Here is a 56477-nt window from a genome sequence, read left to right as displayed (position 1 = left end):
GGGCGGTCCTGCCCGGCCCTCCTGGTGCTACGGAGCGCCCGGTATCACCCGTACCCTCCAGCTCGCCGGCCTGGCCCTCCACGACCGGACGCGTCAGCGGAAGGCCGAGGAAGCTCTGCTGCGCTGTGTCGCCGACCCGGTCCAGCTCAGCTGGTTGGAGGGCCCCTCCCTCTGTCATGGCTGGGCGGGAGTCACCGCTGTCAGCTGGTTCGCCGCCATGGACGCGCTCACCCCGGCCCTCCGCGACCGGCTGCCGTTCCTCGTGGACTCCCTCATCGAACAAGCCCGCCGGAAACCGTCAAGCTCCTGGACCAAACCCGGCCTCGTCGACGGAACCGCGGGCGCCGCCCTGATCCTGCACACCATCGCGACCCGGACCGCAACGGGCTGGGAGCGAAACCTCCTGATCAACTGAACGGATAACGATCAACATGACCGCGAACGCCGATCCCCGCCACGCGACCTGGCGTGAGATCAGCTACTGGTGCACGACCTGGCAGGCCGCCGAACAGGCCGCCGTCACCCGCTTGGGCGACGTTCTCACTGGTATGACACGGAGCGGGGTCATCGCCTCCTGGTGGTTCGTACGTAAAGGGACGCGATGGCGTGTGCGGTACCTTCCTGCGGCCACCCGCGATGACGACGCCACGTCCATGCTGGAGAACGCCTTCGACGAGGCCGTCGCCCACGGCGACGTCTCCCGGTGGTCCAACGTGATCTACGAGCCCCTACTCGAAGTCTTCGGCGGCCCTGAAAGCCTGGCGATCGCACACGAGCTGTTCCACATCGACAGCGAGCACGTTCTGGATCACTTGCGCAAAGGAGGCTCCCACCCACGCGAGCTCGCGCTTCTCCTCGCCACCTCGATGCTGCGCGGTGCCGGCCGTGATTGGTACGACCAGGGTCAGGTGTGGAGCATGGTCGCCGAAGAGCGCACCACACCATCCGTTCCTCCAACGAAGTCCGAAGTGGCAGCCGTGCGTGAACTCCTTCTGGCCGACACCGCTACCGCCGTCGAACGTCTCAACGTCAGACCGGACTGGTTCGACGCCTTCGAACTCGCCGGACGGCGCCATGCCGATCTCGCCGACCAGGGCATCCTGACTCGGGGCTTGCATGCCGTACTCGCCCAACATGTTCTGTTCACATGGAATCGCCTGGGTATCCCGGAACCCCTCCAGGGCGCCCTGGTCGGCGCCACGAACCGGGTTATCCTCCATGCCGATTTCATGCGCCCGAATGTCACGGCCCCGACTAGCCTCGACGCGGTGACGACTCACGAGATCGAGACCTCTCCTGCCCACGCCGCGCGGCTGCGCGCGGACCTGGTCACCTACATCCGGGGGCGAGGAACCTTCCGCACCAAGGCTGTCGAAACCGCCTTCGGGGCCGTCGAGCGGGAACTCTTTCTCGAAGGTGTCGACCTCGACCAGGCTTATAAGCCGCAGGTCGTGGTGACCAAGCTCGCCGCGGACGGAACCGCCCTCTCGTCGGCCTCCCACCCGAATCTCGTGGCCACCCAGCTCGAAGACCTCGACCTTCATCCCGGACACACGGCCCTGGAGATCGGAACGGCAACGGGCATCAATGCCGCCCTGATGGCCGAGATCGTCGGTCCACACGGCAAGGTCGTCACCATCGAGATCGACGACGACCTCACCGCCACCGCCCGGGACTCCCTCGTCAAGGCCGGGTACTCCCACGTGAAGGTCGTCTGCGGCGACGGCGCAGCCGGCTCAGAGCCGGACGCCCCCTTCGACCGGATGATCGTCACTGCCGGAGCCTGGGATCTGTCCGCGGCCCTGTACGCCCAACTCGCGGTCGGCGGACGCATCGTCATCCCGTTGCGCCTGCACGGCAGCGGCCTGACCCGCTCCATCGCCTTCGACCGACACCCGTCCGGCGTACTCACCGGCAGCCATGCCCGTGTCTGTGGATTCGTCCCCATGCGGGGCACCTCCGACGACACCCAGGCCGGCGTCGCCGTTCAGCTCGCTGACGACGTCGCCCTCAACGTGGACGCCCGCGACGCGGCAGACGAAGAAGCCCTCGTCCAAGCCCTCACCCACCCCGCCAACGAGCGGTGGACGGGCGTCTACATCAGCGACTACGACCTGGTTGACCACCTCGACCTGTGGCTGGCCACCAACACCGGTGCCTTCGGCCGCCTCGTCGTCGGGTCAGCGGCCAGGAAGAGCGGCCTGATCGACCCGGCGCTCCGCTGGGCCGGAGCCGCCCTCTACGACGGTGGAACCATCGCCTACCTGACACTGCGCCAGCACGGCCCCATCTCCGAAGAACTCGGCATCACCGCCCACGGCCCGGACGGCGAACGCCTCGCCGCCCACCTCACCGAGCTTCTCCACCAGTGGAACCGTACTCGCCCCGCCCAGCCGATCATCACCGCTTACCCTGCCGGAACACCTGATGACCGGCTCGCCCCTGGCATCCGCATCGAACGGCCCGACACCCGCCTCACCATCTCCTGGTGAACTCCCCTCCGGCGACCCTCCGAGGAGACACCGATGACACCGGTCGCCGGACCCTCCATCGGCCTGCGAGACCTGGCCGCGCTGCGTTTTCCGCTTGTGGCACGGCCCAGGCCCATCTGCCGTCCCCTCGACATCCGCCTCAACCAGATCCAGGCCCGAGCCGATCAAGCCGAGCAAGGCGGCGATGACGCGCTTCTCCGCGCAGCGGAAGCACTCAACCTCGCCGCGCTGCTCGCCAGCGACTGCGGCATGCCCCACCTCGCCCGCGACCTGTGCCGTCGTCAGTTCGTGATCTTCCATGCCGCCCGCCCGCTCACAGCCGCCCACGCCCAACTCGCCCTCCAGCCCGCCGTCAACCTCGGCCGCATCCATATCCGCAACGGCGATGGCCAGCGCGCGTTCCATCTCTTCCACACCCTGTTCGCCGCCCTCCAGAACCAAGGAACAGCCGACCTCGACGGCGATGCCTTCTCCTTGCGCCGCTTTCTCCGAACGACCGACGATCGACGGGAGACAAGCCAGTGGCTATGGCAGGTTGTCCTGTCCGAGGGCACCCGCGCGCTCACAAGAGCCGGTCAATGGCAGGAAGCCCTCACCTACGCGACGGAACTTCGCGGCATCGGCCTGCGCCTTTGGGAAGGGCGACAGATCACCATCCTCACGCAGGTCTTTGGCAACGCTCCTGACGCGGCCCTCGATCTCCTCGACCACACGGAGATCAACGAGCCATGGGAAGCCGCAGTCCACTCCTGCTTGGTCGCCATGGCCCTCCGAGCCGCCGGTAGGAAGACAGGCAGTCACGCGCCTCAGACACTCGCGACGTATCTCGACCTTGAACCAGATCTCACTCTGGTGGACTTCCGCACCCGTCTCGGACTGACGATCATCGACATCCTCGCCGAGGACGAAGTCGTCGCCTCCCCCATCTACGACCGCCTACTGACCGAAGCCACCGGCGTCGGTGGTGCCCACTCCGCTCGCGAAGTGCTTACCCACCCTGGATTCCGCGCCAGACTCGCACCGGCACGGATCTCGGCACTCAAATCGGTGATCAAAGCCGCCGCATTGGATGACGCCCAAGCGCTTGAAGGCTCAATGGAACCCTTCCTCCATGCAGTCAGACGAAGCGAATCCGCAGCGAAACACCGCCTCACCGGAAACGTCACAGGGCACGCACCCTGAACCCATCTCCTCTGAACCGCCACCCGCGAGTCCTTCATCGCCCTGAAGGGTTCGCGACACGGCCCTGTGAGTCCTGGATCCCCCGCAGGAGGTGTGGTTCCTCCAGCTCGGCCCTGGCGGGCCGGCGACGCCTCACAAGAGGAACGGTTCCCCGCCCGGCCGTGACCGGGCGGGGAGGGTTCACCAGCGGACCGGAAGCTCCCGTAGCCCCCGGATGAACATGCCGCGTCGCCACACCAGTTCCTCGGCCGGTACGGCCAGCGCCAGCCCGGGGAACCGGCCGAGCAGCGCTCCGAGGCCGACGTGGATCTCGGCTCTGGCCAGGTGGGCGCCGGGACAGAAGTGCCTGCCGTGCCCGAAGGCCAGGTGTGGGTTGACCTCGCGGGCCGGGTCGAACCGTCCCGGTTCGGCGAACATCCCGGGGTCCCGGTTGGCGGCGTCGATCAGCGGCACCACCACCTGGCCCGCGCGCACCAGGGTCTCGCCGAGCCGTACGTCCTCGGTGGCGACGTGCGGCGCTCCGCCGGTCGAGCCGAGCGCGTTCCAGCGCAGCATCTCCTCGACGGCGGGGGTGAGCGCGTCCGGTTCGGCGCGCAGGCGGGCGGCCAGGGCCGGGTCCTGGAGCACCGTGAGCACGCACATGGCCAGCTGGTTGCCGGTCGTCTCGTAGCCCGCCATCAGCAGCCCGGCGCCGAAGACCACGATCTCCTCGACGCTGAGCCGCTCCTCCTCCGGCGCGGTCAGCAGTTCGGTCAGCAGGTCGGGCCCGGGCCGTCCGGCCGCGATCTCCTCGCCCCTGGCCGCGACCAGGGCGGTGAAGTAGCGCCGCGACTCGGCGTGCGCCTCGGCCACCTCCTCGGGGGCGAACCGGCCCGCGGACATCATCCTGTCCACCAGCGGGCGCAGCATGGTCCGGTCCGCCCAGGGGACGCCGAGCATCTCGGTGATGACGCGCAGCGCGAGCGGCACGGTGAACCCGTCGACCAGGTCGACCGGCCGTTCGCCCTTCTCCAGGTCGTCGAGCAGTTCCCCGGCGACCTCGCGCAGCCAGGGCGTCTGCTGCCTGGCCCGGCGCGCGGTGAAGGCGTGCAGTACGGCCCGCCGCCTGCGGGTGTGCACCGGCGGGTCGCTGGTGGCCAGCGCCAGCGACTCGGGGGTGCGGGCGAACATCGGCCGCCCGGAGAAGGCGGCCCGGCTGAACCGGTCGTCGGACAGCACCGCCCTGACCTCGGCGTGCCGGGAGACCAGCAGCGCCTGCCTGCCGTTCGACAGCGTCACCTCGGGCAGGCCCGGCTGGCCGAGCAGTTCCTCGTACTCCTTCGGCGGCCGGGCATCCGGCCCCTCGGGGAAGGGGAAGCGGCGGGGGGTCATCCGGCGTCCTCTCCGAATAGGGCCACAACCAGGTCCTCGTACTCCCTGGGGAAGGGGAAGCGGCGGGGGGTCATCCGGTGTCCTTTCCGAGCAGGGCCACGACCAGATAGAGGACGAAGCTGGACAGCAGGAACAGGGCGGGCGGCAGCACCGGCCACCGTACGGCCCGCCGCCGCCAGAACGCGTCGGCGCCGGAGACGACGAAGCCCAGCGGGAGCACGACCAGCCAGCCCCACGGCGACGACTCCCACGGCCGGACGAACGCCAGTGCGACCGCGACGGACAGCACGGCGCTGACCGTCGAGATCACCGCCGTCCGCTCCGCCCCCCACACCGTGACGTAGCTGCGCTCGCCCGGCCGCGGATCACGGGTGACCTTGCGGGCGAACTCCAGGTGCAGGTACGCGGTCGCCGCGGTCAGCAGCGCGGGCACCACGTGCCACCCCGGCCCGAGGCCCGTCTGGTGCAGCACCCCGGCGTAGAGGTAGAGGTTGATCAGGATCTGCACCGGGAAGCTGACCAGCAGGCCGGTCACCACGTCGTCGCCGTGCGGCCACCCGAGCAGCCGGTCGGCCGCCAGCACCAGCAGCGCGTACCCCAGCTGCACGGCCAGCGCGACCAGGGCGATCCCCCGGCCCGCGTTGAGCGCGAGCACGACCACGACACCGACCGCGATGAGGACCGCCAGGTCACCCACCCGGACGGCGCCGCTCGGCAGCGGCCGTCCGGGGTTGTGCTCGCGGTCGTAGTCGAGGTCCCTGATGTCGTCCAGGGCCCGCATCAGCAGCAGGTCGATCGCGAAGGTCAGCGCCGCGACCACGACGCCGACGTCGGGACGCCAGCCGGTGAGACGCGGGTCGACCAGCGCGAACAGCGCCGTGACGCCGACGGCCCAGCTCACCCCGTAGGGAAGGTAGAAGGCGGGCGGGTAGCTGCCCAGCACGTATCTGCCGAGACGGCCGATCATCCCTCGCCCTCCTCGGGAGCCTCGTCCAGGACGCGTACGGTCCCCGCGGCTCCGTCCAGCTCGATCAGGGCCCCGTCGGGGATGCGGGTCGTCGCGCCCGCGACCGCGACGACGGTCGGCACCCCGAGCAGCCTGCCGGTGATGGCGGTGTGGGACAGCAGCGTGCCGCGTTCGACGACCAGTCCCCTGGCGGCGCTCATCAGGAACAGCCACCCGGGGTCGGTCTCCCTGGCGATGAGGATTCTGTCCTGGCAGGCCTCAGGGGGGATCGAGGGGTGCGGCACGACCTTGGCGCGGGCGCGCACGAGCCCGGCGCTCGACGCCAGGCCGCGCAGCAGCCGGGGGTCTCCCTCCTGCTCCCGGGGCTCCGTCCGCCGTGCCCCCACGTCCCTGGCGAGGCCCTCGCCGGTGAGCAGGCGTGAGGGCGGGGCGGGCAGGGTCTCGTTGAACTCCCGCTCCTTCCTGCGGTGCGCGGCCAGCGGACGCAGGTCGGCGCCGGGCAGCGTGCCCTCGAAGGCACCGAGGACCTCCTGCACGGTCAGGTCGATCACGTCGTCCGCCCGGTCGAGGTGACCCGCCTTCGCCAGTTCGGCCCCCAGCCGGAACAGCACTCCCCGGGACAGGCCGTACAGCTCGGTGCGGCAGAACCTGGTGTCCTCCCGCGCCTTGACCAGCCCGCGCATCGCGGCGGCCAGCAGCCGCAACGCCGTACGGCGCAGCAGACCCGGGCAGCGTTCGCGCAGCTCCCGCTCCGCCTCCCGGCGGACCCGCAGCTCCTCGGCCCGGCTCGCGGCGACCGTGAGACCCTGCCTGACGAAGGGGCGGACCATGTCGAGCACCATCCACGGCCGCTGCCTGGGGGTCGGCTCCTCAAGCTTGAGGTCACCGGCCGCGCGGTCGCCGTAGCGGCGCAGGTGCGCGGCGGCCGCCCCGGCGATCGCGGAGCCGTACCGACCCTCGACCAGTTCCTCCCACGCCCGTCTGGCGTCCTCTGGCCGTTCGGCGGCGAGGACCCGCTCGCGGGCGGGCCCGTTGGCGCCGACCAGTTCGGCCAGCGCGATCGCGGAACGCAGTGCGGCCAGCGAGCGGTTGTCCGGCCCGCCGGACAGCAGGCCGAGCATCAGGGCACGGCCGTCCTGCCCGGCCCAGCGGCGCAACAGCCGGTCGAGGGTGCCCGCGACCGTCATGCTGAAGACGCTGTTGGTCAGCGTGACCCCCCAGCGCACCGCGACCTGCGCCCACAGCCGCCGGTAGAAGGCGACCAGTTCCGCGGGTTCGGCGTGGTCGATCCGCTCGTGGGCCGTGGCTGCGGTCCCGTCCCACCAGGTCAGGAACTCGCGCACGTCACGGGGGTGGCGCAGCGCCCTGCGGAGGTAGCCGGGGGCGATCCGCAGGGCCCGCAGCGGCCAGCCGGGGCGGGGCGGGACCGAGCGGGGGTCGTCGGCCAGCCCCATCGAGTGCTCCCACCACCCCCTGACGAACTCGAAGACCGGCAGCCTGCCGTGCAGGGCGTACCAGGCGTCGAGGCGGTAGAAGACCCGCCCGTCCACCATGCCGACCATCCGCTCCAGGTGGTGCCTGTCGCGGCGCAGCGAACGTTCGGACACGCCCATCCGCCGGTACAGGTCGGTGAAGATCCACCGGTAGAAGTCGCGGGCGAGAGAGTAGGTCAGCGCCCCGGAGACCCCGGGGTAGCTCTCGGTGATGTTGTGGTTGCTCCACAGCACCTGCCGAGTCTGCGGTCTCTCCTCGGGGGGCTCCGCCATGGGCCTGGCCTGCACCACGTACAGCCGCCCGTCCTCGGTGAAGGTGCCCTCCACATCCTGTGGACAGCCGAAGTGCCGTTCGATCCTGGTGAGGGCCTCCACGATCCGGGAGATCCGCTCCCGGTCGAGCACCGGCTTGCCCGCCAGCTCGTCCGGTACGGCCAGCAGGGCGAGTTTCCCGGAACCGTCCGGCGGGCCGACCATCCGGTTCTTGCGGACCGTCCGCTCGGTCACCTCGCCGGTGGCGTGGCTGACGAAGAAGTGGTCCACGTCGGCCTTCTCCTGCACCACGCCCTCACCGATCCCGAGGGCCGCGGCGATCACGTGCCGGGCGGAGCCGTCACGCGGGTCACGGCTGAAGGCGACGAAGGAGCGGGTTCCCGGCACCATCAGCTGCACGCCGACGGCGACCCGCGTCGCCGTCGGGTCGGCGCCCGCGCGCAGCCGGTACAGCACGGCCTCCGGCTTGTAGGCCGAGGCCCAGCAGTCCACGATCCTGGTGAGCAGGTCACGGCGCGGTACGTACAGGAAGCTGTCGCTCATCCCGGCGAACGGGTCGGCGGCGTCGTCCTCACCGGTCAGACCGGCCGCGGGCACCACGCACGCCCGTACGGCCGCCAGCCCGTCGGGGCCGATCACCTCGTCGAAGGCGGCCAGCGCCGCATCGGCCAGCTCGCCGGGGACGGCCAGCCGGGCCACCTCCGCCGTGGCGGCCTCGCCCCAGGCCTTCACCGCCCCGGCGTCACCGAGCAGCGGCACGGCGGGCAGGCCGTCACGGACCTTCCCCACGACCAGGTCGAACGCCTCGGCGGGCAGGCAGTACAGCGGCGGCACGGGCAGACCGGCCAGCCGCATCGACTCCAGCCTGGCGAACTTGTTGCCGACCCGCGTCACGTCGTGGAGGTCCACCCGCAGCACGGGCGGCTCCGGGACGGGGGTCACGGGTTCGGCTCCTTCCCTGGGCCGTCCTCGCGAGAGCCTTTCTGGGAGCCGTCCTCACGAGAGCCGCCTTGGGGGCCGTCTCTGAGAGGGCCGTTCCAGCCGTCGATGTGCAGGACCTCCTCAAGGGGAAGACGGGGGCCGGGCCCGAAGTCGGTCCTGAGGCTGTGGGCGGTCGGCAGCAGGCCGCCCTGGCGCACGTTCGGCGGCAGGCCGAGCAGTTCGGCCGCCTCCTTCTCCCGGTCCAGGTGGACGCTGGTCCAGGTCGTGGCCAGGCCCCGGCTGCGCGCGGCCAGCGCGTAACTCCACATGGCCGGCAGCAGGGAGGCCCACAGCCCGGCCTGGTTGCCCTCCGGCAGGTGCCCGTCGGCGAGTTCGAGGCAGGGGATGACGAGCACCGGGATGCGGTGGAGCCGTTCGGCCAGGTCCCGGCCGTCGGTCGCCATGCGTCGCGTGCGCGGGTCGAGTTCGTCGAGCCGGGCGAACAGGGGCGCCATCCGTTCGAGGAAGGCGCGGCGGTAGACGTCGGCGATCCCGGCCCGCAGGCCGGGGTCGGTCAGCACGATCCAGCGCCAGTTCTGCTTGTTGGAGCCGTTGGGGGCCTGCAGGGCCAGGCGCAGGCACTCCTTGACCAGCTCCAGGTCGACCGGCCTGCTCTCGTCGAGGCCGCGCCGTACGGCTCTGGTCGTGGTGAGCAGTTCGTCGCAGGTGAGGTCGGGTCGGGGGTTCACGTTCACCACACTCCGGGGACGACGCGGGGGTGGCCGGTGGCGTAGTCGCGGTAGGCGGGGATGGCCAGCAGTTCCCGCTCCTCGACGTGGATGCGCCTGGCGATGGCCAGGGCCAGGACGACCAGCAGCGCCACGCTGAACGGGTTGAGGAAGAACAGCACCAGCCCGGTGTGCCCGAGCAGCATGCCCGCGTAGGCGGGGTGACGGACCACCCGGTACGGCCCGGTGCGGACGATCACGTGGTCGTCGCGGCGGATCACGTGGTGCGAGTAGAACTGCCCGAGCGTGCGCATCGCGATCTGCCGCAGCGCCACCCCGGAGACGAACATCAGGGCGGGCAGTACGGCCAGCGGGCTCAGCCGCTGCCAGGGGAACGGCCCCAGGAGCGCCGCGGCGATCACGGCGACCCTGGCGCCTCCGTAGAACAGGAGGGTGGCGACCTCGCGGGGCGGGGCGGACGGCCTGCGGAACGTGACGGGCGTCTCCAGGGCGACCCAGACCAGGTTGGCCACGGCGAAGACGGCGGCGGCCAGGTGCGGTGGCTCACCCGCCCGGCCGAGGTGCACGACCAGTCCCGCGACGTTGGCGGTCACGGCGAGCAGGAACAGCACGGGGATGATGTAGCCGGTCCACGCCCTGGGTGTGACCGGTGAGGGGGTGCCGCTCACTCCTGTTCTCCGTTCTGGCGAATCCTCTGGTAGGAGGCGGGGCTGAGGGCTCTGGAGCCGTAGGACAGCGAGCCGATCGGCACGCCCTGGCCGGTCGCCGTCCCACGGCTCACGGTGAGGTCGAAGGTGCCCCGGTTGCCCCGGGGCGGCTGGGTCGGCCAGCGCAGTGTGAGCCGTTCGGCGCGTGGGGGCGCGGCGGGCAGGTCCGCGGCCAGTCTGAGCCAGAGCATCACCGCGTCGCGGGGCCGTTCGTGCGCCAGGTGACTGGCGGCGGTCGCGAACTGCCGCCCCGCCTCGATCATCTCCTCAAGGCCGTAGTGCTCGTTGCCGTGCCTGAACAGGAAGTGCCCGACGGGCGGGGGGACGAGCGGCACCACGTACTCCTCGCGCTCACCGTCGTGGGAGATCGTGGGTTCGCCGATCAGCACGTTCCTCGGGTCGGCGCGGTGCGCGAGCCCTCCCTCGATCGGCGCCGGGGACACCGCGGGGCCCTGTTCCTCGGGGGACTCCGGCCTCGGCTCCTCCGTGAGGGCGACCGTGCCCGCGCACACCGGCCGGTCCTCCTGCAGGGCCAGTACGGTCCACTCCCCCCGCTCGTCCGAGAGTTCGGCGGACAGGTCGATCCCGGGACCGAGTTCGCACATCGAGGTGAACTCGAACGACAGGCGCACCCGGTGGTCCCGTGACAGGACCGCGTGGTCGCGCAGCAGGTCGAGCAGTCCGGTCACCAGCAACATGCCCGGGACGTGGTCGAGCGGGTGGTCGAAGAAGAAGGGGTGGTTCTGGTCCACACACAACGTGGCGCCGTACCGCCCTGGCCGTCCCTCAGCCGTAGTGATGACGTTCAGCCAGTCCGACGCCGGAGCGCCGAACGACGTGCCCAGATGGTGATGGGATACCAATGCACAAACCTCCAGCATGGAGTGCGGTGAACAGGGTCAGGCGAATACGGCGGCCCGAAAAAACGCCACCATCAATCGAAAAACCCTCCGATCTCCCGGTGTGCGCGACCGAAAACACGGATTCAACACGACCAATTCGCGGAGCGAACATCATCGCCGGATTCGGGTTGCACATCTTCCAAATTGCTCTATTTCGGAGAATATGTTGACAGTGCCCGTTTGGAATAGGTCTGTCGTGTTACCTGGGCAAAGATGGCAATCCACCGGCGACTACGACATCCCTAAGCATCCGAAACATGGACATAGGTCACGAAAGTATGTTTTTGGCCGACCCTGATGCCCGTCCGGCGCCCCGCCCTGGACCCGCGCCGGAGCACCCCTCAGGCCTCCGATGCCCCATCCGCCCCTCACGCCGAGAACACGGCCTCACAACGGCGGCCGAAGAAAGGAGATCCGAGCCCCGGCCGCCGGCCGGTACCCGACCGAGCCCGCCCGGGGAAAGGGGACCGACTCGGCCCACAACGCGTTCCCCGGGCGTTTCTCAAGGTCAGGCCATACCTGATCGCGAAATATCCTCCATCGGGCTGCTTCCTGGTGGAGAAACCACGTCATCGGCCATTAGGTTCGTATGTTCGGATGTTACGGTGATGGAGTTTTCGGCCGCTCCCGTCTCGTGGAGGCGGATCGGCTTCCCCTCCCGGGAAACGCCATTCCGGCCCGCGAAACGCCTTTCACGAACCCCCACGCGAAAACATGGAGGCAGACGTGGCCGCGCCCATCACCCATGACCAGTGGAAGTCCGTACGTTCCGCCCTCAGGCGGGTCGGCGACCGGTTCACCGAGATGGTCGTCTCGGCGCCCGACGCCCGCGCGGAGGTGACCCCCGGCTGGTCGGTCTCCGAGACCGCCGCCCACCTGACCGTCGTCGCCTGGCTCTACACCTCCCTGGTACGGCCCGCGGAGGTGCCCAACCCGTTCCCCGTCCTGGACGGGTGGCTGGACGACATCACCGTCGACGACATCGACGACTTCAACGAGCTGACGCTGCGCGACTTCACCGAACGCGACCCGCACAGGCTCGCCGAACTGCTGAACACCCACATCGACGACCTGCTCGCCTCGACCGAGGACTTCGACCCGACGCTGCCGGTCTCCTGGCTCGGCGGCTCCCGCGTCCCGGTCGCCGGGATCCTCGCCCACCTGCTCAACGAACTGCTGCTGCACGGCCACGACATGGGACGCGCCCTCGGCATGACGTGGCGGATCGCCTCCGCGGACGCGGCCTTCTTCGTCGAGCTGTTCATGGCCGGGGTCGTCCGCCACGGTTCCGGACGACTGCTGGAGACCGGCCAGCCCCGCTCCGAACGCCCGATCGCGGTCGAGTTCCGCTCGCCGTACATCACCACCGTGACGATGGTCCTGCGCGACGGGCGGGTGACGCTCGGGGAGCCGGGGCGCAGGCCGGACGTGCGGGTGACCTTCGACCCGGCGGTCTTCAACCTGATGATGTTCGGCCGCATCGGCAAGCTGCGGGCCCTGCTCAGCGGCCGGGTGACGATCGGCGGGCCCCGTCCCTGGCTGCTGCCCGCCTTCCTGCGCGTCGTCCACATGCCCTGAGGCCATTTCCGGACTTTTCCGGATTTCTACACCCTTTCATCACTTTTCTCCTCATATCCCGACTGCTCCCCCTCGGGCGTCGGCGGCGAGGATCGTGAGCGGCTCTCATAATTCCTGGCCGATATCCGAATTTCATTCCAGGCAAGATCCAAGTTGCCTCCAAGTCCTCTCCAAGGGGCCGGATGAAGGATCGGTCTCGTTGAAGCGAGAAACCGATGGAGGTGTGGAATGACTGTTCGCATCGATGACCTGGACGGCTCCGCCGAGGTCTCTGACGAGGTACTGGGCGCCGTGGTCGGCGGTCGGCCGCCGATGACGCCCCCGACCCCGAGGTACGCCTCTTCGCTGGGCAACGGCACCCAGGGCGACCCGCTGCCCGACATTTCCTGAAAGTAAATGGATGGTGCCCGTACGGGTGCACGGGCACCATCCGCCTTCCCGCGGAGAAACCCGTGATCCTGGTAATCAGCAGAAAAGAAGACCTCGCGGTCAACCTGGTCCTGCCCGAACTCACCGAGCGAGGAATCGAAACGCTCTGGTGGGATCCGGGCGACTATCCCACCGAGAGCCGGATCACCTCGCGCCTGACCGGCGGGCGGTGGCGGCACACCCTGGTGACGAACGGCACCGAGTACGACTTCTCCCTCTTCAGCGCCGTCTGGAACCGCAGGCCCTCCCGGCCCAGGGCGGCGGACGTCGTGACGGACGAGACGCACCGCGACTACGTCCGGAAGATCGCGCGCTTCCACCTCAACGGGTGGGAGGACACCCTGGACGCGCGCTGGTTCCCCGCCCGCACCGCCGACGTGCTCCGCACCCAGAACAAGCTGCTCAACCTCGCCGCCGCCGCCGAACTCGGTTTCACCGTCCCGGAGACGACCGTCACCAACAGCCCCGAAGGACTCATCGAGGTCTGGGAGGGGACGGAGGGCCGGATGATCGCCAAGGAGGTCGAGTTCGTGGAGTTCGGGATCGACGGCATGGGCCACAACTTCTACACGACCCCGGTCTCCCGGCGGCATCTCACCGGCAGGCACCGCCTGGCCCACGCCCCCGTGATCCTGCAGCCCTACGTGGACAAGGCCGTGGAGCTGCGGATCACCGTCGTGGGCGACCAGGTCTTCACCGCCGAGATCCACTCCCAGGGCTCGAAGGCGACCCGCCACGACTACCGGCACTACGAAGGCCACTTCTCCAAGTACGCCGTCCACGACCTGCCCAAGGACATGGAACGGCGCTGCGTCGAACTGGTCCGTTCCCTGGACCTGGCCTTCGGCTGCATCGACGTGATCCTCACCCCGGAAGGCGAGTACGTGTATCTGGAACTCAACCCCAACGGACAGTGGGGATGGATCGAGGAGTTCACCGACCTGCCCATCTCCAGGGCGATCGCCGACTGGCTCGCCGCCGGAGAACCCGCCGTCGGGGCGGACGGGCCGACCCGGCAGGGGGTCCCGGCGTGAGCGGGTTCCCCGAGACGCTCGCCGGGGCCGTCGAACTGCTGCGCGAGCTGCCGCGCAGGCGTGAGGCCGTACCGGACGCCCGGAAGAGGGTCGCCGCGTGGCGCGCGGCCCACCCCGAGAGCCTGGCCCAGCTCGTGGTCGACGTACGGCCCGGCACCCCGATCGTCGACTACGACCTGGTCCTCGACCACCCCGACGGCGGCTGCGTCGCCATCACCGCCCCCGACGAGGACGGCGTCCCGTGGACGGCCGAGCACTCCACGCACTGGGCCGCGAGCAACGTGCTGTCCGTGGACGGCCAGCAGCTCTCCGTACAGACCGCCCTGTTCACGCTGAAGGCGCTCGCCGACCGCGACCGGACCGTGCACGACGACCTCATCGACTACTGCCTCCTCATCCTGGAGAGCTGGCAGGAGCCGGCCCCTTCCCAGGAGGAGCTCCAGCGGGCCTCCGACGACTTCCGCAGGCATCGCGGCCTGCACAGCCGCGCCGACATGCTGCGCTGGCTCGAAGAGGTCGGCCTGACACCCGGCGCCTACGACAACCACCTGCACTCGCTGGCCAAGATGCGCGGTTTCCGTGCCCGTAGGGAGGCCGAGTCGGCCGAGGCCTACTTCGCGGAGCACGCCGCGGAGTTCGACCGGGTCTCGGCGGTGTGGGCGACCGGCTCCGAGGAGCGGCTGATGGAGCTGGCCGGGCGCGACGACCCCTTCGCCGCGCTCGGGGAGGCGGTCGCCCGGCCGGTCGGGGACCTCACCGTCCACGTGGCCGACCGGTCGGCGTCCGAACTGCCCGCCCCGCTGCGCGAGCTGGGTGAGGGCGAGGCCACCGGTCCGGTGCCCCACCGGGACGGATTCCTGTTCGGAGCCGTACGGCGCCGCGACCCCGCGCGCCCCGACGGGCCGACACTGGCCGCGGCGGGCAGGGCCGCCTTCACCGCCTTCCTCGCCGACCGGCGGGCGAAGGCCAGGATCGAGTGGTACTGGCTGTGACCCGTCCCCGGCTCAGGCCGGGGCCAGCACCCCGTCACGGAGTTCGAGGACCCGGTCGGCCAGCGTGATCAGGGCGGGGTCGTGCGTGGCGACCAGCGCCGTGACGCCCTCGCTGCGGACCAGGGCGCGGATCAGCCGCATGATCTGGCGGCCGGTCTGCGAGTCGAGCTGGCCGGTCGGCTCGTCGGCGATCAGCAGCCGGGGACGGTTGGCCAGCGCCCGCGCGACGGCCACCCGCTGCCGCTGGCCTCCGGACAGCTCGTAGGGCCGCTGGTCGGCGTGCTCGGCCAGCCCGACGAGGGAGAGCAGCACCCGCACCCGGTCCTCACGCGCGGCCGTCGGTGTACGGCTGAGCCGCATCGGCACCCCGACGTTCTCGGCCGCCGACAGCACCGGGATCAGCCCGAACGACTGGAAGACGAAGCCGACCACGTCCCTGCGCAGGGCCAGCAGCCCCTCCTCGGGCAGCGCGGTCACCTCGTGCCCGGCGACCGTCACCCGGCCCGCGTCCGGCCGGTCCAGACCGCCGACCAGGTTGAGCAGGGTCGTCTTGCCCGACCCGGAACGCCCCCTGACCGCGACCAGCTCCCCGGGGGCCGCCTCGAAGGACACCTCGCGCAGGGCGACGACCTCCTTGGGGCCACTCCGGTAGACCCTGCGCAGCCCCTCGACGGCGACCAGCGACTCCTCAGTCCCCATCCTCGTCCTCCATCTCACCGGCCTTCCTGCCCGGACCGTCGGCGACCTCCTCAGGCCAGACGCCGATGTGGTCGCTCTCCAGCCGCAGGCGGACGCGGCGTTCCATGTTCAGCTCGCTCGTGAAGTCCCTGGGCAGCTGCAGGCGGCCGACGCGGTCGAGCACGGCGTACTCCTCCGCCACGACCAGCCCGTCCGAGGAGGCGCGGCGGAGCGTCTCGCTGCTGGTCCGCCCGTCCCTGATGCCGACGGTCCGGTCCACCTGCCCGGAGACCATGGCGTCGTGGGTGACGATCACCGTGGTGACGCCGAGTTCGCGGTTGGCCCCGCGCAGCGCGGCGAACACCGCCTCCGAGCTCTCGCTGTCCAGTTCTCCGGTCGGCTCGTCGGCCAGGATGACCTGCGGGGAGTTGGCCAGGGCGACCGCGATGGCCACCCGCTGCTGTTCGCCGCCGGACATCTCCGCCGGTCTGCGTTTGGCGCAGTACCCCACGCCCAGCAGGTCGAGCAGTTCCGTGGCCCGGTCGCGCCGCCGTCTGCCCGCCAGGCGCGTCGGCAGTTCGACGTTCTCCGCGGCGCTCAGGTAGGGCAGGAGGTTGCGGGCGGTCTGCTGCCAGATGAAGCCGACCACCTGGCGCCGGTACCTCAGCCGGTCGCGCGCCGTCATCGCCAGCAGGTCGACCCCGGCGACCCTGGCCACTCCGGCGGTCGGCACGTCGAGCCCGGACAGCACGTTGAGCAGCGTGGACTTGCCCGAGCCCGAGGCTCCGACGATCGCGACCAGCTCACCCTTCTCGATCAGCAGGTCGAGACCCTGCAGGGCGACCACCTCGACGCCCTCGGTCTTGTAGATGCGCACCAGGTTGTCGCACAGGATGTGCGCGCCCTCCCCGAAGGCGGGGCCGTGCCGTACGGCCTCGGCCTCAAGCTCCGCCAGCGAGGTGTCCGCCAGTCCGCTCACCGTCACTCTCCCTCTCTCAGGCGCGGGGCGACCGCGCGCCCGAGCGTCGCGTACACGAAGGCCCCGAGGACGGCCGCCGCCGCCAGGCCCGCGGCCAACAGGACCGGTGTGGTCAGGTCGGCGGGATAGACCTCGACCGCGAGACCCCCGGTGTAGGCCCGCAGGTCGATCCCCGGCCCCAGTACGGCGGGCAGCGCGAGACCGAGCAGCATCCCGGCCAGCGCGGTCAGCACGATCATCGGGGCGATCTCAAGCACGGTCAGCCGGCGGGCCTGGGCCGTCGACAGTCCCAGGGCCCGCAGGTGGGACAGGGTGCCGGTGCGGTCGGCGCCGCCGGTCACCAGGGCGACGAGCACCGCGGCCAGCGCGTAGCAGACCAGGGCGATCGTGACGACGGTGAAGGCCCGTTCGATCGTCGCGGTGAACGGCGCCCCCACGATGTCGGCGAGGACGTCGTCGAGGCTCGTCACCTGCACGTCCGGCATGCCGGCCGCGGCCCTCAGCTGTTTGGCGTCCATGCCGGCGCCGTCGATGAACACCGTGTTGACCGGGGAGCCGTCCGGCGGGGCCACGACCAGGGGGCCGCCGCCGTACATGCGGGGCAGGCCGACGGCGACGCCGCCGGGGGTCAGCGCGCGCGAGGTCTTGGCGACCAGTTCGATCGGCCCCCGGCCTGCGAGGTCGGGCGAGACCAGCACCGGCGCGTCCGGCAGGACCAGAGGGCTGCCGGACAGCAGAGCCCGGTAGGCGCGCGTGTCGACGCCGAGCACGATGACCTGCTGCATGTCGGGTCTGACCATGGCGGTGCTCCGCGTCGCGGGGACGACGTTCCTGACCCCGGGGACCTGCCTGATCCGCTCGACCGCCTCCGGGGTGAGGGGCAGGGCGCTGTCCAGCCGGGCGCGGGCGCCGACCTGCTGCCACCCCGAGGCCTGCTGTGTCGTGGCCAGCCCGCCGGAGATCACGGTGCCGAACACCGCGACCGCCAGCGCGGGCAGCAGGATCAGCACCGACAGCGTGGCGGCGGGCCTGGCCCTGGCCGCGAGGGTCAGGCCGAGGAACGGCACCGCGGGCCGCAGCCTGGCGGCCAGCCGTACGGCCAGGCGCAGCGGGTAGGGGTAGCAGCGCAGCACGACCAGCGCGACGGCCACGGTCAGCCCGGCGGGCACCAGGATCAGGAAGGGGTCGGAGCCCCGTTCGCCCGTCTGGGTGGTGAGTCCGCGCTGACGCAGCAGGTAGGTCCCGGCGAGGGCGAGCACGACGAGCGCGGCCTCGGCGGTGATCCGCCGGGGCGAGGGGCGGGAGGTCGCGACGTCGTCACGCCGGTCGGCGCGCGGCCACCGGTGGTCCAGGGCCTGCCCGGCGGCCAGCAGCGCGGTGACGGCCACGACGACGAGCGGGCCGAGGTGCACGAAGAGGGTGAGCGGGCCGGGCAGCGCGTAGGACAGGGCGTAGCCCACCACCCCGGCGGGCACCGCGACCGCCGCGACCGTCGCGGCGGTCGTCGCGGCGATCCCGGGCAGGGAGGCTCCCCTGGCCCGGATGAGGACCAGGCTGTGGCGCATGCGTTCGGCCAGCAGCCGTACGACCAGCGCGATCACACCGAGCGACACGGTGAGCAGGCCCCCGATGACGAACAGCAGCAGCGACTCCGCCACGCGCATCCGGCTCAAGTGCTCGTCGAGCAGGAAGTCGAGCCCGGTGTCGAGGGAGCCGGGCGAGGTGCCGTCGAGCACGACCGGGACGGCCCCCCGGAAGGCGCGCACCGCCTCGGCGAGTTCGGGTGCCCGCAGGGTCGTGACCGCGGGGCCGTTGACGCCGATCACCCACTGGTAGGTGACGTTGGGGTACATCGCGCCCAGCTCGGGCAGGGCGGTTCCGGCGACCAGCCCGGTGGCGTACCAGTCGTCGGTGTCGGCCCCGGGCTTGCGGATCTTCATGACCCGGCGGAAGGCCTCGTTGTGCCGCCAGTAGCCGCTGTCCGGCTCGATCGGCTCGAACAGTCCGGTGACCGTGGCCGACAGCTTCTGCAGACCGCCGAGCTGCACCGTCGAGCCGACGGGCATCCGCATCTCCTCGGAGGCCTGCTTCGCCAGCGCCACCTCGAACAGCGGTCCGTCGTCCAGCTTCTTCGGCTCTCCCGGCGGACGGCCCTCGACATAGCGGACATACCGCTCGGTGCCGGAGACCCAGCCCAGGTTCAGGTACTGGTAGGAGCGCACCTCGCCGTCCACGGCGAACACGGGGTTCTCGCTCTTGCGCACCATGTGGTGGCTGCTCCCGGCGCCCTGCGCCGCCACGGCCCGGCGGAGTGCGGAGGGCAGTTCCGCCCTGAACCTCCGGTCCGCGTCCAGCAGCACGGCCGGGGTGAGCGGCTCCTGCGGGGGACCGTTGCGCCTGCTGACCACCGTCAGGTCCGTACGCTTCGGCTCGCTCTTGGCCATGGCGTCACGCAGTGCCTCGTCGTAGGCGGTCTGGGTGACCTTGGGCACGGCGGCGACCAGCAGGCAGGCGCTGAGCACCAGCAGGCCGAGCACGGCGGCGACGCCCCGGTTGACCCGTACCTGTGTCCAGGGGTTCATCGGTCCTCCCCGATCCGCAGGGCGCCGCCCATGCCCCGGCGCCGCAGCGCACGGGCCAGCACGGCGACGATCGCGAACAGCAGCACGGCGACCGTGACCAGCAGCCCCAGCGTGGCCGGCCACGGGATGTCCAGCAGCACCCTCGGGGTCACGGCCGTGGCCTGGCCCGTCAGCACGATGTACGGCACGACCAGCGACGCGACGACCACGGCGACCCCGGTCCCGGCCGCCAGGGACAGGCCGATCAGGAAGGCCTGTTCGACCGCGAGCATCGTGAACACCTGCCGGAAGCCGACGCCGAGGGCGCCCAGGATGGCGAACTCGGACGTTCGCTCCCTGGCCGCGACGGCGGCGTTGACGACGAAGCCGAGGACGGCGAAGGAGAGCGCGGCCAGGAAGCCGAGCGTCAGCGCCCCCCTGAGCCCGCCGGCGAGCGGGTCGTCCCTGAGGCCGTCGGCCAGCGAGGACAGGTCGACCACGGTCGTCTCCCAGCCGGGGTGGCGGCTGAGTTCGGCGGCCGCCCCGGTGGTCTCGGCCCCGTCCGTGCTCAGCCACCACTCGGTCGGCATGCGCGGGTTGCGATGGCCGAGCATGTCCCACGCCTGCATCGTCTGCCAGTCCAGCAGTACGGCGGGCACACCGGACGTCGTCCCCGGCACCCCCTCCACGATCCCGGCGACCTTGATCACGGTGGTGTGCCGGTCGAAGGTGACCTTGGCCGTGGCGCCCGTGGTCAGGCGGAGTTTGGCGGCCAGGTCGGCGGTGAGGACGATCGGCAGCGGGCCGAGATGGTCGCCCTGCGGGGTTCCCTCGCTGAAGAACACCGTCTCCTCCCGCACCTCCTTCGCCACGGGGGTGACCGTGACCCGCTGCGGGGCGAGCGCGTCGAACGGTTCGCGGCGCGGCGGTGCCTCGAACGAGGCGGTGAACAGCCCCTCCCCGGTCTCGAAGCCACGCTCCTTGGCGGTCGTGGCCGAGAGCCCGTGGACCAGCCGCGTCCCCTCCGGCACGGTGATCTGGGCGCCGTCTCCCGTCCTGACGCCGAGCACGGCCGCCTCGAATCCGGCCCCCTCGATCGGCAGCGGCACGTCGACGACGATCGCGGCGACGGTCAGCGGGTAGGTCAGCCGCCCGCTCCGCCCGCGCAGCGGCGTCAGGTCGAGTGCCGTCTCCCGCTCCCCGAGGCCGGGGAAGAAGCGGACGGGATACCTCGTGCCCGCGCCGTCGGCGAGCGTCAGCATCAGCCCCGTGTTGGCGTAGTCCTCGGACTTCGCGGGGTCCTGGACGGTGAGGCGGGTCCGCACGAGCAGCCGGTCGGGGCGTCCGGGGATCGCCAGGCCGGGCAGCTTCGGGCGGGCCGCGGTGAGCCCGCGGGCGAGCGTGCCGATCGTCTCCTTCGACAGGTCGGGACGGAGCTTGAGCATGCCGGGCAGCTCGCTCCCGTCGACGGCCAGCAGGGTCGTCTCCTCACCCGCCAGTTCGCCGCCGCTCTGGTAGACCGGGCTGAGCGAGGTCACGCCGGGCAGCGACGTGTAGGCCGCCGCCCTGCCGAGCGGTCCCAGTTCGGCGTTCTCCGGCGGCGCGGCCACCCGCAGGTCGGCCCCGGCCTGGTGCCTGGCCTGGTCCTCCTGGGAGCCGCGCCAGGTGGCGGTGGTCGCCATGCTGACCACACCGATCGCGACGGCCATGGTCAGCAGCAGCGCGGGCCCCGAGTAGCGTCCCGGACGGCGGCTGACCTGCCAGGCGCCGAGCGCGGGCGCCAGGTCGACGCGGCGGGCGGCGAGCCGTTCCGCGATTTTGGAGACGGGCGGCACGACGCGCAGCCCGATCACGCCACCGCAGAGCAGGGCGACGGCGGGACCGGCCACGATCAGCGGGTCGATGCCCAGTTCGCCCCCGGCGGTCGCGGTGACCGGGGCTCCGTAGTGCTGCAGCTGCCACACCGCGAGCGCCGCGACGACGAGCAGCACCACGTCCGCACCCGCCCGCTGGAGCGGGCCGTACCGCTGGCCGCGCCCACGCGCCGTCTGCTCGGCCACATAGGTGCGGCGGGAGCCGCTGAGCGCGGGCAGCGTCATCAGTACGGCGCAGCCGAGCGCCACCGCGACCGAGACCACGTAGGCGGTGAGGTAACCGGACGGCCCGACGTCGACCGCGACCGACGTGCCCGACGCCCCCGCCCAGGGGATGGCGTTGACCGCCCTGAGCAGCGGCAGGGCCAGCGGTGGGGCGAGCGCGGCGCACGGCAGCGCGACCAGCAGCGCCTCCCCCGCCGCGAGCAGCGCCAGCCGTACGGCACCGCCGCCCCGGGAACGCAGCAGCGCGGTCTCCGTGCGCCGGTGGTCGGCCAGCAGCCGGGCCGTCAGCGTCAGCGCGTAGGCGGCCAGCAACAGCAGCTGCAGCACCGGCACGAGCATGGTCGAGCGGGCGACCAGGGTCGCGGTCGCGAGCTGGTTCAGCCGCTCCGGCAGGCGGGTGGCGAGTGTGCAGCCCTCACAGCCCGGCCTTCGCTTGAGCACCCCCTGCATGGCGCCGACCTCGGCGGCCAGGGGACGCAGCCCCTCCCTCGGCAGGGAGCGCAGGTCGGGAACGGCCAGCCAGGAGACCGAGGTGCCCGCGGCGAACCGGTCGAGGAACACCCCCTCGGACACCATGAGCGGTCCGTGGGTGACGTAGCCGCCGACCTCGATGCCCCGGGTGAGCAACGGCTGGCCCGTCCAGCGGCCCGAGTGGGAGTCCTTCAGTTCGAAGACACCGACGATCCTGACGCGGACCTTCGACTTGTCGAGTCGTCCCTCGACCGTGAAGGAGTCCCCGACGGCCATTCCGGTGTCCCGCGCGACGACGCCGGTGATCGCGGCCTCGACGACCTCGGTCCCGGTCTTCGGCCAGGCGCCCTTGACGAGCCGGGCGTGCTCCGCGAGACCCTGCTGGGTGCCGAACCTCAGCAGCTCCGGCTTGGACCTGCGCTCCTGTCCGGGCATGGCGTAGGAGTCCGACTGACCGTGCACCGTCACCACGACGGGCAGGCCCGCGTAGGTCTCGGCGACCTGCGCGCGCAGGGCCTTGTCCGTCGCCTCGAAGGTGCCCTCGTGCACCGGCGCGTTGACCATGGCGCCGGAGACCTCGATGGGAACGGTCTCCAGCGTACGGCGGACACCCGCGTCGACCACCGAGGTGGCGTAGACGCTCAGCCCGACCAGTGTGGTCGTGGCGAGCAGGATCGCCCCGAAAGCCGCGAACAACAGCAGTGGTTCACTGAGCGCGCGGCGCACGACCAGTGCCGTAGGCCTCGGCATGGCACCGCCTCCCCGAGCAGCGATTACATCCGTTGGCGCAACATTCCGGGTAAACGGCACCCCGGAACAAGTTCGGACGACGCACAGTGATGGAGCTGATATTTCAGGGCAATGTCAACGTGATATCGATCTCATGACATTAGGCTTTTCCCGCCCTATATCCGCAGCTCAGCGGGCCATTTCGGAACGTCCAACATTGTCGTTCAACACCGGTTACCCCCCGAAAGGGCATGTAACCGGACAGTAGGATTCGGGCGTGGGACACCATATCTGCGCTCTCGTCGTGGCCGGGCGGATCGACGCCGACCGAGCCCGTTCGGTGGGGCTGCGCGCCGAACTCGTGCGCGACGGCGTCAGCGTCCTCCCGATCGACCACTACTTCTCGGCCTACTGGGCCGCGACCCGGGACCGTGACACACGACTCGACCTGCCCGAGGGCCTCCCCGCCACCTTCCCCGGCGAGACGGTGCTGTGCGACCTCGTCCGCGAGGTGACCGGCGCCGAGGAGCCACGGTTCGCGATCATCCAGACCGAGTACTTCGCCGGCTTCGGCGACCAGTGGGCCGTCGCGTTCGCCGGTGAGCGACGGCTGACGACCGACCAGGCCTCGATCAACGACGCCCTCGCCCTGCTCGGCGTCCAGGCGTCACCCCCGATGGACGAGTTCGACACGATCGGCCTCGGCACCTACCGAAGCAACCCCGACCACCTGGACCGCTACGCCGACCTCTGCGACGAACTCGGCGTCTGACCGGGCGGCGTGCGTTTTCCGAGACGGGACCGGCCATGAAGTCGACGGAAAAGGAACGAGATGATTCCCACAGCACGTCGAGCAGCCGTTGTCGGCGTCGCCGTCGTACTGACGGCGACAGGTTGCGCCTCCGAGCCGGACAATCGTGTGACGCCCTCCGCGTTCACCCGGGACATGGCGGAATCGGTGTTCCGGGAAACCGTCGCCGGGGTCGAGAAAAGCGGGATGACGGACTTCTGCGCCCGGTTCGCGCGTAGCGACCAGACGTGCGACACCCTCCTGGAGGACGCTCTGCGGCGCTGCCTGTTACCCGGGAACAGGCCGGTCGTGAAGCGGGCCGTCCACCTTCCCGCGACTGACGGATACGGCGAGGCCTGGCAGTTGAAGGTGCACGGCCGGACACTCGACGGCCAGGACTACCGCTCGGACTTCCTCGTCATCCGGACCGGAGACGGCACGCCGAAGGCGGAACTGGGAATTTACTGGACGGGCCAGGGCCAGGGCAGGGATATGAACAATCCCCCGCAGGACACGCTTGTTCCGCAGAACGCATGCCCGAAATGAAATGGTCAGCCCGTCAGGGTGTTGCTTGGGGAGTGAGTGGTGCCGACCCTGAACCACACGGCGCCGCCCATGTCGCCGCAGTGCGAGCCCCAGTCGGCCGACAGCAGGTCCACCAGGAACAACCCCCGGCCGCCGAGGCCGTCCGCCGTCGCCTCCCGTACGGCGGGGCCACCCGTCGCCGACCCGGCGTCGAGCACCTCGACGTGGACCATGCCGTTGCCCACGCCGACACGCACCGTCACCAGCCCCTCCTCGTGACGTGCCGAGTCGGAGTGCACGACGGCGTTGGTGACCACCTCGCTCAGCAGCAGCAACACGTCGTCGAGGAGGTCGGCGCAGGACACGCCGTCAAGATCCTCAAGCAGCTCACGCACCCACGCACGGGCGTCGGGAACCGAGGAGGGCGTGGCCGCGAACGCGCGCAGGCCGACCGGGCGGACCGTACCCCACCGGGCGTCCCAGCTCGCGTCCCACCGCGCGGCCCAGCACCTGGCCCAGCAGGTCGCCCACCGCCCCGGGGTCCTCTCCCGGCACTCACCCTCAAGGAACACGCACGGACGAGATTGCCGATGCGCCGTCATGGACATTTCGCGTCCTCATCGTCTCCTCGTCATACCCCCCGTCCGAACGTCAGGGGATGCCCAACAGCCGTACCGAAGCACCATCTCCCTGGGGCCAACACAACGCAATCCGTAGGAACCTCCGTAGAGCTACGTAATCCACCGAAAAACTGGTGTTCACAACCACTATGAGTTCACTTACGCTTTCACTCCACGTGGTGCTGCACGGCGATGCGGACAGGGGCATGCGATGGCCACGGCTCCAAGGCACGAGGCGTACGGTCCGGCGCGAACGGCGTCACCCGTCCTCGTGGGACGTGAGACCGAGCTGGAGTCACTGACCGCGACGCTCTCCGAACAGCCCGCGGTGGCCATGATCGAGGGCGAGGCCGGAGTCGGCAAGAGCAGGCTGCTGAGAGAGCTGCTCGGCCGTCCCCCGCTGCGGAACCTGCGCATCATGCTCGGCCGCTGTCAGTCGCTGCGGGAGCCGTTCCTCTACGGCGCGGTCATCGAGGCGCTCGGCGGTCTCGCCCACCCGCCCGTCCCGCCCTCCCTGGCCCGCAACCGGCTCAACCCGGTCACCGGCGTGCTGCGCGCGCTGCTGCCCGAACTGTCGGCCTACCTGCCCGAGGCGCCGGAGCCGACCGGCGACCCGCGGTCGGAACGCCACCGGCTGTTCCGCGCCGTCAGGGAACTGCTCTCCGGCGTCGGGCCCGCGCTGCTCGTCGTCGAGGACCTCCAGTGGGCCGACGACGGCTCACGGCACCTGCTCCGCTTCCTGATGGCCGACCTGCCGCGCAACCTGTCGATCGTGGTCACCTACCGGCGCGAGGACGTGCCCGGCGGGGTGCCGCTGGGCAGCGCCTACCGTCCCCCGCCCGGCGCGGCGAGCATCCTGGTGAACCTGCGCCCCCTCGACCGCGCCCAGGTGCGCGTCCTGGCCGCCGCCCTCCTCGGCAGGACCATCTCCACCCGGTTCGCCGGAAAACTGTACGAACGCACGGCCGGCATCCCCTTCGTCGTCGAGGAGACCCTGCTCGCCCTGCGCGACTCGGCCGAGGGCGGCCGGGCGACCCGGCAACTGCTGGAGAACGTCGAGGTCCCGGTGCTGCTGCGGGAGGCCATGGCCGAACGCCTCACCGGCATGCCCCTGCCCGCCGTACGGCTCGCGCAGGCGGCGGCCGTACTGGAGACGCCCGTCGACGCCGGGCTGCTGAGCGAGGTCGCCGGGCTGACCGAACGGCGTTGCCACGAGGCTCTGGCCTCCGCGCTCGGCAACGGCGTGCTGTACGAGATCGACGAGCGCTCCTACGGCTACCGCCACTCGCTGGCCCGGCAGGCCGTCTACGACACGCTGCCCGGCTACGACAGGCAGCGGTTGCACGCCCGCGCGCTGCGGGCGCTCGAACACCGCGTCCCCAGGCCCGTGGTGCGGATGGCGGAACACAGCCACCACGCCGGGGACGCCGCGCTCGCGCTGCGCTACGGCGAGCGGGCCGCCGACCTGGCCGCGCAGGTCGGCGACGTCTCGGCGGCCACCGGCCTGCTCCAGCGCCTGCTGGGATACCCGGGGCTGCCCGCCCGCGACGTCGACCGGCTGGCGGTCAAGCTCGGCCAGGTCGCGCACACCGGCCTCGACCAGTACGACCCGGTGGCCACCCTGGAACGGCTGCTGAGCGACCCCCGGCTCTCGACCGCCGCCAGGGGCGAGGTGCGGCTCTTCCTCGGCATGCTCCTGGTGCGGCAGATCGGCGGTCTCGAAGCGGGCCGCGCCGTGATCGAGACGGCCCTCGACGAACTCGGCGAACGCCCCCACCTGCTCGCCAGAGGGGTCTCCGTCCTGGCGCAGCCCTTCTACGGCACGGCTCCGGTGGCACAGGTCCTGCTGTGGCGGGAACGGCTGCGCGAGCTGATCAGGGCCTCTGAGGGCGAGGTGCGCCTGTCCCTGCTGGCCAACCACCTGTCGTCGCTGATACAGACCGGCGACCCGAGCGTCCTGCGGGAGCTGGCGTTCCTGTCGCCCCCCGCCCCGCTGACCACCGGCGAACAGCGGCACCTCGCCCGCGTGCACTGCAACATGGCCGACGCCTGCACCTGCGTCGGCCACCACGACCAGGCCAGGACCCTGCTGGAGACGGGCCTGCGGCTGGCCATCGACTCCGGGGCGCCGTTCGTCGTCAGCACCGCCCGCGCCTCCCAGGCCAGGCTCTCCTGGTTCCTCGGCGAGTGGAACGGCCTGGCCGAACGCGCGACCGACCTGCTCGACGAGTACCACGACCTGTTCCCCGTCGCCAGTGAACTCTCCCTCGTCCTCGGCTCGCTGGCGATCGTCCGCGGCGACTGGGAGGAGGCGGAGGAACGCCTGGCCGTGACCGGTGTCGCCGCCCCGCACGACGCCATCACCCCGATCGCCATCGGCGGCTTCGCCGGCCTGGCCAGGCTCAGACTCGCCCAGGGGCAGAACGCGCTCGCCCTGGCCGAGATCGAACGCGGCCTGGCCGTCGCGCGCGCGAAGGGCGTCTGGTCCTGGACCGGGGAACTCGTCCCCGTCGCGGTCGCCGTACTCGTCGAGGTCGGCAGGACGGACGACGCCAGGCAGCTCACCCGGGAACTGGAACGCAACATCAAGGGCAAGGACACCCCGATGGCCGCCGCCGCGCTGGAGATGGCCGGGGCCTGGCTGGCCCGGGCCTCCGGCGACCCGGCCCTGGCCCTCGACGGTTACGAACGGGCCAGGGACCTCTACCGCGCGCTGCCCGCGCCGTACTACGCGGCGCTGGCCGCCGAACAGGCCGCGCTGTGCCGGATGGACCGGGGCGGCGCCGAGGCGGCGCGGGCGACCGAGGAGCTGTCCGCGCTGGCCGACGACTTCGCCGCGATGGGCGCGCCCCGCGACGCCGACCGGTGCAGGTACCGCCTGCGCAGTCATGGCACGGTCAAACCGTCCAAACGGGGCCGCCGGGGGTACGGCGACGTGCTGTCCCCCCGCGAACAGGACGTGGCCAGACTGCTGGCGAAGGGCCGGACCAACCGCGAGATCGCCCAGGCGCTGTTCCTGTCTCCCCGTACGGTCGAACAACACGTCGCCAGGACCCTCAAGAAACTCGGCAAACAATCCAGAACCGACCTACTCGACGACTGACCCTTCTTCACGGGGGTCGTGGGGCCGGAGGCCCGGGATCGTAGGCCGGGCGACCGTGGGGTCGGGTCGTGGACCGGAGACCGTGGGCCGGGAGCCACGGGGTCGTGGGGTCAGTGGGGTCCGTGGGTACGACGGGCAAAAACCACGTACCCCTACGGATGTCGTCCCGGATTGTTCGGCGTCCGCCGTCGGCACAGAGTTGTCCATGACGCCCTCCCACCTCGTGGAGTACGGAAAGGACTGCGGTGCCTCCCGGGACGGGCAACGGCGTCCCCCGTCTCAGCGGGGTCTCCTCGGTCGGTGGGAGGGCGGAAACGGCATCTTCCCCCACCCACCACACGAGGTTCGGGAGCCAGGGATCGGCAGTGCTGTTGGGAGCCGCCGGGTAAGGGCATCCCTGGATGCGAGTGGCCCCCGGGGCTCGGGAAACCCGGGGGCCTGGCGCACGTCTCTCCCAGAAAGCGCGGGAGACCCACGTCGATCCGTGCCCGGACCGGCCGTCGCCGACGGCGGGCCGTTCGCGGGCCGTGGTCAGGGTCTACGGCTGGAGTGCCGAGAAGACACCCGCGCGGGCGGCGGCGGCAGCGGCGTCGGCCGCTCGTACCGCGTCGTGTTCGGTGACCGGCTCGTGGGTGACGAACAGCCGGTAGTAGACCGGGGCGACGGCCGTCCTGATCACGTCGGCGCCGTCCGTGCCCGCGGGCACCTCGCCCCGTTCGACGGCCCGCCGTACCACCTCGGCCGCCTGCTCGTGGCGGGCCGTGAAGAAGTCGTGCAGGGATCGCGCGGCGTCGCCGTTCTGCACGGCGGCCGTCACGAACGCGGCGGAGACCGGGCCGGCGACGGGGTCGGCGAACCCGCTCTGCACCAGCCGGACGATCTCCCGCAGGTCCTCCTGGAAGGAGCCGGTGTCGGGCATCGGCCACGGCTCCTCACGCGCGAGCTCCAGCGCGTCCGCGATCAGCCCCTCCACGCTCCCCCAGCGGCGGTACACGGTCGTCTTGTGGACACCTGAGCGGATCGCCACGTTCTCCACCGTCAGTCCGCCGTAACCATGTTCGGCCAGTTCGGCGAGGGTCGCCTGCCGTACGGCGTCGCGCACACGAGCGCTGCGACCACCGGGACGCTGCTCCAAAGTCTACTCCAGTTGCATTAGGCGCCTTGACCCTGCTAGCCTAAAGCAACACGAGTTGCGATTGGAGTTCTTCACTGACCACACAGCTCTCCCTCAAAGGAGTCTCGAAGTCCTACGGCGAACGCCGGGTCCTCAACCAGGTCACCCTCAGCGTCCGCCCCGGCGAACGCGCGGGGATCGTGGGCGAGAACGGTTCCGGCAAATCCACGCTGCTCCGGATCATCGCCGGGACGGAGACGCCGGACGACGGCGAGGTGACGGTCTCGGCGGCGGGTGGCGTCGGCTATCTGAGCCAGACCCTCGGCCTGCCGGGTGACCACACCGTCCAGCAGGCGATCGACGCCGCCCTGGCCGAGCTGCGCGCACTCGAACGCGGCATCCAGGAGGCCGCCGAGGCACAGGACATGGACAGGTACGGCGAGCTGCTCACCGCGTTCGAGGCCAGAGACGGCTACGAGGCCGACGCCCGGGTGGACAAGGCGACGCACGGGCTGGGTCTGTCACGGATCGAGCGCTCACGCGTGCTGTCGAGCCTGTCCGGCGGCGAGCAGGCGCGGCTGGGGCTGGCGTGCGTGCTGGCGGCCTCGCCGGAGATCCTGCTGCTCGACGAGCCGACCAACCACCTCGACGAGGCGGCGGTGACCTGGCTGGAGGACCGGCTGCGCGAGCACAGGGGCACCGTGGTGACGGTCTCACACGACCGGACCTTCCTTGACCGGGTGGCGACGGCGATCCTCGAAGTCGAGGACGGCACGACGACCAGGTTCGGCGGCGGTTACAGCGGGTTCCTCGCCGAGAAGGCGGCGGCCAGGCTGCGCCGGGAACAGGCCCACGCCGACTGGCGGGAGGAGATCCGGCAGGTCAAGGAGTTCGCCACGACCACCGCGCACCGCGTCGCCGTCGGCCGGGCCATGAAGGACAACAACAAGATGGCCTACGACCGCAACGCCGGGCGCGTGCAGAGCTCGGTGGCCTCACGCGTACGGCAGGCCCAGGAGCGCCTGCGCCGCCTGGAGGAGAACCCGGTCCCACGCCCGCCCAGGCCACTGCGCTTCCACGGCACGTTCACGCCCGCCGGTAGGCGTACGGGCACGCTCGTGCGCCTCGACCGGTTGCGGATCGCGGCGGGCGACCGGCTGCTCATCCACGGGCCCAACGGCGCGGGCAAGTCGACGCTGCTCGCCGCGATCGCGGCCGAGGCGGGCGCACGGACCGGCTACCTCCCGCAGGAGGTGACGTTCGATCCGGACAGGACGGTCATCGAGACCTACGGCGGAGAGGAGGAGGCGCTGCTGGCGACCGGCCTGTTCCCTCCGGAGGCGCTCGAACTCAAGGTCGGCGCCCTGTCGGTGGGACAGCGACGACGGCTGGCGCTGGCCGTACTGCTGGCGGGCGAGCACGACCTGCTGCTGCTCGACGAACCCACCAACCACCTCTCGCTCACTCTGGTCGAGGAGCTCGAAGAGGCGCTCGACGGCTACGGCGGCGCACTCGTGGTGGTCACGCACGACCGGGCGCTGCGGCGCCGTTTCACCGGCACGGAGATCGAAGTCTCAGGGGGCGACATATGTTGATCAATGGTTCACCTTACGGCGTCGTCACCGGTTCCGACGGCGCGCTGTGGTTCACGCTCGTCCATCAGGGGCGGATCGGGCGGGTCGTGCCGGGCGAGGAACCCACGATCTTCCAGCTCGATCCCGCCGACGGTCAGCCCACGGTGATCACCGCGGGGCACGACGGGGCGCTGTGGTACACGGAGTTCGCCGGTGGCCGGATCGGGCGGATCACCCTGGACGGCACGGTCACCGCCTTCGACGTGCAGTCGCCGTACGGCATCGCCGCGGGCCCCGACGGGGCCATGTGGTTCACCCAGCTCCAGGGCGACCGGATCGGACGTATCACCACGTCGGGTGACATCACCCTCCACCGGCTGCCGACCGAGGGCGCGATGCCGTCGGCGATCACGGCGGGACCCGACGGCGCGCTCTGGTTCACCCTCAACCAGGGCGACGCGATCGGCCGCGTCACCGTCGACGGCGAGGTGACGCGGTACGCGCTGCCCACACCGGGCGCCGCCCCGGTGGGCATCTGCGCCGGACCGGACGAGGCGCTGTGGTTCGTGGAGATCGGCGCGGGTCAGGTGGGCAGGATCGACACCTCCGGCGCGATCAGCGAGTTCCCGCTGCCCGACCGCGCCGCCAGGCCGCACGCCATCGTGACCGGCCAGGACGGCGCCCTCTGGTTCACCGAGTGGGGCGCGGGCAAGCTGGGCCGCGTCACCGTCGAGGGCCGGATCGAGGAGTATCCCCTGGAGGGCGCCGAACCCCACGGGCTCACGGTCGGGCCCGACGGCGCGATCTGGGTCGCGATGGAGTCCGGAGCCCTGGTTCAGCCCAGCCTCACGGCCTCATAACACTGTGTGGTCCAGTCGACGGTCACCAGGTCGTCGAAATCCCGGTGAATCACCGTGGTTATTCTCCCGATCAGGGACTCGCCTCTCTCCGGCCCAAGTGTCTGGAAATAGGACGTCGAACGCAGGTAGGCGCCGAATTCCGCGGCCCTGAGCGTCTCCTGCCACGGAAAAAGGACGCTGCCGAGATATTCGAACCCGGGATGCGCGTCCAGTTCGTCGCCCGGCCAGGTCTCCGGATCCTGGATCACCTCGGCCTCGGCCCCGGTGATCGGCTCGGCGGGCCGCTCAAGGTCGGACAGCCCGAAGTCGTCGTAGATCGCGCGGATCGCGGCGACGACCTCCTCCTGCCTGAGCGGGCCGCAGTTCCAGACCAGCCCCAGGAACCCGCCGGGCCGCAGCAGGGCGGCGGCCCGGTCCATCCGGGTCTCCGGGTCGGTCCAGTGCCAGGCCTGCGCGCTGACCAGCCCGTCGTACGGCCCGGCCGCCACGAACGACTCGAAGGTCGCCACCTCGACCCCGACCTGTCCCCCGGCGCGGCTCGGCAGGATGGCCGCCATCCGGGGATCGGGCTCCACGGCCGTCACCGTGAGCCCCTGGTCGACGAGCCCCACCGTGGCCTTCCCCGTGCCCGCCCCGACTTCGAGCACCTTCGGCCCGGGGAGCCTTCCCGCGATGTACTCGAAAAGCTCGTCCGGATAATCCGGCCGAGCGTCGTCGTAAACCTGGGCGACACCCCCGAACGACAGAGCGTGCCGTTCCGTGTACGCCTTTTCGTCCTCCATGGAAATCACTCTATTTCCCGAAGGCGATTTCCGGTTTCCCGTGAGGGATTTTCCACCTGCCACATCGGCGCACCGATAAGGCCACGAATTCATCTCGTCCGCGAAAGGCCCGGTCGAAACGACCGCGCCTGGGAGACGGTCTGCTCGCGTACCCAGGCGAGGCGAACGCTCAGTCGAAACGAATGTGCCTGAGGCCCGTCGCCGCCCGGCGGACACGTCCCCGTAGTCGGCCGTCGGTGTTCGGGGCGAGCTTCAGGCCGGTCGAGGCGGCGATCCGGTCGGCGACCTGGGCGACGGTGATGTGGTCGGTCCAGATGTGCTCGGCGAACTCCTCACCGCGCAACCGCTCCAGGCACCGGTCGAGCTTGGCCACGGCGAAACTCTCCCTCCTCAGGGCGACCTTGCGCCCCGCGAAGAACCGCACGACCTGGCCGAAGCCGCGCTCACGCAACCGCCGCAACACGGTCGCCCGGTCGGCCAGCAACGCGAAGTGCCGTACGTCATGGCCGTTATCCCGCAACCGGCCGACGATCTCCCTGAAGTACTCCGGCTCCACGACCGTCATCGGCACGATCACCGGCCCGTCGTGCTTGCCGAGGACCAGCTCAAGCATCTCGTGAACCCCGCGCCGCCAGGCGGGCAGATCCTGGAAGTCACCCCGCAACTCCGGCGGCAGCATCCGGTGCAAACCGAACCCGACATGCTCCGGATCACAGATCACACTGCCCGGCAACCGCCGCCGAAGCTCATGCGCCGTCTGTGTCTTCCCGCCCCCAAAAGGCCCATTAACCCAAACCAACATCCCCCGACCCTACGACCCCATCCCCACATGCGGAGCGCACAGTACGCATTGGCCACCCACCAGCCCTACGGGGGCCATTCCCCGCGTGCGCGGGGAGCACTGGTGGCTTCGGCGGACAAGTACTCTGCGATTGGGACCATCCCCGCGCGGGGATGGTCCCAGGTCGTTCATCCAGTTCGTCATCGCCGGGTCGTGCTCCCCGCGCACGCGGGGATGGTTCATCAGCAGTCCCTCCCTCACCCCCTGAGCAAACAGAACGGATGGCCCGCCGGGTCTGCGAAGATCCTCCAGCCTCGGGGGTCCGTGTGGAGCAGGGTGGCGCCGAGGCTGAGGACCTCGTCCTGGGCCCGGTCGAGGTCGGGGACGTCGATGTCCAGGTGGAACTGTTGCGGGTGCGCGCTGTCAGGCCATCGGGGCGGCCGGTGGTCCTCCACCCGCTGGAACGCGAGCACAAGACCGGAGCCGGTGTGCAGGGTCGAGAAGTCGTCGTCGACCGCCCACCGGGGGTCAGGCCGGTTGACCACGCCGCCCAGCAGCGACCGGTAGAACCGCGCGAGTTCCAGAACGTCCGGACAGTCCAGAACCACGCACTGCAGCCTGCCGATCACCGAAAATCCTTCCACCAGCGGCGATTCCCGGCTTCAAGAACTGACAGCCCGAAACGTCATCCATCCCATCATGAGCTGAGATATCAGCCATTCAACGGCGAAACCCCGGCGCATCATGTGGCATGTCGATGAAGCGACCATAGTGGCCATGGGGCCGTTGCGGTCCTCGGTCACGATGAACAACGGACCGAGGCCGACGACCGGCACCGTCCCGTTGACCGCCAGGCCGCGCAGACCGGCGGCGATTCGTACGAGGGCATTTGACCTGGTGTTTGTGGTGGTCCTGGCACAGTCGGACACATGGCGCGCGCTCACTCCATCAGAGCCCGGATGACGATCACGACGGTGGTCGCGTTCGGCCTGGTCATCCTCGGTGGAGCGGCGACGATCTCGGTCACCTACCCGGCGCGGGTGCGGGCCCAGCTCACCGACCAGGCCGCCGCCGCCAGCCGCCACCTCACCACCATGATCGACGACCGGCGGTTCCCCGGGCCGATTCCACCGCAGGGCGACGTCCGGCTCCTGCAGATCGTGGACGACCAGGGCCGCGTCCTGGTCTCCTCCCGCAGGCTGGAGGGCCGTCCGCCACTGACTCGGGCCAGGCCGACCGGAGGCGACTCGCGGGTCGACGACCGGGTGTGCGCGGGGTCACGTTGCATGGTGATCGTGGGCACCAGCAACCGCTCCACCGTGTACGGCCCGGTCGTGGCCTACGCCGCCATGGAAGAACCGTTCATGGTGAACTCGCCCCTCCTGCCCGCCCTCCTGTTCGGCTCGTCCGCGCTGCTCCTGGCCCTGATGGGGTGGGGCGCCTGGTACGGCGTCGGCCGCGTCCTGGCACCCGTCGAACGGATCAGGCAAGCCCTGGAACGGTTCAGCGCCGAGGACCTCAGCGGACGTGTCGAGGTTCCGCCCACCGGGGACGAGGTGGCCGAGCTGGCCGCCACGGCCAACGAGACGCTGAACCGGCTGGAGAACGCCGTCGAACGGCAGCGCCGCTTCGTCTCCGACGCCTCCCACGAGCTGCGCACCCCGATCAGCGGTCTGATGGTGCGCCTGGAGGCGGGAATGGAGGAGCGTACCGAGGCCGACTGGCGGGCGGCCCTGGACGACGTGCAGCGGTTGGCCGACATCGTGCAGGACCTGCTGCTCATGGCCCGGCTCGACGCGGGGGCGCCCGTCTCGCAGGAACGCTTCGACCTGGGACGGCTGGTCGAGGACGAGAGCGGGCGACGGCCCTGCCGGCTCTCACTGACGCTGGACGTCGAGCCCGGCGTGTACGTGCAGGGCAACCGGCTGCGGCTGGCCCGCCTGTTCACCAACCTGCTGTCCAACGCCGACCGGTACGGCGACTCGATGGTGCGGGTGGTCGTACGGGGCCACGGCGATGAGGCCGTACTGGAGGTCGTGGACGACGGTCCGGGGATTCCACCGGAGATGCGGGAGCGGGTGTTCGAACGGTTCACCCGGCTTGACCGCACCCGCTCGCGCGACGCCGGAGGGACCGGGCTCGGGCTGCCCATCGCCCGGGACATCGCCCGCGACCACGGCGGCGACCTCAGCGTCGGAGACGGCCCGCAGACACGGCTGGTCCTGCGGCTCCCCCGGGCCTGACGATCGACGTCCGCTTCGGCCGTACGGCGGGCCTGTCCGGCGGTTAGGTTCCGGGCATGAGCCTTTACGAGCGACGGCCTCCCCTCGTCGCGGATGAGCGGACCCAGCTGGTCGGGTGGCTGGACCTGCAGCGGGTGCTGGTGCGCCACAAGCTGGAGGGGTTGCGGGCCGAGGACGAGCACCGTGCCGTGCTGCCGGAGTCTCCGCTGATGACACCGGCCGGGCTGGTCTCGCACATGCGGTGGACCGAGCACTGCTGGTTCAACGTGATCTTCCTCGGTGAGCCCGAGGAGACGAACCCGCAGTTCCGGAAGGATCTGCCGTTCAACGCCGACATGATGGCCGACGGCGTACCGCTGGCCCGGCTGCTGGACGAGTTCGAGGCGCAGTACGCGCGTTCGAACGAGATCACCGCGGCCCACTCGTTGGACGACGTCGGCAGGCAGCCGGACTACGCCCCGACCCTGCGGTGGATCCTGATCCACATGGTCGAGGAGACCGCCCGCCACGTCGGCCACCTGGACGCGATGCGCGAACTCCTCGACGGACAGAAGGGGTACTACTGACGGCGCCAGGGCGGCTCCAGGAGTGTCCCCGAACGTGTGCCGACTCCCGTCCGGGGTCCTCCCGTGGCCGTCACCTGTGCACTACGGGCAGGTCGGTTCGAAGAGCTGGGCGTGCACGCCGACGGCGTCCCACGCGGCCTTGGTCGCGCTGAACTCGTAGGAGCAGTTGAAGTGCGTCTTGGCCGTCCTGAGCGTGGCGATGCGCGACGCGCGGTGGGTCCACGGCTGGGTCTTGCCCTGCAGCCCTCCCATGAAGATCAATCCCGCCTTCTGGATGCCGATGCCGACCACCTCCACCGGCCCGCCCGAGCAGATCGGGGAGCTGGGCTTGCCGCCTCCGGGGTTGCTGCCCTCGGCCAGCAGGTAGAACCAGTGGTTCTGCGGCCCCGCAGCCTTGTGGGGATCGATGTTCGAAGGCAACGGGTAACAGTTCGGGTCGCCCGCGAGGGAGGGGTTGTACATGTAGCGGATCGGCCCGGTGCCCACCAGGTTGACCTCCTCACCGACCAGGTAGTCCGGCGGGTCGAGGGTGGCGGGCTCGTTGGCGTACGCCTCGGTCAGCGCGCCGAAGATGTCGCCCGCGGACTCGTTCAGGCCGTCGGTCTCGGTGCCGCTGCCCGCTCCGCCCGGCGTTCCTTGGAAGATGGCATGCCCGTACTCGTGGCCCACCGTGTCCAGCGAGGTCACCTGGCGCAGGTTGTCACTGGAGTGGCCGAAGCTGGTGTAACTGCCGTTCCAGAACGCGTTGACATCGTTGAGGCCGACCCGGCCGGGGAAGCCGTGGCCCAATCCGTCGTGACCGTTACGACCCAGCCAGTTCTTGAGCATGTTCCACTGGGTCTGCGCGGCGAACATGACGTCCACGCAGGCCGTCACGAGGTCGGTCCCGGTGCCGTTGCCCCACGAGTCGGAGGCTCGGGCGTACACCTGCCCGCTCTGGTTGCCGCACTTGAGGCCCGGCCGAGTCAGGTCGGACATGGTGTACGACCCGAACGATCCGGACGTGGAGATGGTGACGGGGTTGCCGTTGTAGTAGCTGTTGCCCGTACCTTCCCTGACCTCGTCCACCTTGTCGATCACCGCGCCGGTGCGGGCGTCCACGAAGACGTGCAGCACGCTCGGGCCTCTCGTGGTCGCGCCGGACACGTCGACCGCCCAGGCCAGCCGGGGTGTCGCCGTGGTGGCGTGGACCACCAACGCGGGCGCGCCCGCGCTCTCCACGGTGGCGAGCTGGGATCGGGCGATCGCGGCGGCCCGCTCGCCGGTGACCTTCGCCACGGTGCCGACGGTGATGTCGGCCGTCTGCCCGGTGGTCACCTGCTGGACCACGCCGCCCGACCGGTCGGTGCCCACAACGACCTCGCCGCCGTACACCGGCAGCCCCTTGTAGGTGCGTGAATACCGCAGATACTGCACGCCGAACGCGCCCGTGACGTTCTCGGCCAGGGTCAGCGTCTCGCCGCTTCCCTTGTGAAGCCGCTTGGCCTGGGCCGCGATGGCCACGTCGGCCGCGGACTCGGCCCGCAGGCGGGACTGGGGGTCGGAGGGGGCGAACACCGGCGTGCCGACGGAGGCGGCCTTGCCGTACGGCACGGCACCCGGTGCGGCGGCGAGCGCGCCGCTGGACGTCGAGGCCGCGGTCATGGCCGCCGCCGCCAGCATGGCGATCGCACCTGTCCTGTGAATGCGGTTCACTCTCGATGACTCCTCTCACAGTTCCCTCGGGGGGTGAAGGGATTGCAGAGAGCCCGGATGAAATGGGCCTGAACCTGCCCTCAAGCTGGTCCCGAATTCAAATCTGGAATACCCCACAAATTTCCATGCAATGGCGCTATGGAAACGTTTACGGATGGCTTGGAAGGCTCGTTTACAATCACGTCCCAAGAGTTACGGCAGACCGAAAAATCGCCAACCGGATGACCTTCACCGAACCGGCGGCATGGGTGAACGGACGGGACGGGCCTGGCTGACCAGGGGTCGACAGGTGGCGGCGCCCAACCAGGGCCACGGCGCCTTCACCGGTGACCTTCCCCCTCACGGGCCGTCATGGAATGATCCGCTGCGACCGGGACCGAACGAAGGGAAATGCATGAACGCCAAGGTGCTCGCTTCCATCGGCCTCCTGTTGGTGGGTTCAGGCGTCCTCGCCGGAATGATGCCCGTCACCGCGGAAGGAGGAGAATGCGGTTCGGTGTTCTTCGAGACCGATTTCACGTCCGAGGATGAATCGTTTCGGAATATCGGTCCTCAGAGCGGCTGCACGGACACGAGGAGCCTTGTCCGGATCCCGATCACCGTCCTCATCGTCGCCGGCGGAGCGACATTAATCGCAGCCTCCCTCTCCACGCGAAAGACCGACCCGGAAGGCGAGTGATCGAAACCCCGTCACACGCGTACACGGCCGACCGTTCCGATCTCACCACCGGGGCAGACGTCATACCGATCATGTGAGGACACGGAATGCCCGCCGTACCCGACCCGCCCGAGAAGAACGTTTCCCGTCTGCCGAACGGCGCCCTTCGATAACCTCGTCCCGTCCCATCCCGGACAACGGAGAAGGCGTACGGCGAACGCATGGCCGACCGGTTCAGCACCCACGACCTCGAACTCGGCGACAACGTCGTGACCAAGCGATACGCGTCGTGGGACCGGGGAGAGCCGCACCGGGAGTGGACGACACTGACACTCCTGGCCGAACACGCCCCCGGCCTCGCCCCCACCCCCATGAGGGTCGCGCTCGACGCCGACCCACCGACGATCACGATGAGCAGGCTCCCCGGCCGTGTCCTGCGCGGAACACACGCCACCGACGAGCAGATCGGCGCGCTGGCCTTCGCCCTGAACCGGCTCCACCGGATTCCCGCCACGGTGGCGCGGACGCTCCCGCCCGCCCCCTGGGGTCCCGCCGTGGCCGTGAACAAGGCCCGTACCTGGGCCGACAGGCGTCCCGACCTCGGCGACGACCCTCTTGTACGGCACGCCTACCGCGCGGGAGTCGCCTGGCTGTCCTCGACCGCCCCGGACGAACTCACCGTGAACCCGTTCCCGCCCGTCATCGGCCTGGCGGACGGCAACCACGCCAACTACCTCTGGGACGACCACGAGCGCCGGATCCGGCTGGTCGATTGGGAGGACTCCGGCCACAACGACCGCGCCTTCGAACTCGGCGAGGTCACCGAACACATCTCCCGCCTCGACGGCACCCTGGACGCGGAAAAGCTTCTGGCCCACATCACCCTCACCCCGGAAGAGGCCAACCGCGTCCACGGCTTCCGCCGCCTCATCGCCCTGCTGTGGTTCCTCCAGTTGGGCCCCACCGGCCCGGCCACCCCCCACAACCCACCGGACACCCTGAGGCGCCAGGCGAAAAGGCTCGTACACCTCCTCACCTGACGCCCTCACGCCGGGACCGTCACCCACTCGCAGGTACGGCAGGCACACCCGCCCCGACCGGCCGCCGACAAGCCCCGGCAGAAATCACACCGCACAACGCCCAACGAACGCGACCCTTCCCGCATGCACGGGGAGCACTGCGACCTTCGTGACGGGAGGTGGGAGGCCTGGGGACCATCCCCGCGTGCGCGAGGAGCACCACGATGGATGGATGGAGATGGAGACTCGAACGGGACCATCCCCGCGTGCGCGGGGAGCACCGTGTCCTCGCCCTGGTCGTCCCCCTCACCGTGGGACCATCCCCGCGTGCGCGGGGAGCACCGGTCGGCGGCGGGCCTCGTCCCGGCCTTCGAGGGACCATCCCCGCATGCGCGGGGAGCACATCTCCCGCACCGACTCGGATAACAAGCGGCAGGGACCATCCCCGCGTGCGCGGGGAGCACGGGTGCTGAGCGGCGTACTCGTCGTGGGCGGTGGGACCATCCCCGCGTGCGCGGGGAGCACTACTTCTGCTTCAGTTTCGGCTTGTCGGGCTTGGGACCATCCCCGCGTGCGCGGGGAGCACCCTCGCTGACCTGCGGGTTTATCAGCGCAGAGGGCCGAAATTCATCACTTCCATCGACTTGGACATACCGGACACACCATCAAGTTCACCGAGACAACGCCAACCACAGGCTAACGTGCGACACAACACAAAACCCCCTGATCCACAAGCACGCCCCAAGACGGGAAACCCACCCACCAGAAAGCCACGCCGCCGCCCTTGCCTTCAGAGCCCTCCACACCCTTCAAGCAAGATGCCCGAAATGTCCGACTCAACGAAAGTAATGATTTTCAGCCCTCACCGCCGACAAACCCGCAGGTCGGCGAGGGTGCTCCCCGCGCACGCGGGGATGGTCCTATCTGGCCGTGCGGGCAGACCAGCAGGGTATAGTGCTCCCCGCGCACGCGGGGATGGTCCCGTCGGCGGGGCGGGCTTGGCCAGTTCCGTGCCGTGCTCCCCGCGCACGCGGGGATGGTCCCCACTCGTCCAGCTGCTTCTGGGTCACCTGGCCGTGCTCCCCGCGCACGCGGGGATGGTCCCTCGGTCAGCGCGGTCCCGGGCCCTGCCAGCTCGTGCTCCCCGCGCACGCGGGGATGGTCCCAGAGACCGCCCCGCCCCACCCCGGCCGAGGTCGTGCTCCCCGCGCACGCGGGGATGGTCCTCCGACCGCTGACGGCTTGAACCTCGTCCCCGTGTGCTCCCCGCGTACGCGGGGATGACCCTTTTTTCGTTGGCGACGATCGAAGGACAGGTCCGCTCGCTGGGTGTTGGTGGCACGGTCATTTGGACGTGTCACCAGCCCCGGGTCGTCACCTCAGCGGGCGGGTATGGCATCGCCCGGGTCGCCCAGCCATACCTCCTGGTGGCCGTCTACCGTGACCGTCAGCCCGAACTCCTCATGCCCCGGCCTCCCCCGCTCGACCCACCACCGGTACGCGGCCTCGACCTCGTTCCGCTTGTACGGCACACCTACTGTGAGACGGTTGCCTGGCTGTCCCCGATCACCCGGACGAACTCACCGTGAACCCGTTCCCACCTGTCATCGGCCTGGCGGACGGCAACCACGCCAACTACCTCTGGGGCGACCACGAGCGCCGGATCCGGCTGGTACCAGCGCGGACCCCAACCATGATCTCAAAATGTCATCGGAGTACCAGGGGCCCACGACAGAACCGGTTCGCTAGAGGCGTCCGTACGCGCGCAGGGTCTTGAGCTTGCCCACGGTGAGGTAGCCGCCCCATTCGTGCTGGACGAGGGGGGTCCACATCTCCCAGTTGGGCGCCCAGCCTCCGTCATCGGCCTGGTCGCGCACTGCCACGTCCAGGTGGCGTTCCAGCACGGCGGTGTCGAACAGAGGCAGCCGCAGCGGCTCGGGGGCGAAGTCGAGCGGGTAGTGGACGTGGCCCGGCTGGTCGGGTTCGAGGGAGACGGCCGCCAGGAAGGCGGGCTTGAGGCGGGTGAACTCGGCCAGGGCCCGCTCCCTGTCGGGTACGTGCTCCAGGAAGGTGAGCACGGCGCGGGCCTCGTACTGCTGCATCTTGTCGAGGCCGGCGATCCGTGACCAGCAGAAGTCGGTGGCGGGCCCGAGCCACGGGTGGGTGACTCCGTGCTTGTGGAGCAGGCCTGCGAGGGGTGCGGTGGGGTTGAGGTTGGCGGGCGGGTCGGCGTCGGTCTGCCACCAGGGGGCGCGCGGCGCGTCGGTGGGCAGCATGAAGGGCACGCCGCCCTCGGGCGTGCTGATGCCGGTCAGGTAGTCACAGGCGGCGGCCGTCATCGGGTCGGCGAACGCGTCGAGCTCGTCCAGTAGCCAGAACGCGATCTCGACGGGCTGCGGCTGGCTGCCGGAGCCGCGCAGGTCGGGCTCCAGAGCGTGGCCGAAGCCGCCGTCGGCGTTCTGGTAGCCGCGCAGCGCGTCAAGCACGCGGGCCCGGGGGCCGCCGCCGAACAGCGCCTCGAACCTGAGCCTGTCGAGGAGCCTCGCGTGGAGCAGCAGGTAGCCGCTCGCCCGGTGCAGAAGGTCGTTCATGCGAGCGACGATACGTCGTCGGCCATGGGCTTCTCTTGTACGAATCGGTCACGTCACGGCGCGCCCAGAAGGGCGGCGGCCTCGGCGCCTTGCCCGCTGACGTGCCGGTTGGCGGCGATCACCAGCACGTATCCCAGCCGGTGCGCTTCCAGGAAGGCACGCGGGTGGGAAGCTTGGCCGTAGACCTCGTCCCCGGTCACCCAGGAGACGTCGAGGCCGACGCCCAGAGCCGCACCGATCACCCATGCGGCCAGGGTGGACTTGGAGGCGAACGAACGCGGCACTTCCCCGCATACACGGGGAGTACACCCTGGCCGACCAAAGCACCATCCCAGAGCACGGACCATCCCCGCGTGCGCGGGGAGCACCCGTTGATCCACTCAATGTAGAAAGTGCCGGAGGGACCATCCCCGCGTGCGCGGGGAGCACTGCCGGATGCCGGTGAAGCCCGATGCGCTGGTGGGACCATCCCCGCGTGCGCGGGGAGCACCCTCGCCGACCTGCGGGTTTACCGGCGACCAGGGCGGAAATTCATCACTTCCATCGGCTTGGACATACCGGACACACCATCAAGTTCACCGAGACAACGCCGACCACAAGCTAACGTGCGACACGACACAAAACCCCATGATCCACAAGCACGTCCCGAGACGGGAAACCCACCACGCACCAGAAAACCCTGCCACCGCCCTTGCCCTCAGAGCTCTCCACACTCTTCAAACAAGATGTCCAAAATGTCCGACTCAACGAAAGTAATGATTTCCAGCCCTCACCACCGACAAACCCGCAGGTCGCCGAGGGTGCTCCCCGCGCACGCGGGGATGGTCCTACCCACAGGCACAGGTGGACGATGAAGGTGATGTGCTCCCCGCGCACGCGGGGATGGTCCCGCGGAGCGGAACGCGCTCGGGAAGATGACCGAGTGCTCCCCGCGCACGCGGGGATGATCCGTCACCACCCGATGGTGATCAAGACGTGGTGTTGAGGAGGGCGTTGATGTCGGTTTCACGGTAGCGGCGTTGGTTGCTGGGGGTTCTCACTGAGGGGATGCGGCCGGTGAGGGCCCAGCGGTTGACGGTTTTGGGGTCGACGCCGAAGATGCGGGCGACCTCGCCGGGGGTGAGCAGTCGTTCGGTGGTGCCGGTTCCGGTGGTGAAGGTGCCGTCGGGGGCGACGGCCTTGAGTGGGGACATGGGGGCTCCGTAGGGGGTCAGTGGCGGGTGCGGTGGAGGATTTCGTCGTGGTGGGTCAGGGCTTCGGCGAGGCGGTGGAGGGTGGTTCGGCCGAGGATGTCGCGGGCTCCGGCCGCGCGCTGGTCAGGCCGTAGCGGTTTGTAGCGGATGGCCCACCATCGGGGCAGACCGGGCAGGTGGAGGTGTTCGTAGCGCCAGGCGGGGTGGGCGCTGATGAGCAGGTCGATCATTCGTCGCTCGTAGTCGGTCATGGTCGTCCTGGTTCGGAGGGCGGACAAGAAACCCGGACCGCAAGGCCAGGGCCTTTCACTCGGGCGGGGATTCCCGATCGCTCGGGCCGCAAGGCCGGGGTTTCACCCAGGCCGGGAGAACCTTCGCAGGGACCGCGAGACCGGGGCTTTCCCCTGGGCGGGGCCCTCGACCGCTGGGGCCGTGAGGTCCGGGATTTCCAGCCGTTCGGGCCTGGACGGCAGGTCCTCGCGGAGACAAGGAGGGCGGGTGCCCGGCCCCGAGCCGGGGAGCACGACGGCCGGGCACCCTGGAGGAGGACCGGCCCCACACGTTCAGGGCCGGTGCGCCAGACGACTCCCCTTCCCCACCACGCGCCCAGCGTGCATGGGAGCCGCCTTGCGGAGGTGTGCGGCCCAGGTCCCTCCCACCTGAGCCGCACGTCTGAGGAGGTACGGCGGGTCATGAGCCTTCCCGCTCGCCGTACCGGCTTTCCGGAGTTGTGTGCGGTCCAGGTCCCTCATCCCTGAACCGCACGTTCACGGGGTACGGCGAGCCGCCGTACCGGCTTCACGAGCGCAGCAACCTGCGCAATCCGGCGGAGCAGTCCCCGGCCCGCACGGCCCGGACCAGCCGGGACGTCCGCGCTGCCTGTTTGGCCCGAGCGCTCCGGAGGGCGCGGGCGACGGCGACACCCCGGATGCTCGGCGGCACGGCCGAAGGCACCTGGGCGGCCAGCTTGCGATCCAACTCCTCGACCGACTCGGCCCGCACCAGCAGCACCTCCCCGAGCCCCGGCCTGACCGGCGGAAAGCGACGGTAGGCGCTCCACAGCCCGGACCGCGAGCTGTGGAAAACCAGCCACTCCGGATGGGCCTGCTGTACGGCATCGCAACTCCGAAGCACGACACCCGACATCACGCCGCCCTCCCACCCGGCAAACGCCCTCCGGCGGACACCACTCCTTCACCCGACGAAGGCCGTGGCGCCATTGCCTCACCCGACGGAGGCCGTGCCCCAGCGGGCACCGTTCCCTCACCCGGCGAACGCCGTTCCCCGGCGGACACCACTCCTTCACCCGATGAAGGCCATGGCCCCATTCCCTCACCCGGCGAAGGCCGTCCACCAGCGGATACCGTTTCCCCGCCCGGTGAACCCCGCTCTTTGGTGATCACCTCGGTTCGCGTCCCGCCGAGTTCCTCGGTGACCGCCACTCCGGCCCGCCTGCGGGAAGCCCTCCTGCGAACCGGCGCCGGAGAAGGCTGCGGCGAGAGCCGCATCGCCCGGATCATCTCGGCCTCCCGCATCCGCTCCTCCAACCCCTCGGCCGTGGGGTCCTCCACGATCACCGGCCGGGGGCCGTCCCAGACGGCCACCGCGTAGAAACAGCGTCGTCCCAGGCTGTAGAGAACCGTCCAGTCCGCCCAGGCCTGGTCGATCCGCTCGGCCTCGGCCCGCGCGGGCCCGTCCCACACCCGCCGATACACCGGCGCGTACGGCAGGCCGTCGCGGTGGCGTCCCGTCATGAGATGACCCCCTCGACCAGAGCGGCGCGGGCGGTCTCCTCCTGCTCGGCGACGATGGCCTGGATCTCGTCGAAGGTGTCGGCGTCCACGGCCGACTCGGCCCCGGCCCGTACGGCGGCGCGGGGGAAGAGGTGGGTGCGGAAGGCCCAGAACCGGCCCGCGTCACTGATGATCAACCGCCAGCCCGGGATCACCGGGCGGCCGGGGGTGCTGTGCATGATCTGGACCTCCACGATCCGACCAGAGGCATGCCTGGCACGGGTGTTCGCCAGACGGGCCTGCCCTGCGGGACGACGAAGAAGGTGTGTGCCAGCCGGACGAACGCCGGGCCGACAGACCGCCTGAGCCTGGGGAACACGACATCGGCCGCCGCATCGAGGCGGCCTTCCGCTCACGGGCCGTACACCACCGGGCTGACGCACCCTCGTCCAGGTGATCCCCAACCGAGGAGCGCCAGGGAAGGGACGCCGGATTCGCCGAGGCGGCCACGGCCGTACCGGCACAACGGGCGCGACCTCCGGAGCGGCGACCGGCCTGTCCACAGGCACCTGCCCAGAAGCGCCGCCCTCCTCCACAGAGCCGTCCGGAACCACCGCAGACACCCCCGGCCCGGAATCCGCAGGGCCTTCCCGTACGGCGGTCGCGGCCACTCCCGGCTCAGGAGCAGGACGACGCCGACCAGGCACCAGCCCACAATCCGGCTCGGTCTCATCCACAGGACCGTCCGGTACTGCCGTCGCGGCCGGGGCCAGCGCGGGCACCTCAGGATCGGGATCAGACTCGGGACGCCGCTGGGCGGGCACCAACGGAACCACCTCGGCGGGAGCGACCTCCACCGGAGGCCGAGGCGCGGGAAGAAGCTGCGGGCCGTACTCGCGGCGGGCCTGGAGACGGGCGTCCATCAACTCCCCGGACGGCTGCGCGTACTCGTGCCCGTCCTGCTGCGAACAGCCATGGGCGTAGGGGGAATGGCCACAGCGGGCACACCCCATGGGCAGAGGTACGGCACCGGCGAAGCAGCCGCAACCGTCCCGGATCGACGTGCCCGAGCTGGAGTCCCGGGCATTACTCTTGCTCACGTCAGGAGTCACCTTCCTGATCAAGGACCTGTCCCGACGTCGCAACCGTCGGGCAGGTCCGTTTTCGATGTGGCGAGTTCGTCTTGACTGGTCAGGGCGTGTTGGGTTCTCTGCCGATCTCGGCCCATGCCAGGTGGCCAGTCCTGTTCTTGCTTGTGCCGAATGCGCGTGCGAGTCGGGATACGACTGCGACACCTTCGCTTTCGACCTGGTCGTTCTCTCCGGGATCCCGCACTTCAAGGCGCAGCCCGGTCTCCCAAAGCGTCATCTGCACGGTCACGGTCGCCGTGGGCTGATTCCGCCGAACCGCATCCTCGGTAAGAGCTGCGGCCACCTGTTGAACCGCATCAGCGAGGTCGAGATGAGCGGCTAGAGCAAGGTTGCGCGCCCAAGCTTGGATGGTTTCCACCATCTCTGGCCGGGCGGGAATCGTGGCTTCATACACCGACCCTCCTAGGTATCCTGCTTGCCTTCGGGGTACCCAGCTTGCTGAGCAAGATAGCCTGCTGTCAAGCTGGAATCGTGGATCAGTCAGGAGCCCTGTACCTCGCTATCGCGGACCAGCTCCGCCAGCAGATCGTCAATGGCGAACTGGCCCCCGGAGCCGCCCTTCCCTCACAGACGGAAATCGCCCGACAGTTCGGGGTTTCCGATGGTGTCGCGCGGAAGGTCATCCGGACGTTGGTCGTCGAGGGGCACGCAGTCGCACGTCCAGGAGCGGGGACGTTCGTTCGGGAACGCCCCACTCCCCGAAGACTTGTCCGCTCCTGGCATCGCTCTCTGCGCGGCGGCAGTCCCTTCGCCGCCGAGATGAGAGCCCAAGGAGTGAACGGCGGCTGGCAGTACAGCAGTCGCACCGAGACCGCGCCGCCCGCCGTACGGCAAAGACTGCTGCTCGCCGAGAGCGACAACGGGCCGGACGCGATCAGAACCGACTACGTGTTCACCGCCGACGACGAACCGGTGATGCTCTCCACAAGCTGGGAACCCTTCGCCCTGACCAAGGGAACACCCATCGTCCTGCCCGAGGACGGCCCCTACGCCGGACGCGGCGTCGTCGAACGCATGATGGCGATCGGCATACGCATCACCCACTCCGCCGAGGCCGTATCCGCCCGGATGGTGCTGACCACCGAAGCGACCCGTCTGCAGATGGCGCCGGGCTCGATCGTCCTCACCATCGAGCGCACCTACTGGGCCGACGAACAACCCGTCGAAACCGCCGACATCGTGATCCCCGTGGACCGGTACCAGGTGATCTACGGCACAGCGATCGACGAAATACCGCAGACCTGAGACACCTCCACGATCGGGCGCGTTTACCGGTTGCCCAGCCCCTGCCGCACCAGCGCGAGGTAGTGCCTCCCGTCCAAGGGCTTCTCGGGCTCCTGCGGCCTTGCCGTACGCCCACATTCACCTGTTCGCCTGTGGACAACGGTGTCGTGAGTTCTACGCTCGGGTGAGACCGGGTCCAGACGAAAGCCTTGGATGTCAACACGACGCAGGGCTACCTGTCCTCAATGGTCACCCGACTCGCATAGATGAAGATCATGGACTCCACGGTTTCGGGGATCACCCAGGCCGCGAACCCCGAGGTGATCAAACGCCAGGGTGCGAGCGCCGAAAACCATGACCTTCAGAACCGCCTCGCCGCTGTTTCCAGACGATCCGATCCAGCGCCTCCGCCAGTTCGGCGGCAGAGGTGACCTGGACGCCTTCATGCTCTATCGACTGGTCATCCCAGTCAACGCGTGTCACGTCCAATATGCCGCCCCGGAAGACCGCGATCACACACTCGATCGAAGCCCGCTCCAGCTGAAGGATGTAGACGGGATCCATGCCGAGGGCGTCGAACGGACCCTTCACGGTAAGGGCGATCCCGTCAGCGGCCAGAGCATCGGATCGATCGCGCCGCCATCGCTCCACCGCTGCGACGGTCGGCTCGTTCTCGTCGCAAGAGTGCGGATTGTCCATAGTCCGCGATTCTTACAGCGTCCGGGCAACCGCCTCCGCGATGAGCGCCAAGAGCACGTCCGTCGCCACCGGTCTGCTGATGGGTAGGAGCCCGGTCGGCCCGGGGAACCGGGGACACCAATCGGCGCCTTCGGCGCCTGACCACTTTCACTCCCAAGGACCCTGGCACCATTCACAGGCCGGGGTCTTGTCCGTACGGCGGGAATCAGGTTCCCCGAGAAGGCGGGGAGCAGCCATGTCCCCTGGCCTGTCCAACGCCGAGTTCCGCAAGAGCAGCCTCAGCGGCACCCACGACAACCGCGTTGAGGTGGCCACCAACCTCCCGGCCTGGTCACCGTCCGTGACAGCAAAAACCCCTCCGGCCCCGCCCTGATGTGATCCGGGCAAGAGCCACGTCAACGAACGGGGGACGGTCACCTGCGCCTGGACGAGATGCTCGCAGGCAAAGATCTTGGGCTGTACGTCCATGACGGGCGGGCGTTAGCCTCTGTGTATGTCTGGGAGTCGGCTTGGTCGGTTGAGTCTCCGCGCTGATGCGCTCTATTGCCTGCTCGTCGGGGTGGTGATCGCTTCGACCGCGCCCCTGACCGCACCTGCGGTGAGGCTGCCGGCACTTGTCGTCGGCGGCATCGGTGTGGCCGTCGTGCTGTGGTCCGGTGTCGTGTGGCGGCTCAGTCTCCGTCCTTCGATGGGGAGCCTTCGCCTGGTGCTTCTGGCGAACCTGCTTGCGGCATGCGTGCTCGCCGTCGCGTCTGCGACGGCGGCGAGTGTGCTTGTCCTGCTCACTCTTGCAACGGTCGCGGCAGATGTCGCCGGTTTCGCAGGCAGTCAGATCGTTGCACTCAAACGACTGGCCCACGAACCGTCCTGACGAGTCGGCATGTCCGCCGCCAGGTGCTCATCGTTCCAAGGCGCTCTGCCGAACATGCCTCGCAAGCACCTGGCCTCCGTCCGGCCCCTGTGCGGGGAGGCGGACGTCGCAGGGGATCGCGAATCCACAGGTCTTGACAGTTTCTCGTTCACAACGTTCCCCAACCGAATCGGCGCCTTCGATGCCCAACCTCTCGGCCTCGTTGTGCCCGTACGGCATCGAGAGGTTGCATGGGGGGCGACCGCCTATCCGAAGGCGAGAAACCCCATGTCCCCTGACCTGTCCAGCGCCGAGTTCCGCAAGAGCAGCCTCAGCGGCACCCACGACAACTGCGTAGAGGTCGCCACCAACCTCCCCGGCCTGGTCGCCGTCCGCGACAGCAAAAACCCCTTCGGCCCCGCCCTGACCTTCGGCGCTTCCGAATGGAACGCCTTCATAGGCGACATAAAACTCGGAACGTTCGACTACTGACCGGCGAGCCCGTCATCATGGACAGAGCCCCACGCCCCGAGGCCGTACCCAAAGATGATCAACGCTCTGACCTGCACCTCTGCACTACCGCCGGACTGCTGCAGAAACAGCCCACCTCACCCCTGCGCAGCCCCACCTGACCTGGGACTTTACCCTCGGGTCCCTCATCACCCTGAAGGGTTCGCAACATGACGGCCCAGATTTCGGGCGGGTCATCTCGTACGTCCCTCATCACCCTGAAGGGTTCGCAACGCATCCCGAGCCCAGGGGACATCACGGTCGACACGAAGTCCCTCATCACCCTGAAGGGTTCGCAACAGATCGAAACCAATAACGTCCTCTCTTGGCAGTGGTCCCTCATCACCCTGAAGGGCTCGCAGCGTTTCCCCAACCAATCGGAGCCTTCAATGCCCAACCCCATGGCTTCGCTGTGCCGTACGGCGCCGAGAGACCACATGGGTTGTGACCGACTCTCACGGTGAGGACCAAGGCCGCGCAGCCGAAAACGTGGAACCCCGTGCAGGCGGGCGGCGTTCAACTGATCATGACGAGCGATGGGAAGTCGGCCGGTCGATTCCGGCGTCCGCCTGCGGGAAGCCTTCGGCCTGCGCCTGACGGGTGACCACCGGCTCCGGCCTCGTCTGCGGCCCCCGCCCGGCACCGGCTACCGGGGCGCGCACGGCACCGCGATGGCCTCCGACGCGCTGGCCATCGCGCCACACGCCGCGCTCTGTTGATCAGTATCGTCCGGGACGGCTGCGACCCCAGAAGGGACAAGCACCACGAGGCCGTGAAGAAGCCGGCCGAGACCGGCGCCCAGCCTCAAACCACGAGCCTCCGGCTTGTGATCCGACTGCGAAAGAAGAGATGAAACTACCCCTCTTGTCCCTGGCCGGTATGAGCGCCGTTCTGCTTGGCGTGATGGCGACGGTCGCCATCCCCGCCTCCGCCGCCGCCGAGGAGACCCTGCGCACCGTGGCGGCGGCCCGGAACCTGCGCGTCGGGGCGGCCGTCAACGACCGTGCCCTGGAGACCGACAACGGTTACCGCGACAAGCTCAAATACGAGTTCAACAGCGTGACCCCCGAGAACGCCATGAAATGGGGGAACGTGGAGCCCGAACCCGGCGTGCACACCTGGGCCAAGGCGGACGCCGTCGTCTCCTTCGCCCAGGAGAACAACCAGATGGTCCGCGGTCACACCCTCGTCTGGCACGGCGGTCTGCCCACCTGGGTCAGCGACGGCTCACTCAGCGACCAGGAACTGCGCGCCGCGCTCCAGCGGCACGTCGAGACCACCGTCAAGCGTTACGCCGGACGGGTCGCCGTGTGGGACGTCGTCAACGAGGTCCTCGCGGAGGACGGCACCCTCAGGCAGTCCATCTGGCTCAGGCGACTGGGTCCCGGCTACATCGCCGACGCCTTCCGGTGGGCCAGGGCCGCCGACCCCTCCGCCAAGCTCTACATCAACGACTACAACGCCGAGTGGAACAACCCCAAGCGCGTCGGTCTCTACAACCTGGTACGCGACCTGCGGGCGCAGGGCGTGCCGATCGACGGCGTCGGCTTCCAGACCCACGCCATGATCAAGGAGTCGGCGTCGGAGCCGCTCCCGCTGACGCAGCTCAGGAGCACTCTGCAGTTGTTCGCCGGGCTGGGCGTCGACGTGGCCGTCACCGAGCTGGACGTCCGGCTCAAGCTGCCGGTGGACGAGAGCAGGCTGGCCGCCCAGGGCGAGGTCTACCGCCGGGCCGCCGAGGCGTGCCTCGCCGTCGCCCGCTGTGTGTCCCTGACCATGTGGAGTCTCACCGACAGGTACTCATGGGTGCCGTCCTCGGTTCCCGGCTGGGGTGCGGCCCACCCTCTGGACGAGAATCTGGCCAAGAAACCCGCCTACCTCCGGCTACGGTCCGGGCTGAAGGACCGGGACTTCACCTCGAACGCCGTCGCGAGCCATTCCGGCAGGTGCCTGTCCCTCTCCGGCACGCAGGCCGTCCAGGCGGTGTGCGGGAAGGACCAGCGGCTGCTGTTCCACCGCGTGGCGACGAAGACCTACCAGATCACCGACCCGACCGGATATTGGTGCCTCACAGCGGGGTCCCAGAACACCCTGACCCGCACCCCGTGCCCGTCCTCCGGCGACGACCAGCGGTTCGAGGTGCGTCCTTCGGGGGACGGGCAGCAGCTCGTGTCCCTACGCAGCTCCAGGTGCGTCGTGGTCAGGGACCGGAGCACCGCCGCGGGAGCCGTACTCGAACAGGCGCCGTGCTCGGGCACCCCGGTCTGGGAGCTGACCGACATGCCGGGACACCCGTAGGCCCGAAAGAGCCCCGGTTCTCGGCGCCGGGCGCGGGTGGACCGCGCGAGTCGTCCGTGAACGAGCGGCGGTGACCGGCACCGCCGCGACGACCTCAGACGATGTCGAACTCGTTGCCCTCGGGGTCCCGCATGGCGGCTGCGTAGAGCCCCATGTCCGGCTCGTCCTTGATGCGCAGCACGGTGGCACCGGCTTCGACCAGGCGTTCCACCGTGGCCCTGACCCGCCCCGCACGGACGTCCAACGGAACGTCACGGCCCCCGCCGACTTTCAGGTCGAAGTGCCAACGGTTCTTGGCGGTCTTCGGCTCCGGAACCTGCTGGAACCACACCCTCGGTCCACGTCCCTCGGGGTCGATGATCGACTCCGGAACGTCCCCGGCACCGGCCGGCAACTCCGCCTCGGGCACCCCCATCGCCGCCCAGTAGGCACGCCAGGTGGCGTGCCCACCTGGCGGAGGCTCAGGCACGTAACCCAGGGCCTCGGCCCAGAAGGTCACCATCCTCTGGGGATCGGAGCAGTCGATCGTCAGTTGCAGCGTCATGTCCATGCGCGGGAGCATCCCAGACCGGTCCGACAGACGATCAACGCCCTGACCTGACCGGCGCCGAGCCCCGCGCCCACAACAACCGCGTCGAGGTCGCCACCGACCTCCCCTGCCTGGTCGCCGTCCGCGACGGCAAGCACCCCCGCCCTGACCTTCAGCGCCTCCGAATGGAAGGCGTGGAACCCCGTGAAGGTGGACGGCCCGGCCGTTGACCTATCCGCATGTCGAGCGGGTCAACGAGCACGCGGGCACCTCGGCGACACTGCACGCGCTCCGCCATACCGCGGCCTACCCATCAGGCCGTTGCCGTGAAGCGCAGCAGCAGTTCGCTGGTCGTCTCGGGCGCTTCCACCATGGGGAGGTGCCCGACGCCGGGCAGCAGCTCGACCCGTGCGTTCGGCACCGCGTCGTACCGTTGCGCCGAGGACGGCTCCCAGCGGGGGTCCGCAGCACCGAAGATCACCTGTACGGGGACCCCGAGAGCGGCCAGACGCTCGGGCACGCTCCGTTCGGCGATGTAGGCGGTGTTCTGGCGCAGCACCGTCCTCATCACGCGGTAGGTGATGCCCCGTACGTCGGCGACCACGTCGTCCGGGAGGTCCACCGGGCGAACGGCCATCGCGCTGATCCCCTTGCGGATCATCGCATCCGAACGCCTCGGCCAGATGAGCGGGCCCAACGGCGGGGCCAGCAGCACCCGAAGAACGAACGGCTGCCGGAGGAGCGCATCCGGACTCGGACCGCTACTGATCAACGAAAGCGAACCGACGAGGTCGGGACGTTGCTCGGCGAGCGCGGTGGCGACGTAGCCGCCGCTGGAGTGCCCGACCACGGCGACATGACGAAGCCCATGGTCGTCCAGCAACGCCGCCACCTGGCCCGCCTGCGCGGGCACGTCGTACGACGGCGCGGGCGGGGACTGGCCGCAACCCGGCAGGTCGACCCGGATGACATGATGGTGGCCGCCCAGCGCCGGGACCACCGGGCCCCAGAAACCGCCCGACGCCCCCGACCCGTGGATGAGCAGCAACGGCGGTGCCTGCCGCGGGCCGTCATGGACCACGTGCATCCCATGCGAGTGCTCAATGTCGTATTGACTCATGGGGAGACTGTGCACGGGCAGCCGACCGCCGGTCTTGGACAAATGTTCCCGCGGAGTCGAAACCCGGGCGGCCGTCACCATGACGGCTGTACCAAGGCCCCAAGGCCCCAAGGCCCCAAGGCCGGAACACGGGCCCGGCGGGGCTCATTCCTGCGCGGCGGGAGCCATGGAGATGTTCCAGAAGCCGGCGTAGCGGCCACCGCGGTCGAGCAGTTCGTCGTGGCTGCCTTCCTCCACGATCCGGCCGCCGTCCAGAAAGACGATGCGGTCGGCGCGCCGGACGGTCCGCATCCGATGCGCCACCATCACCACCGTCCGGCCCGCCATCAGGCGCTGGATGCCTTCGTGGACGGCCGCCTCGTTGACCGGGTCCAGCGCCGAGGTCACCTCGTCCAGCAGCACGATGGGTGCGTTCTTCAGCAACGCCCGCGCGATCGAGACACGCTGGCGCTCACCACCTGACAGCAGTGCGCCGCCCTCGCCGACGTTCGCCGCCCATCCGCCGTCCAGTCGCTCGATCACCTCGTCCAGCCGTGCTGCGGTCGCCGCCGCCCGCACCTCGGCGACGCCCGCGTCGGGACGGCCCAGGCGCACGTTCTCCTCGATCGTGCCGTCGAAGAGATAGACGTCCTGGAAGACAACGGCGATGCGCGCCATCAACGCCTCGGTGCTGATCTCGCGCACGTCCACGCCTCCCACGCGCACCGCGCCGGCGTCCACGTCGTAGAAGCGCGCCAGCAGCTGCAGCAACGTGCTCTTGCCCGCGCCGGACGGCCCGACGACCGCGAGCCGCTGTCCCTCGGGGACGGTGAGCGACACCTCGTCGAACACCGTGAGCTCGCCGTGCCGGAAGGCGACGGCGTCGAACTCCAGGCCGTGGTGCGTCGGCTGGATCGGCTCACGGGGTTCCCGCAGCGGCTCGGTGCGCAGCAACGCCTCAAGTCTGGCCAGCTCCGAACGCGCGCCGCGGAGTTTGCCGCCAATGTCCGACAGCGACAGCAGCGGGTCGGCGCAGCGGGCGGCCAGCACCAGGATCGCCAGGATGTCCGCCGCGCCGATGTTCCCGCCGAGCGCGAGGTAGGCGCCCAGGACCAGTAGCCCGGTGAAGATCGCCTGCACGGTGAGCGTCAGCCCCACGGCACTGGGCAGTGTCGCCAGCACGGTACGGCGGGAGGCGCGCTGGGCGTCCAGCAGCGAGTCGTCGAGCAGCTGGAAGCGTTCGCCGGTCCGGCCGCCGGCCCGCAGTACCGGCTGGGCTTGGAGGAATTCGATGACGCGCCCGCCGGCCTCCTGGTCGCGTTCGTGACGCTCGGCGTCAGCGGCGGCCGTCGCGCGTGCCGTCCAGGCCTGGATCGCCGCCACGACGGGTACGGCGAGCAACGCGGCCAGCCCCATCCGCCAGTTGAAGGCGGTCATCACGGCCACGATGGTCAGGGGTGTGACCAGGGCGGAGATGAACGGCGCCAGCAGATGCGCGGCCACGCCCATGGCCTGCAGGAGGCCGCGACCCGCCAGGGCGGACACCTCACCGATTCGAGCGGCGTTGTACCAGCCGAGGGGGAGGCGGGCCAGATGCCGGCCGAGCCGGTGATACATGCCGTGCAACATGGTGGTCCCGACCCGCATGCCGGACAAGTCGCTGATGTAGCGCAGCACGGCGTAGAGGGCGACCGCGGCCCCGAACGCGACCAGCCAGGGCACGGCGTTCGCGGGCGTGCCGCCGAGCAGCGCCCGCAGCACCGGGACCAGCAGCGCGTAGGACAGGCCTTCGACCACCGCGGTGATCGTCATCAGGATCACGGTTCGGCTCATCGCCCGGGCGTACTCGTCTCCGAGCACGCGCAACAGCATTCGGATCATCGGGGCTCGTCTCCTCGCAGTACGCCACCGTGGGTTTCGAACTCGGCGGATTGGTGGGATCGCCAGAACGCTGCGAACCTTCCGCCTCGTGCCAGCAGGTCGGCGGGTCTGCCGCGTTCGGCGATCGCTCCGTCCTCCAGCACCACGACGGTGTCGGCGTCGGCGATCGTCTCCAGCCGGTGGGCGATGACGACGATCGTCCGGTCGCCGCTCAGCGTCGCCAGGGCCCGACGGACCGCCTGTTCGGTCTGCGGGTCGGCGAAGGAGGTCGCTTCGTCCAGCACCAGAACGGGCGTGTCGGCCAGCAGCGCGCGGGCGATCGAGATCCGCTGCGCCTCGCCTCCGGACAGCTTGGTCTCTTCACCGAGCACCGTGTCGTATCCGCGCGGCAGTTGGAGGATGCGGTCATGGATGCCGGCCAGCCGGGCGGCGCGGATCACGTCGTCGCGGCCTGCCCGCGGCACCGCCAGCGCGATGTTGTCAGCGACCGAGACACGCAGCAGACGGACGTCCTGGAAAACGAAGGACACCTGCCGATACAGCTCCCGGCTGCCGATCTCACGCAGATCGACGCCGCCAAGCAGGACCGAGCCGTGAGTGGGATCGAAGAACCGCGGCAACAGCTGAACCAGTGTGGACTTCCCGCTTCCCGACCGTCCGACGATCGCGGTGACCGTCCCCGGCTCCAGCACCAGGTCGATGCCGCGCAGCACCTCGTGACCTGCCCCACCATCGACCTCGTAGGCGAAGCGGACGTCACGCAGTTCCACCCGGTGCCCCTGCGGCGGACGCGGGTGAATGGGCTCGGGCAGTGGCCGGACCGCGAGCACGTCTTTGATCCGGCCGACCGCACGACCGGCGGCCTGCAGGTCGTCGAAGCCGTGCCCGAGCGCCGCCACCGGAGCGGTCAGTCCCAGCCCGAGCAGCAGGAACGGCAGCAGATCCGCTGGAGCCAGGCCGCCGGAGGTGATCAGTGCCGTGCCGCCGACCAGCACGACCAGCAGCACGAACGGCGGCGACAGCGCCAGCTGCATCCCGGCGGCGATCACGGACATGCCGCGCACCCAGCGGGAGAAGATGCTGACGAAGTCGTCGGCGGCCGTCAGGAACGCGCGGTGGGCGCGCTCGCCTCCGCCGAACGCCTTGACCACCGAGATGCCTTGCACGAACTCGACGACGGAACTGACGATCCGCCCCATGGCCGCGTCGTAGGCCTCCTGCTCGCGCGTCCTGGCGGGCAGCATCAGCAGCGGAACCAGCGCTGTCGCCATCACCACAGGGATCAGCGTGATCAGCGTGAGCCGCCAGTCGACGGTGAACAGGTAGACCAGCGACGCCAGCGGCACCACGAACGCGGCGACGAGTTCGCCGGGAGCGTGGGCGATGAACGGGTGCACGGCGCTCACGTCCTCGCCCACCACCTTGGCCAGCTCGCCGGTGCGGCGCCGGGAGAACCAGCCGATCGGGACGCGTCCCAGCGACGCGGCCAGCTGTCGGCGAAACGTCAGTTGCACCCGGCTGTCGAGAACATGTCCGATTCCCGACGATGCGGCGGTGCACAGCAGCCGGATGAGCAGGCCGGCCGCACCCGCGATCACCACGGTCCAGACGTGAACGTGGTCGATCGGGCCGGGCGACAGCAGGGTACGGCCCAGTTCGACGACCGCCAGCAGCGGGGCCAGACCCGCGAGCGCGCCGATGACCTGCAGGATCACCACGGCCGCGAAACTCCGCAAATGAGGGCGCAACAGCCGTGTCATGCTCTGTCCCGCCGCAGAATCG

52 protein-coding genes, 1 pseudogene and 4 CRISPR repeat arrays (1 of these 57 running past the window's edge) are annotated in these 56477 nt (G+C 70.0%); of the genes and pseudogenes, 25 read left to right on the top strand and 28 right to left on the bottom strand.

Annotation, left to right across the window (positions count from 1 at the left end; translation table 11 throughout):
* The 3 genes in view from ABZ470_RS11970 to ABZ470_RS11960 are tightly spaced (at most 33 nt apart) and all read left to right on the top strand, a layout consistent with a single transcriptional unit that may run on beyond the window.
* On the top strand, nt 1–415 hold the final stretch of the coding sequence (locus ABZ470_RS11970; protein ID WP_362911327.1) for a lanthionine synthetase C family protein. It extends 815 nt beyond the left edge of the window; 415 of the gene's 1230 nt are visible here — the last part of the coding sequence; its start codon lies beyond the left edge, outside the window; it ends in the stop codon at nt 413–415.
* 16 nt (nt 416–431) lie between these two features.
* Nucleotides 432–2492: a methyltransferase, FxLD system gene (gene fxlM, locus ABZ470_RS11965; protein ID WP_362911326.1), complete on the top strand. Its 2061-nt coding sequence runs from the start codon at nt 432–434 to the stop codon at nt 2490–2492.
* Between the two features lie 33 nt (nt 2493–2525).
* On the top strand, nt 2526–3674 hold the full coding sequence (locus ABZ470_RS11960; protein ID WP_362911325.1) for a hypothetical protein: 1149 nt from the start codon (nt 2526–2528) through the stop codon (nt 3672–3674).
* A 180-nt stretch (nt 3675–3854) separates the two neighbouring features.
* On the opposite strand, the gene ABZ470_RS11955 is transcribed toward ABZ470_RS11960, so the two are convergent.
* From ABZ470_RS11955 to ABZ470_RS11930, 6 genes are all read right to left on the bottom strand, one after another.
* Nucleotides 3855–5045 (bottom strand): cytochrome P450, encoded by a 1191-nt coding sequence (locus ABZ470_RS11955; RefSeq protein WP_362911324.1) that lies wholly within the window; start codon nt 5043–5045, stop codon nt 3855–3857.
* Between the two features lie 70 nt (nt 5046–5115).
* Nucleotides 5116–6012, bottom strand: coding sequence for a UbiA family prenyltransferase (locus ABZ470_RS11950; RefSeq protein WP_362911323.1), 897 nt, complete (start codon nt 6010–6012; stop codon nt 5116–5118).
* Nucleotides 6009–8720: a PEP/pyruvate-binding domain-containing protein gene (locus tag ABZ470_RS11945; protein ID WP_362911322.1), complete on the bottom strand. Its 2712-nt coding sequence runs from the start codon at nt 8718–8720 to the stop codon at nt 6009–6011. Before ABZ470_RS11945 ends, ABZ470_RS11950 begins: the two co-directional genes overlap by 4 nt.
* Nucleotides 8717–9448 carry a nitroreductase family protein gene (locus tag ABZ470_RS11940; RefSeq protein ID WP_362911321.1) on the bottom strand — a complete coding sequence of 244 codons (732 nt, stop codon included), beginning with the start codon at nt 9446–9448 and terminating at the stop codon, nt 8717–8719. Before ABZ470_RS11940 ends, ABZ470_RS11945 begins: the two co-directional genes overlap by 4 nt.
* Before the next feature lie 2 nt (nt 9449–9450).
* Nucleotides 9451–10116 (bottom strand): isoprenylcysteine carboxylmethyltransferase family protein, encoded by a 666-nt coding sequence (locus ABZ470_RS11935; protein ID WP_352015823.1) that lies wholly within the window; start codon nt 10114–10116, stop codon nt 9451–9453.
* Nucleotides 10113–11036: an AfsA-related hotdog domain-containing protein gene (locus ABZ470_RS11930; RefSeq protein WP_362911320.1), complete on the bottom strand. Its 924-nt coding sequence runs from the start codon at nt 11034–11036 to the stop codon at nt 10113–10115. Before ABZ470_RS11930 ends, ABZ470_RS11935 begins: the two co-directional genes overlap by 4 nt.
* A gap of 747 nt (nt 11037–11783) precedes the next feature.
* Here ABZ470_RS11930 and ABZ470_RS11925 point away from each other — a divergent pair.
* The 4 genes from ABZ470_RS11925 to ABZ470_RS11910 all read left to right on the top strand — a co-directional run bounded on the left by ABZ470_RS11925 (nt 11784) and on the right by ABZ470_RS11910 (nt 15090).
* Entirely contained in the window at nt 11784–12635 is an 852-nt protein-coding gene (locus tag ABZ470_RS11925) for a maleylpyruvate isomerase N-terminal domain-containing protein (protein WP_362911319.1), read from the top strand.
* 228 nt (nt 12636–12863) lie between these two features.
* Nucleotides 12864–13025 (top strand): hypothetical protein, encoded by a 162-nt coding sequence (locus tag ABZ470_RS11920; protein WP_362911318.1) that lies wholly within the window; start codon nt 12864–12866, stop codon nt 13023–13025.
* Between the two features lie 62 nt (nt 13026–13087).
* Complete coding sequence (locus ABZ470_RS11915; protein ID WP_362911317.1) at nt 13088–14098, top strand: MvdC/MvdD family ATP grasp protein; 1011 nt, start codon at nt 13088–13090, stop codon at nt 14096–14098.
* Nucleotides 14095–15090 carry a TIGR04500 family putative peptide maturation system protein gene (locus ABZ470_RS11910; protein WP_362911316.1) on the top strand — a complete coding sequence of 332 codons (996 nt, stop codon included), beginning with the start codon at nt 14095–14097 and terminating at the stop codon, nt 15088–15090. The genes ABZ470_RS11915 and ABZ470_RS11910 overlap by 4 nt, the downstream gene beginning before the upstream one ends.
* Before the next feature lie 12 nt (nt 15091–15102).
* On the opposite strand, the gene ABZ470_RS11905 is transcribed toward ABZ470_RS11910, so the two are convergent.
* Genes ABZ470_RS11905 through ABZ470_RS11890 form a run of 4 tightly spaced genes read right to left on the bottom strand, consistent with a single transcriptional unit; the run spans nt 15103 to nt 22628 of the window.
* On the bottom strand, nt 15103–15789 hold the full coding sequence (locus ABZ470_RS11905; protein WP_352015817.1) for an ABC transporter ATP-binding protein: 687 nt from the start codon (nt 15787–15789) through the stop codon (nt 15103–15105).
* Nucleotides 15779–16747, bottom strand: coding sequence for an ABC transporter ATP-binding protein (locus ABZ470_RS11900; protein WP_362911315.1), 969 nt, complete (start codon nt 16745–16747; stop codon nt 15779–15781). The genes ABZ470_RS11905 and ABZ470_RS11900 overlap by 11 nt, the downstream gene beginning before the upstream one ends.
* Before the next feature lie 2 nt (nt 16748–16749).
* Nucleotides 16750–19329, bottom strand: a complete 2580-nt coding sequence (locus tag ABZ470_RS11895; protein ID WP_362911314.1) for an FtsX-like permease family protein — start codon at nt 19327–19329, stop codon at nt 16750–16752.
* Nucleotides 19326–22628 carry an ABC transporter permease gene (locus ABZ470_RS11890; RefSeq protein ID WP_362911313.1) on the bottom strand — a complete coding sequence of 1101 codons (3303 nt, stop codon included), beginning with the start codon at nt 22626–22628 and terminating at the stop codon, nt 19326–19328. The genes ABZ470_RS11895 and ABZ470_RS11890 overlap by 4 nt, the downstream gene beginning before the upstream one ends.
* Before the next feature lie 256 nt (nt 22629–22884).
* On the opposite strand from ABZ470_RS11890, the gene ABZ470_RS11885 reads away from it, so the two are divergent.
* Together ABZ470_RS11885 and ABZ470_RS11880 are read left to right on the top strand one after the other, a co-directional pair.
* Entirely contained in the window at nt 22885–23379 is a 495-nt protein-coding gene (locus ABZ470_RS11885) for a hypothetical protein (RefSeq protein WP_362911312.1), read from the top strand.
* A gap of 60 nt (nt 23380–23439) precedes the next feature.
* Nucleotides 23440–23943 (top strand): hypothetical protein, encoded by a 504-nt coding sequence (locus ABZ470_RS11880; RefSeq protein ID WP_362911311.1) that lies wholly within the window; start codon nt 23440–23442, stop codon nt 23941–23943.
* 5 nt (nt 23944–23948) lie between these two features.
* On the opposite strand, the gene ABZ470_RS11875 is transcribed toward ABZ470_RS11880, so the two are convergent.
* Entirely contained in the window at nt 23949–24494 is a 546-nt protein-coding gene (locus ABZ470_RS11875; RefSeq protein WP_362911310.1) for an ATP-binding protein, read from the bottom strand.
* Nucleotides 24495–24753: 259 nt separating this feature from the next.
* Here ABZ470_RS11875 and ABZ470_RS11870 point away from each other — a divergent pair, with 259 nt between their 5' ends.
* Nucleotides 24754–27645 (top strand): AAA family ATPase, encoded by a 2892-nt coding sequence (locus ABZ470_RS11870; RefSeq protein ID WP_362911309.1) that lies wholly within the window; start codon nt 24754–24756, stop codon nt 27643–27645.
* 538 nt (nt 27646–28183) lie between these two features.
* Here ABZ470_RS11870 and ABZ470_RS11865 read toward each other — a convergent pair.
* The gene (locus ABZ470_RS11865) at nt 28184–28780 is read right to left on the bottom strand and encodes a TetR/AcrR family transcriptional regulator (protein ID WP_362911308.1); all 597 of its coding nucleotides are present in this window, start codon (nt 28778–28780) and stop codon (nt 28184–28186) included.
* A gap of 74 nt (nt 28781–28854) precedes the next feature.
* Here ABZ470_RS11865 and abc-f point away from each other — a divergent pair, with 74 nt between their 5' ends.
* Complete coding sequence (gene abc-f, locus ABZ470_RS11860) at nt 28855–30354, top strand: ribosomal protection-like ABC-F family protein (protein ID WP_362911406.1); 1500 nt, start codon at nt 28855–28857, stop codon at nt 30352–30354.
* A complete protein-coding gene (locus ABZ470_RS11855; RefSeq protein ID WP_362911307.1) occupies nt 30348–31193 on the top strand; it encodes a virginiamycin B lyase in 846 nt (281 codons plus the stop codon). The genes abc-f and ABZ470_RS11855 overlap by 7 nt, the downstream gene beginning before the upstream one ends.
* Here ABZ470_RS11855 and ABZ470_RS11850 read toward each other — a convergent pair.
* The 3 genes from ABZ470_RS11850 to ABZ470_RS11840 form a co-directional block, all read right to left on the bottom strand.
* Nucleotides 31169–31975, bottom strand: a complete 807-nt coding sequence (locus ABZ470_RS11850) for a class I SAM-dependent methyltransferase (protein WP_362911306.1) — start codon at nt 31973–31975, stop codon at nt 31169–31171. The genes ABZ470_RS11855 and ABZ470_RS11850 overlap by 25 nt on opposite strands.
* Nucleotides 31976–32144: 169 nt before the next feature.
* Nucleotides 32145–32777 carry an AAA family ATPase gene (locus ABZ470_RS11845; RefSeq protein ID WP_362911305.1) on the bottom strand — a complete coding sequence of 211 codons (633 nt, stop codon included), beginning with the start codon at nt 32775–32777 and terminating at the stop codon, nt 32145–32147.
* A gap of 236 nt (nt 32778–33013) precedes the next feature.
* Nucleotides 33014–33385 carry a VOC family protein gene (locus ABZ470_RS11840; RefSeq protein ID WP_362911304.1) on the bottom strand — a complete coding sequence of 124 codons (372 nt, stop codon included), beginning with the start codon at nt 33383–33385 and terminating at the stop codon, nt 33014–33016.
* A gap of 330 nt (nt 33386–33715) precedes the next feature.
* Here ABZ470_RS11840 and ABZ470_RS11835 point away from each other — a divergent pair, with 330 nt between their 5' ends.
* Nucleotides 33716–34999 carry a HAMP domain-containing sensor histidine kinase gene (locus ABZ470_RS11835; RefSeq protein ID WP_362911303.1) on the top strand — a complete coding sequence of 428 codons (1284 nt, stop codon included), beginning with the start codon at nt 33716–33718 and terminating at the stop codon, nt 34997–34999.
* A 56-nt stretch (nt 35000–35055) separates the two neighbouring features.
* Nucleotides 35056–35565, top strand: a complete 510-nt coding sequence (locus ABZ470_RS11830) for a DinB family protein (RefSeq protein ID WP_362911302.1) — start codon at nt 35056–35058, stop codon at nt 35563–35565.
* Nucleotides 35566–35646: 81 nt separating this feature from the next.
* On the opposite strand, the gene ABZ470_RS11825 is transcribed toward ABZ470_RS11830, so the two are convergent.
* Complete coding sequence (locus ABZ470_RS11825; RefSeq protein ID WP_362911301.1) at nt 35647–37260, bottom strand: M4 family metallopeptidase; 1614 nt, start codon at nt 37258–37260, stop codon at nt 35647–35649.
* A 394-nt stretch (nt 37261–37654) separates the two neighbouring features.
* On the opposite strand from ABZ470_RS11825, the gene ABZ470_RS11820 reads away from it, so the two are divergent.
* From ABZ470_RS11820 to ABZ470_RS11810, 3 genes are all read left to right on the top strand, one after another.
* Nucleotides 37655–37939 (top strand): hypothetical protein, encoded by a 285-nt coding sequence (locus tag ABZ470_RS11820; RefSeq protein WP_362911300.1) that lies wholly within the window; start codon nt 37655–37657, stop codon nt 37937–37939.
* A gap of 200 nt (nt 37940–38139) precedes the next feature.
* Nucleotides 38140–38958, top strand: a complete 819-nt coding sequence (locus ABZ470_RS11815) for an aminoglycoside phosphotransferase family protein (RefSeq protein WP_362911299.1) — start codon at nt 38140–38142, stop codon at nt 38956–38958.
* A gap of 109 nt (nt 38959–39067) precedes the next feature.
* Nucleotides 39068–39523: direct repeats of the CRISPR family, unit length 29 nt; unit sequence GGGACCATCCCCGCGTGCGCGGGGAGCAC.
* 307 nt (nt 39524–39830) lie between these two features.
* Nucleotides 39831–40224: direct repeats of the CRISPR family, unit length 28 nt; unit sequence GTGCTCCCCGCGCACGCGGGGATGGTCC.
* Nucleotides 40225–40232: 8 nt separating this feature from the next.
* A complete protein-coding gene (locus ABZ470_RS11810) occupies nt 40233–40526 on the top strand; it encodes a hypothetical protein (protein WP_362911298.1) in 294 nt (97 codons plus the stop codon).
* 156 nt (nt 40527–40682) lie between these two features.
* On the opposite strand, the gene ABZ470_RS11805 is transcribed toward ABZ470_RS11810, so the two are convergent.
* From ABZ470_RS11805 to ABZ470_RS11785, 5 genes are all read right to left on the bottom strand, one after another.
* Nucleotides 40683–41528: a hypothetical protein gene (locus ABZ470_RS11805; protein ID WP_362911297.1), complete on the bottom strand. Its 846-nt coding sequence runs from the start codon at nt 41526–41528 to the stop codon at nt 40683–40685.
* A gap of 53 nt (nt 41529–41581) precedes the next feature.
* Nucleotides 41582–41812, bottom strand: coding sequence for a hypothetical protein (locus tag ABZ470_RS11800; protein WP_362911296.1), 231 nt, complete (start codon nt 41810–41812; stop codon nt 41582–41584).
* A gap of 516 nt (nt 41813–42328) precedes the next feature.
* Nucleotides 42329–42478: a CRISPR direct-repeat array (repeat unit 24 nt; unit sequence GTGCTCCCCGCGCACGCGGGGATG).
* Between the two features lie 18 nt (nt 42479–42496).
* Entirely contained in the window at nt 42497–42721 is a 225-nt protein-coding gene (locus tag ABZ470_RS11795) for a BldC family transcriptional regulator (protein ID WP_352015793.1), read from the bottom strand.
* Between the two features lie 17 nt (nt 42722–42738).
* A complete protein-coding gene (locus ABZ470_RS11790; protein ID WP_362911295.1) occupies nt 42739–42972 on the bottom strand; it encodes a hypothetical protein in 234 nt (77 codons plus the stop codon).
* Nucleotides 42973–43519: 547 nt separating this feature from the next.
* On the bottom strand, nt 43520–43870 hold the full coding sequence (locus ABZ470_RS11785) for a hypothetical protein (protein WP_362911294.1): 351 nt from the start codon (nt 43868–43870) through the stop codon (nt 43520–43522).
* 282 nt (nt 43871–44152) lie between these two features.
* On the opposite strand from ABZ470_RS11785, the gene ABZ470_RS11780 reads away from it, so the two are divergent.
* Nucleotides 44153–44332, top strand: coding sequence for a hypothetical protein (locus tag ABZ470_RS11780; protein WP_362911293.1), 180 nt, complete (start codon nt 44153–44155; stop codon nt 44330–44332).
* Between the two features lie 139 nt (nt 44333–44471).
* Here the strand turns inward: ABZ470_RS11780 and ABZ470_RS11775 are convergent, their stop codons facing one another.
* Together ABZ470_RS11775 and ABZ470_RS11770 are read right to left on the bottom strand one after the other, a co-directional pair.
* Nucleotides 44472–44708, bottom strand: a complete 237-nt coding sequence (locus ABZ470_RS11775; protein WP_362911292.1) for a hypothetical protein — start codon at nt 44706–44708, stop codon at nt 44472–44474.
* A gap of 937 nt (nt 44709–45645) precedes the next feature.
* A complete protein-coding gene (locus ABZ470_RS11770) occupies nt 45646–45999 on the bottom strand; it encodes a hypothetical protein (RefSeq protein ID WP_352013942.1) in 354 nt (117 codons plus the stop codon).
* Nucleotides 46000–46076: 77 nt separating this feature from the next.
* Between ABZ470_RS11770 and ABZ470_RS11765 the strand changes: the two are divergent.
* Nucleotides 46077–46274 (top strand): annotated as a pseudogene (locus ABZ470_RS11765) (winged helix-turn-helix domain-containing protein); the annotation flags it as partial.
* A 90-nt stretch (nt 46275–46364) separates the two neighbouring features.
* Nucleotides 46365–46850: a UTRA domain-containing protein gene (locus tag ABZ470_RS11760; protein WP_362784656.1), complete on the top strand. Its 486-nt coding sequence runs from the start codon at nt 46365–46367 to the stop codon at nt 46848–46850.
* A gap of 303 nt (nt 46851–47153) precedes the next feature.
* Here the strand turns inward: ABZ470_RS11760 and ABZ470_RS11755 are convergent, their stop codons facing one another.
* A complete protein-coding gene (locus tag ABZ470_RS11755) occupies nt 47154–47528 on the bottom strand; it encodes a hypothetical protein (protein ID WP_362911291.1) in 375 nt (124 codons plus the stop codon).
* A 235-nt stretch (nt 47529–47763) separates the two neighbouring features.
* Here ABZ470_RS11755 and ABZ470_RS11750 point away from each other — a divergent pair, with 235 nt between their 5' ends.
* The 5 genes from ABZ470_RS11750 to ABZ470_RS11730 all read left to right on the top strand — a co-directional run bounded on the left by ABZ470_RS11750 (nt 47764) and on the right by ABZ470_RS11730 (nt 51186).
* Nucleotides 47764–47901, top strand: a complete 138-nt coding sequence (locus ABZ470_RS11750) for a hypothetical protein (RefSeq protein ID WP_362911290.1) — start codon at nt 47764–47766, stop codon at nt 47899–47901.
* Nucleotides 47902–48045: 144 nt separating this feature from the next.
* Nucleotides 48046–48399 carry a hypothetical protein gene (locus tag ABZ470_RS11745; RefSeq protein WP_352013946.1) on the top strand — a complete coding sequence of 118 codons (354 nt, stop codon included), beginning with the start codon at nt 48046–48048 and terminating at the stop codon, nt 48397–48399.
* Nucleotides 48400–48666: 267 nt separating this feature from the next.
* Entirely contained in the window at nt 48667–48870 is a 204-nt protein-coding gene (locus tag ABZ470_RS11740) for a DUF397 domain-containing protein (RefSeq protein ID WP_362911289.1), read from the top strand.
* Between the two features lie 159 nt (nt 48871–49029).
* Nucleotides 49030–49251: direct repeats of the CRISPR family, unit length 29 nt; unit sequence GTCCCTCATCACCCTGAAGGGTTCGCAAC.
* Nucleotides 49252–49424: 173 nt separating this feature from the next.
* A complete protein-coding gene (locus tag ABZ470_RS11735) occupies nt 49425–49607 on the top strand; it encodes a hypothetical protein (protein WP_362911288.1) in 183 nt (60 codons plus the stop codon).
* 130 nt (nt 49608–49737) lie between these two features.
* Complete coding sequence (locus ABZ470_RS11730) at nt 49738–51186, top strand: endo-1,4-beta-xylanase (RefSeq protein WP_362911287.1); 1449 nt, start codon at nt 49738–49740, stop codon at nt 51184–51186.
* Nucleotides 51187–51280: 94 nt separating this feature from the next.
* Here ABZ470_RS11730 and ABZ470_RS11725 read toward each other — a convergent pair whose 3' ends face one another.
* From ABZ470_RS11725 to ABZ470_RS11710, 4 genes are all read right to left on the bottom strand, one after another.
* On the bottom strand, nt 51281–51736 hold the full coding sequence (locus ABZ470_RS11725; protein WP_362911286.1) for a VOC family protein: 456 nt from the start codon (nt 51734–51736) through the stop codon (nt 51281–51283).
* Between the two features lie 292 nt (nt 51737–52028).
* Entirely contained in the window at nt 52029–52835 is an 807-nt protein-coding gene (locus tag ABZ470_RS11720; protein WP_362911285.1) for an alpha/beta hydrolase, read from the bottom strand.
* A 144-nt stretch (nt 52836–52979) separates the two neighbouring features.
* On the bottom strand, nt 52980–54695 hold the full coding sequence (locus ABZ470_RS11715; RefSeq protein WP_362911284.1) for an ABC transporter ATP-binding protein: 1716 nt from the start codon (nt 54693–54695) through the stop codon (nt 52980–52982).
* Nucleotides 54692–56455 (bottom strand): ABC transporter ATP-binding protein, encoded by a 1764-nt coding sequence (locus ABZ470_RS11710; protein ID WP_362911283.1) that lies wholly within the window; start codon nt 56453–56455, stop codon nt 54692–54694. Before ABZ470_RS11710 ends, ABZ470_RS11715 begins: the two co-directional genes overlap by 4 nt.
* Nucleotides 56456–56477 lie beyond the last annotated feature (22 nt).

It is taken from the genome of Streptosporangium sp. NPDC020072, assembly GCF_040631445.1.
Classification (GTDB): Bacteria; Actinomycetota; Actinomycetes; order Streptosporangiales; family Streptosporangiaceae; genus Streptosporangium.
Note: the sequence above shows the minus strand (reverse complement) of the source record. Positions and strands in the feature narration are given on the sequence as shown.

Excerpts from the sequence above, each read along its gene's own strand:
- ABZ470_RS11815 (WP_362911299.1), top strand. The coding sequence starts at position 38,140 with ATGGCCGACCGGTTCAGCACCCACGACCTCGAACTCGGCGACAACGTC.
- ABZ470_RS11930 (WP_362911320.1), bottom strand. The coding sequence starts at position 11,036 with ATGCTGGAGGTTTGTGCATTGGTATCCCATCACCATCTGGGCACGTCG.
- ABZ470_RS11820 (WP_362911300.1), top strand. The coding sequence starts at position 37,655 with ATGAACGCCAAGGTGCTCGCTTCCATCGGCCTCCTGTTGGTGGGTTCA.
- ABZ470_RS11720 (WP_362911285.1), bottom strand. The coding sequence starts at position 52,835 with ATGAGTCAATACGACATTGAGCACTCGCATGGGATGCACGTGGTCCAT.
- ABZ470_RS11710 (WP_362911283.1), bottom strand. The coding sequence starts at position 56,455 with ATGACACGGCTGTTGCGCCCTCATTTGCGGAGTTTCGCGGCCGTGGTG.
- ABZ470_RS11845 (WP_362911305.1), bottom strand. The coding sequence starts at position 32,777 with ATGTTGGTTTGGGTTAATGGGCCTTTTGGGGGCGGGAAGACACAGACG.
- ABZ470_RS11955 (WP_362911324.1), bottom strand. The coding sequence starts at position 5,045 with ATGACCCCCCGCCGCTTCCCCTTCCCCGAGGGGCCGGATGCCCGGCCG.
- ABZ470_RS11920 (WP_362911318.1), top strand. The coding sequence starts at position 12,864 with ATGACTGTTCGCATCGATGACCTGGACGGCTCCGCCGAGGTCTCTGAC.
- ABZ470_RS11760 (WP_362784656.1), top strand. The coding sequence starts at position 46,365 with ATGAGAGCCCAAGGAGTGAACGGCGGCTGGCAGTACAGCAGTCGCACC.
- ABZ470_RS11905 (WP_352015817.1), bottom strand. The coding sequence starts at position 15,789 with ATGGGGACTGAGGAGTCGCTGGTCGCCGTCGAGGGGCTGCGCAGGGTC.
- fxlM (WP_362911326.1), top strand. The coding sequence starts at position 432 with ATGACCGCGAACGCCGATCCCCGCCACGCGACCTGGCGTGAGATCAGC.
- ABZ470_RS11790 (WP_362911295.1), bottom strand. The coding sequence starts at position 42,972 with ATGACCGACTACGAGCGACGAATGATCGACCTGCTCATCAGCGCCCAC.
- ABZ470_RS11895 (WP_362911314.1), bottom strand. The coding sequence starts at position 19,329 with ATGAACCCCTGGACACAGGTACGGGTCAACCGGGGCGTCGCCGCCGTG.
- ABZ470_RS11830 (WP_362911302.1), top strand. The coding sequence starts at position 35,056 with ATGAGCCTTTACGAGCGACGGCCTCCCCTCGTCGCGGATGAGCGGACC.
- ABZ470_RS11835 (WP_362911303.1), top strand. The coding sequence starts at position 33,716 with ATGACGATCACGACGGTGGTCGCGTTCGGCCTGGTCATCCTCGGTGGA.
- ABZ470_RS11950 (WP_362911323.1), bottom strand. The coding sequence starts at position 6,012 with ATGATCGGCCGTCTCGGCAGATACGTGCTGGGCAGCTACCCGCCCGCC.
- ABZ470_RS11890 (WP_362911313.1), bottom strand. The coding sequence starts at position 22,628 with ATGCCGAGGCCTACGGCACTGGTCGTGCGCCGCGCGCTCAGTGAACCA.
- ABZ470_RS11805 (WP_362911297.1), bottom strand. The coding sequence starts at position 41,528 with ATGAACGACCTTCTGCACCGGGCGAGCGGCTACCTGCTGCTCCACGCG.
- ABZ470_RS11725 (WP_362911286.1), bottom strand. The coding sequence starts at position 51,736 with ATGGACATGACGCTGCAACTGACGATCGACTGCTCCGATCCCCAGAGG.
- ABZ470_RS11960 (WP_362911325.1), top strand. The coding sequence starts at position 2,526 with ATGACACCGGTCGCCGGACCCTCCATCGGCCTGCGAGACCTGGCCGCG.
- ABZ470_RS11740 (WP_362911289.1), top strand. The coding sequence starts at position 48,667 with ATGTCCCCTGACCTGTCCAGCGCCGAGTTCCGCAAGAGCAGCCTCAGC.
- ABZ470_RS11715 (WP_362911284.1), bottom strand. The coding sequence starts at position 54,695 with ATGATCCGAATGCTGTTGCGCGTGCTCGGAGACGAGTACGCCCGGGCG.
- ABZ470_RS11850 (WP_362911306.1), bottom strand. The coding sequence starts at position 31,975 with ATGGAGGACGAAAAGGCGTACACGGAACGGCACGCTCTGTCGTTCGGG.
- ABZ470_RS11870 (WP_362911309.1), top strand. The coding sequence starts at position 24,754 with ATGGCCACGGCTCCAAGGCACGAGGCGTACGGTCCGGCGCGAACGGCG.
- ABZ470_RS11735 (WP_362911288.1), top strand. The coding sequence starts at position 49,425 with ATGGGAAGTCGGCCGGTCGATTCCGGCGTCCGCCTGCGGGAAGCCTTC.
- ABZ470_RS11755 (WP_362911291.1), bottom strand. The coding sequence starts at position 47,528 with ATGGACAATCCGCACTCTTGCGACGAGAACGAGCCGACCGTCGCAGCG.
- ABZ470_RS11730 (WP_362911287.1), top strand. The coding sequence starts at position 49,738 with ATGAAACTACCCCTCTTGTCCCTGGCCGGTATGAGCGCCGTTCTGCTT.
- ABZ470_RS11855 (WP_362911307.1), top strand. The coding sequence starts at position 30,348 with ATGTTGATCAATGGTTCACCTTACGGCGTCGTCACCGGTTCCGACGGC.
- ABZ470_RS11795 (WP_352015793.1), bottom strand. The coding sequence starts at position 42,721 with ATGTCCCCACTCAAGGCCGTCGCCCCCGACGGCACCTTCACCACCGGA.
- ABZ470_RS11750 (WP_362911290.1), top strand. The coding sequence starts at position 47,764 with ATGTCCCCTGGCCTGTCCAACGCCGAGTTCCGCAAGAGCAGCCTCAGC.
- ABZ470_RS11880 (WP_362911311.1), top strand. The coding sequence starts at position 23,440 with ATGATTCCCACAGCACGTCGAGCAGCCGTTGTCGGCGTCGCCGTCGTA.